Source organism: Methylophaga frappieri, assembly GCF_000260965.1.
GTDB classification, from domain to species: Bacteria; Pseudomonadota; Gammaproteobacteria; order Nitrosococcales; family Methylophagaceae; genus Methylophaga; species Methylophaga frappieri.
The window spans coordinates 2,359,365-2,412,500 of the sequence record NC_017856.1 but is presented as its reverse complement, the minus strand read 5'-3'; the positions used below and the strand labels follow the sequence as shown (position 1 = coordinate 2,412,500).

The following is a 53,136-nucleotide window of genomic DNA, read 5'->3' as shown; positions in this document are numbered from 1 at the left end:
ATATCAAGCACATCCTCTTGCACACCTTCAATGGCTGAATACTCATGAACCACACCATCGATTTGCGCCTCAACCACTGCCGCCCCTTCCATCGATGACAATAAAATTCGACGAAGTGCGTTACCCAGTGTATGCCCAAAGCCGCGCTCCAAAGGTTCAAGAACCAAACGCGTACGTGTGTCACTATGCTTCTGTATATCGACGATCTTTGGCTTTAGAAATTGACTCGTGTAAGTCGACATGCAAATTCCTCTGTAAACCTCAGTGGAGATTTATTAATAACTATTTCGAGTAGAGCTCAACAACCAGGTTTTCTGATAGCTCTGCAGGCAATTCATCACGCTCAGGGGCGCGCTTAAATATGCCGGAAAGCGTTTTGGTGTTGACTTCAATCCACTCAGGAAAACCTAACTGTTCTGCAACAGACATCGCATTAACAATACGATCTTGCTTTTTGGCTTTCTCACGAATCTCAACAACATCACCTTCTTTAACTTGATAAGAGGCAACATTAACGACTTTGTTATTAACTAGCACGGCTTTATGTGAAACCAACTGGCGTGATTCTGCACGCGTTGCACCAAAGCCCATACGGTAAACAACATTATCAAGACGTTGCTCAAGCAGATTCAACAAGTTAATACCGGTCGCACCTTTTTTCTGATCCGCCAATTTATAGTAATTACGGAATTGCTTTTCCAACACACCATACATTCGACGAATGCGCTGTTTCGCACGCAACTGAGTAGCATAATCCGAGTCACGACCACGGCGTGCACCATGTTGACCTGGCTTTTGCTCAATTTTACATTTACTTTCCAGCGGATTGCCACGAGCTTTCAAGAACAAATCTGTGCCTTCACGACGACTCAGCTTGCAAGTTGGGCCACGATATTTTCCCATTAGACTAACTCCATAAACCTTTAAACACGACGACGCTTGGGTGGGCGACAGCCATTGTGTGGAATCGGTGTCACGTCGGTGATGTTGGTAATTTTAAAACCAAGATTATTTAATGCTCGCACAGCCGATTCACGACCTGGCCCTGGACCTTTAATTTCGACATCCAGGTTTTTCATACCAAATTCCTTGACCACTTCACCCGCTTTTTCAGCAGCAACCTGTGCTGCGAATGGAGTGCTTTTCCGTGAACCACGGAAACCACAGCCACCGGCAGTTGCCCATGAAAGCGCATTACCTTGGCGATCAGAAATAGTAATGATTGTATTATTAAAGGATGCGTGAATATGAACCACACCATCCACGACATTCTTTTTAACACGTTTGCGTTGACGTGCTGACGCATTAGCCATGAAGATTTCCCTTACTTAATCACGCGACGTGGACCTTTACGGGTCCGAGCGTTAGTTTTTGTTCTTTGACCACGTACTGGCAAGCCTCTGCGATGACGAACACCACGATAGCAGCCAAGATCTTTAAGGCGTTTGATGTCCATTGAGACTTCACGGCGCAAATCGCCTTCTACACTAAACTTGGCAACCTCAGCACGAAGTTGCTCAACCTCAGCTTCAGACAGGTCACGAATTTTAGCATCCGGCGCCACGCCCGCATCGGCACAGATTTGTTGCGCACGAGTACGACCAATACCGTAAATCGATGTCAAAGCAATTACCGTGTGCTTTTGCACAGGAACATTTATACCAGCAATACGAGCCATTAAATTACCCTAAATTTCTCAGGAGTGAACAGCAAATTGTATCATACAATTTATCTATCCAACAATATTCTAAAAATACAGCGCAACTTAACCTTGGCGCTGTTTGTGGCGAGCTTCTTTGCAGATAACACGAATTACGCCACTTCGTTTTACAATTTTACAGTTACGACAAATTTTTTTAACTGACGCCTGAACTTTCATCTGTATTCTCCAGCAAAACCTTCTTCAGTTCCCTAGCTCAAAAAGCCAGAAACACCGTTATTATTTTTGTTTGACTTACGCATCAAACTTTCATACTGCTGCGACATCATGTGTGACTGAACCTGTGAGACAAAGTCCATAGTGACCACTACGATGATCAGCAATGAGGTACCACCAAAATAAAATGGCACGCTCCAGTAAAGGATTAAAAACTCAGGCAATAAACACACTGCCGTAATATAAATTGCCCCAGCCAGTGTCAACCTACCCATGACCGTATCAATATAGCGCAAGGTTTGTTCACCAGGGCGAATACCTGGGATGAACGCGCCTGACTTTTGCAGATTTTCAGCTGTGTCTTTTGGGTTAAACACTAAGGCAGTGTAAAAAAAGCAAAAGAAGATAATCGCGAACGCATAAGCAAACACATACATGGGTTGGCCGGGCGACATCATTGTTGAAATATCTTTCAACCAGCCAAGACTGTCGGAACTACCAAACCAGCCCGCAATAGTCGCTGGGAACAAAATAATACTAGACGCAAATATGGGTGGAATAACCCCGGCCATATTTAACTTTAATGGCAAGTGCGTCACCTGTCCTGCCATCATTTTACGACCTTGCTGCCGCTTCGCATAATGCACCGGAATGCGACGTTGACCACGTTCAACAAATACCACAAATGCAGTGACTGCAAGCGCCAACGCGAGTAGCGCGATAACCAGAAAAGTATGTAACTGACCCGTCCGAGCCAATTCCAGCGTACCGCCAATCGCTGTCGGCAAACCGGCAACAATCCCGGCAAAAATAATCAATGAGATACCATTGCCAATACCACGCTCAGTGATCTGCTCACCTAACCACATTAAAAACATAGTACCGGTAACCAAACTAATCACAGCCGTTACCCGGAAAAGCATACCTGGATCAATGACGACGCCCATCCCACCGGCTTGCTGTCCTTCAAGGGCGATTGAAATACCAATCGCTTGGAAGGTCGCTAACAATAACGTGCCGTAACGGGTGTACTGCGTGATTTTACGCTTACCTGCCGCCCCTTCCTTCTTTAATTGCTCGAGCTTCGGATGCACGACCGTAAGCAGCTGCATAATGATCGAAGCAGAAATATAGGGCATAACCCCTAACGCAAAAACAGACAGTCGCTCAAGCGCGCCACCTGAAAACATGTTAAACATGTCCAAGATGGTACCGCTTTGTTGCTCAAACATAATTGCCAGTGCCGATGGGTTTATTCCAGGCACAGGAATAAATGTACCCAATCGGTAAACGAGCAATGCGCCCAAGACAAACAAAAGCCTGGCCTTGAGCTCCCCAAAGCGGCCTCCGCTTAACATTGCTGCTGCTTGTTGTCTGTTTTTTTCCACTTACTACTTACTCTTCGATCTTACCGCCAGCAGCTTCAATCGCCTTCTTGGCTCCTGCTGTTGCAGATACGCCTTTCAGGCTTACTTTAGCTGTCAACTCACCAGAGTTAATCACTTTGACGCGCTGTGTATTTTCTGGAACTGCACCAGCGGCTTTCAAGATAATCAAATCAATTACATCCGCTTCGATGTTATTCAGTGTATCCAAACGAATTTCAGCAACCGTACTTGCTTTACGAGAGGTAAAACCAACTTTAGGCAGACGGCGTTGTAAAGGCATTTGACCACCTTCAAAGCCTCTTTTATGGAAACCACCTGAACGGGCTTTTTGACCTTTGTGGCCGCGACCACCAGTTTTACCTAAACCCGAGCCAATTCCACGACCAACTCGTTTGGCGTCTTTTTTCGCGCCAATAGCAGGCGCAATTGTATTCAGATTCATTATTCTGCGTCCTCAACCTTAAGCATGTATGCAATATGATTAATCATGCCGCGATTTTCTGGCGTATCCAAAACAACAGCCGAACTACCTGTTTTACGCAGGCCAAGACCAGCTGCACAAGCTTTGTGTTTTTCTAAACGCCCAATAGTGCTTTTAACTAAAGTCACTTTTAATTTTGCCTGTGCACTCATCGTTTTTATTCCGTAATGTCTGCAACTGATTTGCCACGTTTTGCAGCAATAGCTTCAGGATTATTCATATTGGCCAACCCATCAATGGTGGCACGAACCACGTTCAATGGATTTGTTGATCCCATTGATTTAGCTAAGACGTTATGAACACCAACCGCATCGAATACGGCACGCATCGCACCACCGGCGATAACACCTGTACCCTCAGAAGCTGGCTGCATGAACACCTTTGCCGCACCATGACGTGAAGTCAGAGGATGATGCAATGTGTCGCCATTCAGCGCAACTTGCTTCATGTTTTTTCTGGCCTCATCCATTGCTTTTTGGATAGCGACAGGCACTTCACGCGCCTTACCCTGACCAAACCCAACACGGCCATTACCATCACCAACTACGGTCAGTGCTGAAAAACCGAATACGCGGCCACCTTTAACGACCTTAGCCACACGGCGAATACCGACTAACTTTTCAATCAAGCCATCTGAAGCGGCTTGGCGTTGTTCATTCTGTGCCATCTGTCTTACCTTAATAGATTAGAACTGCAAACCGTTTTCACGGGCTGCATCGGCCAAGGCTTTAACCCTGCCGTGATAACTGAAACCACTGCGGTCAAAAGCCACTTCCGTCACCCCTTGTTTAGAGGCACGCTCAGCAACCATTTTGCCGACAACTTCTGCAGCAGCCTTATTACCAGTTGCAGACAGTGCTTTTCTCACTTCTGGATCCAGCGTTGATGCCTGGGCAATGACCTTACTACTATCATGCGCCAACACCTGAGCGTAGATATGACGAGGCGTTCTATGAACCGTCAAACGACTCATTTCCAACTCTCTAATCTTAGCCCGGGCACGCGCTGCTCTGCGGAGTCTTGAAGATTTCTTATCCATACTTGCGCCTAATTATTTTTTCTTAGCTTCTTTACGAGCAACATATTCATCATTGTAACGAACACCTTTACCCTTATAAGGTTCAGGCGCACGGAACGCGCGAATATCAGCTGCCACCTGCCCAACAACCTGCTTATCAGCACCAGTCACGACGATCTCTGTCTGGCTTGGCGTATCAATTGAAACACCTGCCGGCACATCGTATTGGACCGGGTGAGAAAAGCCGAGTGTCAGGTCTAATTTGTTACCTTGAGCTTTGGCGCGGTAACCGACACCAACCAGTGTCAGGCGTTTTTCAAAACCCTGTGAAACACCGTGCACCATATTATTGATAAGGGCACGTGCTGTACCGGTTAGCGCAACAGCTTGTTTGCTGTTATTGCGCGCTTTAGTGGTTAAAGAAGAACCTTCTTGGGCCACTTCCACTTCAGGGTGTAGTTCACGGGACAAAGTACCTTTTGAACCCTTAACTGTAATCTCGTTATCTTTCAGTGAGATTTCCACGCCGGCGGGAATTTCCACTGGTGCATTTGCAATACGTGACATTTTTCATTCTCTCCGAAATATTGGGCTTAGCTCACAGAGCACAGCACTTCGCCACCTTGACCCAGTGCGCGGGCTTTACGATCAGCCATCACACCTTTTGAGGTTGAAACGATTGCTACACCAAGACCGCCAATGACTTTTGGCAAATTACTGGCTGAACGATAGACGCGCAGACCTGGACGGCTAACGCGCTGGATATGGTCAATAACCGGCTTACCTTCAAAATATTTCAACGTAATTGTCAGTGTTGGCTTGCCTTCGTTATCGCTAACCTGATAATCAGTCACATAGCCTTCATCCTTCAACACGCCAGCGATGCTGACTTTAATTTTAGATGAGGGCATTGAAACATCCACTTTATTGGCCTGCTGGGCATTGCGAATGCGGGTCAGCATATCGGCAATAGGATCTGTCATACTCATTTAATTTTGCTCCACAAATCAGGTTGGCGTTACCAACTAGCCATGACTAGGCCTGGAATATCGCCTTTCATTGCGTGTTCACGCAATTTATTCCGAGACAAACCAAACTTCCGATAATATCCGTGCGGACGGCCAGTAATTTCACAACGGTTACGTAACCGTGATGGACTGGCATTACGTGGCAACGAATGAAACTTTTTAGATGCTGTTTCACGTTGTTCTGCAGTCAGTGACATATCCAGCATTTGTTTTTTCAATTCAGCACGTTTCGCAGCGTACTTCTTAACGGTTTTTGCTTTTTTAATCTCGCGATTAACCATGCAACGTTTAGCCATAACTTAATTCCACCCAGACTTGGTTTATTTTCTAAAAGGAAATTTGAATGCCGACAATAAAGCACGGGACTCTTCTGCTGTTTTAGCAGTGGTCGTGATGGTAATATCCATCCCGCGTGTTTTATCAATTTTATCGAATTCAATTTCCGGGAAAATGATCTGTTCCTTAACGCCCAAGCTGTAGTTACCTTGACCATCAAATGATTTTGGATTCAGACCACGAAAGTCACGAATACGTGGGATGGAAATACTGATCAGACGATCAAGAAAGTCATACATCCGCTCGCTACGCAAAGTGACTTTGCAACCAATTGGCCAACCTTCACGAACCTTGAAGCCCGCGACAGATTTTTTCGCCTTAGTGACAACGGGTTTCTGACCGGCAATACGCGTCATATCAGAAACAGCATTTTCCAGCACTTTTTTATCTGTTAATGCTTCACCCACACCCATATTCAGTGTGATTTTTGTGATACGCGGTACTTCCATTACAGACTGGTAGCCAAACTGCTCTTGAAGCTGCTTAACAACGGTCTCTTTGTAGTAGTCTTTTAATCTGCTCACTTTAATATCCCAACTCTAGCTCAAGCGCCAACGGTTTCGCCGTTTGACTTGAAGACGCGAACTTTTCGGCCATCTTCGAGAATTTTGAAACCCACTTTGTCACCCTTGCCTGAAGCCGGATTTACCAATGCGAGATTCGAGCCATCAATTGGCATTTCTTTCTCAACGATACCACCTGTGCGACCCATCGCCGGGTTTGGTTTCATATGCTTTTTAACAAGGTTAATACCTTGCACAACAAATTTGCCACCTTCGACCCGACGCAGGATTTCGCCTTGTTTGCCACGATCTTTACCGGTCGTGACGACGACTTGATCGCCTTTAACTAATCTTTCCATTACTCAGCGCTCCTACTTAAAGTACTTCCGGTGCCAGTGAGATAATCTTCATGAATTTCTCTCCACGAAGCTCACGGGTTACCGGGCCGAAAATACGAGTACCAATCGGCTGATGGGCACTATTCAGTAACACAGCCGCATTTGTATCAAAACGGACAACTGAACCATCAGGACGACGTACACCTTTGCGCGTTCTGACAATAACAGCGTTATGAACATCGCCTTTTTTGACTTTACCGCGTGGTGCCGCTTCTTTAATGGTAACTTTGATAATGTCACCAATACCCGCATAACGACGGTGTGAACCGCCTAACACTTTGATGCACTCTACCCGTTTAGCGCCACTGTTATCGGCCACTTCCAGGCTGCTTTGCATTTGAATCATGGTCTAAACTCCAAACTGAATAGTTGCTTATTTCGCACGTTCGATAATGTCGACCAACTTCCAGCACTTTGTCTTAGACAGCGGGCGCGATGAGGCAACACTAACTACGTCACCGATCTGGCACTCATTCTTTTCATCATGCACATGCAGCTTGGTGGAACGTTTGACATATTTTTTATAAATTGGGTGGGCAACACTGCGCTCAACCAGAACGGTGATGGTCTTATCCATCTTGTCACTGACGACACGACCCAATAAAGAACGTGCTTGGTTTTGTTGTTCACTCATATCAGTGCCTTATTCTTTCTCAGTCAGTACAGTTTTGATACGCGCGATATCGCGGCGCACACGATTCAATTCACTACTGCGCTGCAGCTGACCAGTGGCATGCTGCATCCGCAAATTGAATTGCTCTTTGTGAAGCTCGCCAAGCTCTTTAGCCAGATCTTCAGCAGATTTTTGTCTGATTTCACTCGCTTTCATTACAGTATCGCTCGCGTTACAAATGTCGTTTTAACAGGAAGCTTGGCGGCAGCTAAACGGAATGCTTCCCGTGCCACATCCTCACCAACCCCTTCCATCTCATAGAGCATACGGCCAGGCTGAACATTGGCCACCCAATACTCAACATTACCCTTACCCTTACCCTGACGAACTTCCAACGGCTTACTGGAAATTGGTTTGTCAGGAAATACTCGAATCCAAATTTTACCGCCACGCTTGATATGGCGCGTCATGGCACGACGTGCGGCTTCAATCTGACGCGCCGTAATACGGCCACGCTCAAGTGATTTCAAGCCAAACTCGCCAAAGCTGACTTTTGCGCCACGATGGGCAAGCCCACGGTTACGCAGTTTTTGCTGCTTTCTAAATTTCGTTCTTTTTGGCTGTAACATCGGTTATAACCTTATTTTTCTGCTGCTGGTGCGTTTTGCTGCGCTTGCGCATCAAATACTTCACCTTTAAAAATCCAAACCTTAACGCCAATAATGCCGTAAGTAGTTTTGGCTTCCGCTGTACCATAATCAATATCGGCACGAAGTGTGTGCAATGGCACACGACCTTCGCGATACCATTCGGTACGTGCGATTTCAGCACCATTCAAACGACCAGCGACGTTAATCCGAATACCTTCCGCACCTAAGCGCATTGTATTGGTAACGGCACGCTTCATAGCACGACGGAACATAATGCGACGCTCAAGTTGCTGTGCAACGCTTTCCGCAACTAACGTTGCATCCAGCTCCGGCTTACGGATTTCTTCAACGCCAACATTAACTGGAATACCCATGATTTCTGACGCTTCTTGGCGCAGCTTATCAATGTCTTCGCCTTTTTTGCCGATCACGATACCTGGACGAGCCGTGTGAATAGTGATCTTGGCATTTTTAGCTGGCCGATCGATTTGAATCTTACTGACTGACGCATGAGAAAGCTTTTCTTTCAGATAGTTACGAACCTTGAGGTCGTTATTTAACATATCTGAGAAATTCGCTGAATCTGCATACCAGATCGAATTCCAATCTTTAATTATACCAAGTCTGAAACCTGTTGGGTGAACCTTTTGTCCCATAAGTATTCTCTCTTACTTTTCGTCTACAACCACTGTGATGTGGCTTGTACGTTTAAGGATACGGTTACCACGGCCTTTAGCACGTGGTGACATACGCTTCATAGTCGGACCGTCATCAACCATCACAGCTGAGACATACAACTCATCAATGTCTGCCCCATCATTGTGTTCCGCATTGGCAATCGCCGAATCCAGCACGCCTTTCATAATCTCGGCTGCTTTTTTTGGGCTGAAGGCCAGCAAGTTAATTGCCCGCTCTACCGGCAAACCACGAATCTGATCTGCCACTAACCGCACTTTCTGTGCAGAAATGCGTGCATAAGTGAGTTTTGCTTTTGTCGCCATATCTAAACCTTATCGCTTCGCTTTCTTATCAGCGGCATGACCTTTAAAGGTGCGCGTTGGTGAAAACTCACCCAACTTGTGCCCCACCATATCTTCAGTAACAAACACGGGTACATGCTGTTTACCGTTGTGAACAGCCAATGTCAGCCCGATCATCTCAGGTGAAATCATTGAACGGCGCGACCAGGTTTTGATCGGACGTTTATTATTGGCTTCGATCGCTTCCAAGACCTTCTTTTCAAGGTGCTGGTCTATAAACGGACCTTTTTTAATTGAACGCGGCATTATAGTTCCTAGCCTTTAATTATTTACGGTTACGACGACGTACAATCATGTTATCTGTACGTTTGTTTTTACGGGTTTTATAACCCTTCGTTGGTACACCCCATGGTGTAACTGGGTGACGACCACCTGAGGTACGACCCTCACCACCACCATGTGGGTGATCAACCGGGTTCATTACCACGCCTCGAACAGTTGGACGAACACCACGCCACCGTTTTGCACCGGCTTTACCTAATGAACGTAATGAGTGTTCACCATTACTAACTTCACCTAACGTTGCTTTGCAATCCAACGAGACCTTACGTGTCTCACCACTGCGCAAACGAATTGTGGCATAGCCATTTTCACGAGCAACGTATTGGGCACTGGTGCCAGCACTGCGTGCCAGCTGTGCACCTTTACCTGGTTTCAACTCGATGCAATGAACCGTACTACCGAGCGGAATAGCAGAGAGTTTCAAGCAATTACCTGCTCGAATTGCTGCTTCCTCACCCGAGTCAAGACGATCACCTGCTTGCACACCTTTTGGTGCCACGATGTAACGTTTTTCACCATCGGCATATTTCAACAACGCGATATGCGCAGTCCGATTCGGATCGTATTCAATCCGCTCTACGGTTGCTGCAATACCGTCTTTGTTACGTTTGAAGTCAATCAAGCGGTAACGTTGCTTGTGACCACCACCTTTGTGGCGTACGGTAATACGACCTGCATTGTTGCGCCCGCCATTTTTTGATTTCTTTTCAACCAGTGGCGCATATGGCGCTCCGGTGAATAGACCCGGCGTATTGACTTCAACAACAAATCGACGTCCTGCTGATGTTGGCTTTGCCTTTCTTAATGCCATTACTGATTCCTCACCCGTATTCTATTTTTATTCGCCAAGGAAGTTCAGGTCAGCCCCATCAGCCAAGGTCACATAAGCTTTTTTCCAGTCTGCGCGCTTACCCAGATGACGGCCAGCACGTTTGACTTTACCTTTAACCTGACTTGTATTGACTGCTGCAACTTTGACATCAAACAGTCTTTCGACTGCATATTTGATTTCTGTCTTGTTGGCGTTTGGCAGAACCTTAAGTACTACCTGATTATCGTTCTCAGCGACCCGCGTTGCTTTTTCAGCCACAACCGGACCTAAGATGATTTTGCTTAACCGTTCTGAGTTCATGCGTATGACTCCTCAAGTTTGCGAATAGAGTCTTCGCTCATCACAACTTTCTCAAAGCGCAACAAAGCAACTGGATTAACATTAGCCACATCTGTTGCAGCAATGTCATATAAGTTGCGAGAGGCCAACGCCAAATTACCGGCAGCTGACTCAGAAATAATCAGTGCGTTTGTCACACCCAGTGATTGTGTTTTGCTAAGCAAATCTTTTGTTTTTGGGCTGTCCAAATCAAACTTATCGACTACGATAAGTGACTCTTGACGACGCAACTCTGACAAAATGCTTGAGATAGCACTACGATACATTTTGCGATTAACTTTTTGACTATAGTCGCGATTTTTCGCAGCAAATGTCACGCCGCCTGTGCGCCACAGTGGGCTACGAATCGTACCAGCACGCGCACGTCCACTGCCCTTTTGTGAGAATGGTTTTCTACCACCACCACTTACTTCAGAGCGTGTTTTCTGAGCATGAGTACCAGCGCGGGAACCTGCCAAGAAAGCAGTCACGACCTGGTGAACCAATGCCTCGTTGTAATCGCGATCCAGCAATGCATCGGAAACTGTAATACTTCCCGCTTTTTTGCCGTCGAATGAATGTAACTGAAGATCCACTTTAATAATCCTCTTAGAATCTTTAGGCTTTCACAGCCGGGCGAATCACAATATTGCTACCAGTTGAACCAGGGACAGAGCCCTTGACCAACAGTAGATTACGTTCCGCATCGACTCTGACGACAGACAAGTTTTGCAGTGTGCGTTGCTTGTCACCCATATGGCCTGCCATTTTTTTGCCTTTAAATACACGACCTGGCGTTTGACATTGACCAATTGAACCCGGGGCGCGGTGTGACAATGAGTTACCATGTGTCGCGTCACCACCACCAAAGCCATAACGTTTTACAACACCGGCAAAGCCTTTACCTTTGGTCAAGCCAGACACATCAATTTTTTGGCCTGCTTCAAATAGATCAACTTTAATTTCTGAACCAACCTGATAGTCGTCTAACGCTTCTACCCGGAATTCACATACTTTGCTTCCTGCTTCGGCTTCCGCTTTCGCAAAATGGCCTGCTTCAGGCTTGCTTACACGTGATGCTTTACGGGCACCAACTGTAAGCTGAATAGCGTTATACCCATCCGTATCAACTGTTTTCAGCTGACTGACACGGTTAGGTTCAATTTCAATGACCGTGACTGGCGTCGACACACCATCTTCAGAAAAGATGCGTGTCATACCACGTTTACGACCGATGAGTCCGATAGTCATGACCCAACCCCTCTTAATTCAATTTAATCTGGACATCAACGCCCGCGGCGAGGTCCAGCTTCATTAATGCATCAACTGTTTTATCAGTTGGCTCGACAATATCCATCAGACGCTTGTGGGTCCGCATTTCATATTGCTCACGGGCATCTTTGTTAACGTGTGGCGAAATCAGCACAGTGAACCGCTCTTTTTTCGTCGGCAAAGGGATCGGGCCATTAATACGTGCACCTGTCCGTTTTGCTGTTTCCACAATTTCTTTTGCTGACTGATCAATCAAACGATGATCAAATGATTTCAGTCGAATTCTAATAGTTTGGGTTGTTGCCATTTCTATTACTCAGTAATTTTACTAACGACACCGGCACCAACGGTGCGGCCGCCTTCACGAATCGCAAAACGCAAACCTTCTTCCATCGCAATCGGTGCAATCAGGGTTACGTCCATTTTGACGTTGTCTCCAGGCATTACCATTTCAACACCCGATGGCAGTTCGCACGCACCGGTAACGTCTGTAGTACGGAAATAAAACTGTGGACGGTAGCCATTGAAAAATGGCGTGTGGCGACCACCTTCATCTTTCGACAGAATGTAAACTTCTGCTTCAAAACGGGTATGTGGTTTGATGGTGCCCGGATGCGCCAGTACTTGACCACGGTCAACTTCTTCACGCTTGGTACCACGCAGCAATACACCAACGTTATCACCAGCCTGGCCTTGGTCCAGCAATTTGCGGAACATTTCAACACCAGTACAGGTCGTTTTCTGGGTATCTTTGATACCAACGATTTCCAGTTCGTCGCCAACTTTAACAATGCCGCGCTCGACACGACCAGTCACAACGGTACCACGACCAGAGATTGAAAAGACGTCTTCGATTGGCATCAGGAAGGCGCCATCGATAGCACGTTCTGGCTCTGGGAAGTAGCTGTCCATCGCTTCAGCCAGCTTAATAATAGAAGGTGCACCAATGTCGCTTGTGTCGCCTTCCAATGCTTTCAGAGCAGAACCAACAACGATTGGCGTGTCATCACCAGGGAAGTCATAGGTGTCCAGAAGTTCACGAACTTCCATTTCAACCAATTCAATCAGTTCTGCGTCGTCAACCATGTCGGCTTTGTTCAGGTAGACGATGATGTAAGGGACGCCAACCTGACGTGACAGCAGGATGTGTTCACGCGTTTGCGGCATCGGGCCGTCAGCAGCATTAACTACCAAAATCGCGCCGTCCATTTGCGCCGCACCTGTGATCATGTTTTTCACATAGTCAGCGTGACCCGGGCAGTCTACGTGGGCGTAGTGACGGTTGGCCGTTTCGTACTCAACGTGTGCTGTGGAGATAGTGATACCACGCTCTCTTTCTTCCGGTGCGTTATCAATATCCGCGTAATCTTTGAATTCGCCGCCACTCATCTCACCCAATACTTTAGTGATCGCCGCTGTCAGCGTGGTTTTACCATGGTCAACGTGACCAATGGTGCCCACATTGACGTGGGGTTTACTACGTTCAAATTTTGCCTTGGACATCTCGTCTACCTCGTTAAAACTTGTATTTATTTCGACTTGTTAATGATCGCATCTGCCACATTGCCTGGTATTTCACTGTACTTGGCGAACTCCATAGAGTACGTCGCCCGACCTTGTGTTGCAGAACGCAAATCAGTTGCGTAACCAAACATTTCTGCAAGGGGCACTTCCGCCCGGATAACTTTGCCGCTAGGCACATCGTCCATGCCGCTAACCATACCGCGGCGGCGATTTAAATCCCCCATCACGTCACCCATGTAATCTTCAGGGGTAACCACCTCAATCTTCATGATGGGTTCCAGCAATGCTGGGGATGCTTCGAGGGCACCATTTCTGAACGCCATTGAGCCAGCCACTTTAAAGGCCATCTCATTGGAGTCAACATCGTGATAAGAGCCGTCAAACAATGTGACTTTAACATCTTCCACAGGATAGCCGGCTATTACACCATTTTTCATCTGCTCTTGTATACCCTTATCTACAGATGAAATAAATTCTTTTGGCACTGAACCGCCGACAGTCGCATTTTCAAAGGCATAGCCGGCACCTTGCTGTTGCGGTTCAAGCTTCAACCAAACGTGTCCATATTGGCCTTTACCACCACTCTGGCGCACAAACTTACCTTCGGACTCGACTGTTTTACGGATCGTTTCCCGATAAGAAACCTGCGGCGCACCCACGTTGGCATCCACATTGAATTCGCGCTTCATTCGATCCACGATGATATCCAAATGCAACTCACCCATACCGGCAATAATTGTTTGTGCCGACTCTTCATCAGTGGAAACACGAAATGAGGGATCTTCCTTGGCAAGCTTGCCTAGAGCGATACTCATTTTTTCTTGATCGGCTTGTGTGCGTGGCTCAATCGCAACAGAGATAACCGGTTCCGGAAACTCCATTCGCTCTAGCGTAATAGGTTGATCTGGATGACACAGCGTTTCACCTGTCGTTGTATCTTTTAAACCGATTGCTGCCGCAATGTCACCAGCATAAACTTCTGTGATTTCTTCTCGACTATTAGCATGCATTTGCACTAACCGGCCAATACGTTCTTTTTTGCCTTTCACCGGATTAAACACCGCATCACCGGACTTGAGCACACCGGAATAAACGCGAAAGAATGTCAGGGTGCCGACAAAAGAATCTGTGGCGATTTTGAATGCCAGCGCTGAAAACGGTTCTTCATCATCCGCTTCACGGGTGGCATAGGTTTCATCGTCAACATCAACCAAGCCTTTTATCGCTGGTACTTCTGCAGGGGATGGTAAATATTCGACAACCGCATCTAAAACGGCCTGAACACCTTTGTTCTTAAAGGCACTACCACAAAATGCCGGCACAACCTCATTGGCAAGCACTTGCTTACGAATTCCGGCTTTGATCTGCTCTTCAGATAACTCCCCAGTTTCCAGATATAAATTCATCAGGGTTTCATCAGCTTCTGCCGCAGCTTCGACCAGATTTTCTCGATACACTTGGCACTGGGACTGCATGGATTCAGGAATATCACGGGCTTCATACGTTGCGCCCATATCATCTTGATTCCAGTAAATTGCCTTCATGCGAACCAAGTCGACAACACCTTCAAAGGTTTCTTCAGCCCCAATCGGTAATTGCATAACCACAGGACGTGCTGCCAAACGCTTTTGAATTTGCTCAACAACGCGCAGGAAGTTTGCCCCTTGCCGATCCATCTTATTGACGAATGCCAGTCTTGGGACGTGATATTTATTGGCTTGCCGCCAAACGGTTTCTGACTGAGGCTCAACACCACCAACCGCACAAAATACAGCGACTGCACCATCAAGTACACGTAATGAACGCTCGACTTCAATGGTAAAATCTACGTGCCCTGGGGTATCAATAATATTAATGCGATGCTGGGGAAATTGCTGATCCATGCCTGCCCAAAAGCAGGTCGTCGCAGCAGAGGTGATTGTGATGCCTCGTTCTTGCTCCTGAGCCATCCAGTCCATTGTTGCCGCGCCATCATGTACCTCACCGATCTTATGCGAAATACCGGTATAGAACAGCACACGCTCTGTTGTCGTGGTTTTACCCGCGTCAATATGCGCCATAATCCCGATATTCCGGTATCGATTAATAGGTGTAATGCGTGGCACGATAGCTACTCTTTACGGTCAACAATGTTAAAGAACGAATCTGCCCGGAACTGGCCGGGCAGAGGTTAAACTTAAAATCTGAAGTGCGAGAACGCCTTGTTCGCTTCAGCCATTCTATGGGTATCTTCTTTCTTCTTAACAGCAGTGCCTTTACCTTCATAGGCATCGGCCAATTCACCAGCAAGACGCTTACCCATTGATTTTTCACCACGCTTGCGCGAGGCGTCAACTAACCAACGCATTGCCAAGGCAACACGACGCTCAGGACGAACCTCAACAGGAACTTGGTAGGTCGCACCACCGACACGACGGGATTTTACTTCCACCATCGGGCTGATGTTTTCAATTGCTTTCTGGAAAATCTCCAAGCCATCACCACCTTTGCTTTCTGCTACAGCATCTAACGCACCGTAAGTGATTTTTTCAGCAACCGACTTTTTGCCATCTTTCATAATGACGTTAATAAACTTTGCCAGCCCGATATTTGCAAACTTTGGATCGGGCAATACTTCTCGTTTGGCAACAACTCTTCTTCTTGGCATCTTTACGCTTCCTAATTCTCTAAAAGTGGCATCCAGAAAGGCTATTAACCTTTAGGACGCTTAGCACCATATTTGGAACGACCTTGACGACGCGCTGCTACGCCAGAAGTATCCAATGCACCACGAACGGTGTGATAGCGCACACCTGGTAAGTCTTTAACACGACCACCACGGATCAAAACAACACTGTGCTCTTGAAGGTTATGACCTTCACCACCGATGTAAGATGTCACTTCAAACCCGTTGGTCAAACGAACACGGGCAACTTTCCGCATTGCTGAGTTAGGCTTTTTCGGTGTCGTTGTGTAGACACGGGTACAAACACCACGTCGTTGCGGACAAGCCTGCAATGCCGGGACGTTGTTCTTTTTCTTTTGCTTCAATCTTGGTTTACGAACCAACTGATTAATTGTTGCCATCAATACAACCTTAAACAAATAACTGGTAATGGTAGCCTGCGATACTATTATTCTCGCATTACCATTCTAGTAAAAATCGGGCGCTCAAATCATTGAGCACCCGACAAAGAAACAGGATTTTACCTTGCGGCTATTGGCCGCGTCAAGACCTAAGATGTCTCGTTGGTTTCTTCCTCTGTATTTTCAACACTTTCTGCTGAAATTGTTTCTACTACTTCTGGCATTGCAACCTGCCTACGGCGTTGGCGTTCCTTATGATAAGCCAGACCGGTACCGGCAGGAATCAATCGACCTACGATGACATTTTCTTTCAGTCCGCGCAGATTGTCGCTCTTGCCAGTGACCGCAGCATCGGTCAATACACGCGTGGTTTCCTGGAATGATGCGGCTGAAATAAATGACTCTGTTGCCAGTGATGCTTTGGTTATACCCAGCAATAATGGGGTAAACAGCGCTTCAATTTTGTTTTCCGACCGCATTTCATCGTTAGCTTCCAGAACACGATCAAACTCGACCTGCTCCCCTTTCAGGAATTTGGTATCGCCCGGCGCATCAATTTCAACTTTACGCAACATCTGACGCACAATCACTTCGATGTGTTTATCGTTGATTTTAACACCCTGAAGGCGGTATACCTCCTGAACTTCGCTAACCATATAATTAGCTAATGCCAACACCCCTTTCAAACGCAAAATATCGTGCGGATCTTCCGGTCCATCAACAATCATCTCGCCTTTTTCGATGTGCTCACCTTCAAAGACAGAGACATGACGCCATTTTGGAATTAACTCCTCATGCGTATCCCCTTCTTTCGGAGTGATAATCAGGCGTTGCTTGCCTTTAGTCTCTTTACCAAAACTAATGGTGCCACTGATTTCAGCCATCAAAGCCGGATCTTTCGGTTTACGTGCTTCAAACAAATCAGCAACACGCGGCAGACCACCCGTGATATCACGGGTCTTACTACTTTCTTGTGGAATACGCGCCAGGATATCACCAACTTCCACTTCCATGCCGTCGGTAACACGCACAATCGCGCCCCCTGGCAAGAAGTATTGTGCCGGAATATCGGTACCGATGATATTGACGTCATTGCCATTATCATCAACCAGTTTAACCATCGGCCGCATATCTTTAGCTGAGCTGTTGCGCTGTTTTGGCTCACGGATAATCAAACTGGTCAAACCAGTCACATCATCCACTTGCTTATCAACGGTCACACCTTCAACCAAGTCACTGAGACGGACATGACCTTTTACTTCCGTCACAACCGGATGCGTGTGTGGATCCCAGTTGGCAACGACTTGCCCTGATTCCACTGCATCATTATCTGCTACCGTGATTTCCGCACCGTAGGGGATTTTATAACGCTCACGTTCGCGGCCATTTTCGTCAATCAGGTGCAACTCACCTGAGCGTGAAACTGCAACGAATTTACCCGCCTTGTTCTCTACCGACTTGATGTTGTAATAACGAATCCGGCCTTTGAATTTAAGCACAACCGAGTTATCTGCCGCGGTACGTGAAGCCGCACCACCGATATGGAATGTCCGCATGGTCAGCTGCGTACCCGGTTCACCAATTGACTGTGCAGCGATAACGCCGACTGCCTCGCCAACATTAATGCGGTGACCGCGTCCCAAGTCACGACCATAACAGGCGCTACAAACACCATAGCGAGATTCACAGGTAATCGCACTCCGTACCATTACCTCATCAATACCTTCACGTTCCAAGAGGCTGACACAGGCTTCATCGATAATTCTGCCCGCTTCCAGTACCACTTTTTGTTCACTATTGATTACATCTTGCGCAACCACACGACCAAGAACACGTTCACCTAAGCCCTCGACTACGTCGCCGCCTTCGATGATTGGTGTCATACTCAGACCGTGCGCTGTGCCGCAATCTTCTTCGACGACAACCAAGTCCTGAGAAACATCGACCAGACGACGAGTCAGATAACCGGAGTTGGCCGTTTTCAAAGCCGTATCGGCCAGACCTTTACGGGCACCGTGAGTGGAGATGAAGTACTGCAATACGTCCAGACCTTCACGGAAATTCGCCGTGATCGGTGTTTCGATGATGGAACCATCCGGTTTTGCCATCAGTCCACGCATACCTGCCAGCTGACGAATCTGCGCCGCGCTACCCCGGGCACCGGAATCGGCCATCATATAGATTGAATTCATTGATTGTTGTTCGATTTCTTTGCCATCTTTATCAACAATCAAATCCTTACCGATCCCTTCCATCATTGCCTTGGCAATCTGATCGTTGGTTCGTGACCAGATATCAATGATTTTGTTGTAGCGTTCGCCATCGGTAACCAGACCAGAAGCATATTGATTTGCGATTTCTTCTACTTCCGCTTCAGCCTTGGCAAGGATATCGACTTTTTGGGCTGGAATGACCATATCATCAGCACCAACTGACGCACCTGACATCGTCGCTTGATTAAAGCCGAGATACATTAATTGATCTGCAAAGATAACCGTATCTTTCAGGCCTAAACGGCGGTAACAAGTATTAATCAGATCACTGATCGCTTTCTTGGTCATGGTGCGATCCACTACAGAAAACGGCAATCCTTTCGGGACAATACTAAACAATATCGCGCGACCTACTGTTGTTTCTACTCGAATACGCCGGTTTTGCTCAGGCTCGGGACGCGTGATATCGGTTTCATCAATACGTACGGTGATTTTGGCATGCAGCGATACGGCTTTGTTGTCATAGGCACGACGCAGCTCGGTAATATCGGCAAAACGACTGCCTTCGCCTTTCTCGTTAACCAGATCCCGGGTCATGTAATATAAACCAAGAACCACGTCCTGAGAGGGATTAATGATTGGCTCACCATTCGCAGGCGACAGAATATTATTAGTCGCCATCATCAGTGAACGGGCTTCAAGTTGCGCCTCCAGTGACAATGGAACGTGCACCGCCATTTGGTCACCGTCAAAGTCAGCATTGAACGCGGCACAAACGAGTGGGTGCAGCTGAATTGCTTTACCTTCAATCAATAAAGGTTCAAACGCTTGAATACCTAATCGGTGAAGGGTCGGTGCGCGGTTTAACATAACCGGATGTTCACGGATAACCTCTTCCAGTACATCCCAAACTTCAGGCACTTCCCGCTCAACCATTTTTTTGGCGGCTTTGATTGTGGTCACCAAGCCCCGGCGTTCCAGTTTGCCGTAGATAAATGGTTTAAATAGCTCAAGTGCCATTTTCTTAGGCAAACCACACTGGTGTAATTTAAGGTAGGGGCCAACGACGATAACAGAACGGCCTGAATAGTCGACACGTTTACCCAACAGGTTTTGACGGAATCGACCTTGCTTACCCTTGATCATATCTGCCAAAGATTTCAGCGGCATTCGGTTGGTGCCGGTGATGGCACGTCCACGACGACCATTATCCAATAGCGCATCGACAGACTCTTGCAACATCCGTTTTTCATTGCGAACAATGATATCCGGTGCATTGAGATCCAACAGGCGTTTCAGACGATTATTACGGTTAATAACGCGACGATACAGATCGTTTAGATCTGAGGTGGCGAACCGGCCGCCGTCAAGCGGAACTAATGGACGCAGATCTGGTGGCAGTACGGGCAACACCTCCATGACCATCCATTCTGGCTTATTCCCAGAATCCAAGAATGCTTCCATTAATTTCAGTCGTTTGCTGAGTTTTTTAATTTTTGTTTCTGAGTTGGTACCGTTGATTTCTTCGCGAATTGTATCGATTTCTTTGCGCAAATCGATGGCCCGCAGCAGCTCCTGAATTGCTTCAGCCCCCATGCGTGCATCAAACTCATCACCGTATTCTTCCATTGCGTTCAGAAACATTTCATCTGACAACAACTGGCCTTTTTCTAACGGTGTCATACCAGGATCAACAACGATAAAGGCTTCGAAATACAACACGCGCTCAATATCACGTAACGTCATATCCAAAAATAATGAAATGCGTGACGGCAGTGATTTCAGAAACCAGATATGTGCTACCGGTGACGCTAACTCAATGTGCCCCATCCGCTCACGACGGACTTTGGTAACCGTGACTTCAACACCACATTTTTCACATATCACACCGCGGTGCTTGAGACGTTTGTATTTGCCACACAAACACTCATAATCTTTGACTGGGCCAAAAATTTTCGCACAGAACAGACCTTCACGCTCTGGCTTAAAAGTACGATAGTTGATGGTCTCCGGTTTTTTAACCTCACCAAATGACCAGCTTCGGACCATTTTGGGTGAAGCCAAACCAATACGAATTGCATCGAATTCTTCCGGCTGACTTTGTTGCTTTAAGAGATTAATCAAATCTTTCATATTTATTCTCCGCTGTCACTTTCGCGACAAAAATCCTGATTATCGGGGGCGCTTATTCTTCGACCAGGTCGACATCGATACCAAGTGAGCGAATTTCGCGCGTCAGTACCTTGAAGGATTCCGGCATGCCGGCATCCATCCGATAATCACCATCAACGATGTTTTTGTAGATCTTGGTACGGCCATTCACGTCATCCGATTTAACGGTCAACATTTCCTGCAAGGTATAGGCAGCACCATAAGCCTGTAATGCCCAAACCTCCATCTCACCAAAGCGCTGACCACCAAACTGGGCTTTACCACCCAATGGTTGTTGGGTAACGAGGCTGTATGGACCGGTTGAACGCGCATGCATCTTGTCATCTACCAAGTGATTCAGTTTCAGCATATGCATGTAACCAATGGTCACTGGCCGATGGAAAAACTCTCCGGTACGACCATCAATTAATTTCGCTTGGCCACTTCTAGGTAAACCAGCGAGTTCCAGCATATCTTTGATTTCATCTTCGTTTGCACCATCAAATACTGGGGTTGCCATCGGCACACCACCTTGCAGATTACCTGCTAATTCGACAATTTCTGCATCCGTCAATTCATCCAGCTCTTCTTTCTTGCCACTGGTGTTATAGACACGACCTAAGAACTCACGTAGCTCTGCAACTTCACGTTGTTGTTCCAACATCTCCTGAATCTTGTAACCAACGCCTTTGGCAGCCCAACCTAAATGCACTTCGAGAATCTGACCGATATTCATCCGTGATGGAACGCCTAATGGATTCAAAACGATATCAACCGGACGGCCATCTTCAGTATAAGGCATATCCTCGACCGGAACGATGTTAGAGATAACCCCTTTATTACCATGGCGGCCTGCCATTTTGTCGCCTGGCTGGATACGACGTTTCACCGCCAAGAACACTTTGACCATGCGCTGTACGCCAGGTGCCAAATCATGACCTGAGGTCAGTTTGTCCTTTTTGATTTGGAAGGCTTCATCCATATCATTTCGGTATTGCTGGATTTGCTTACTTGCCGATTCCAACATGGCATTCAGATCATCCGACTCCATTTGCAAGTCGAACCACTGTGACTGCTCAAGCCCTTTGAGCACGGACTTGGTCAGTTTGTCACCTTTTTTAATGCCTGGGCCTTTTTTAGCAACTTTGTTGGTTAAATTACGTTCCAGTCGTGAAAACACATCATCAACCATGATGCGATGTTGATCTTTCAGATCCGCCCAGACTTTCTCAAGTTCCGCTTTTTCGATTTGATCTGTCCGTTCATCTTTATCCACGCCATCCCGGGTGAATACCTGAACATCAACGACGGTGCCATAAGTACCAGAAGGGACTCGAAGTGAAGAATCTTTCACATCCGCTGCTTTTTCACCAAAGATCGCTCTCAGCAGTTTTTCTTCTGGTGTCAACTGCGTTTCGCCTTTTGGCGTCACCTTGCCCACCAGAATATCGCCCGGTTTGACTTCGGCACCGACATAAACAATACCGGATTCATCCAATTTGGCCAGTGCACTCTCACTGACGTTTGGAATATCACTGGTAATTTCTTCTGTGCCCAGTTTTGTTTCCCGAGCAAGGCAATTCAATTCCTGAATATGAATCGTAGTGAAACGATCTTCTTCTACGACACGTTCAGAGACAAGAATGGAATCTTCGAAGTTATAACCATTCCACGGCATGAAAGCGACCAGAATATTCTGACCCAATGCCAATTCACCTTTATCGGTCGACGGACCATCAGCAAGGGTATCGCCTTTACCAATAATATCGCCCGGTTTGACAATAGGCCGTTGGTTAATACAGGTGCTTTGATTTGAGCGTGCGTATTTGATCAGGTTGTAAATATCAACGCCGGATTCATTGCCTTCGGTTTCGTCATCATTAACACGAATAACCACCCGGCTCGCATCCACGGAGTCAACCACACCACCCCGTTTCGCCGTGACCATGACACCAGAATCCTGAGCCACAACCCGTTCCATTCCGGTACCAACTAACGGTTTGTCAGCACGGAGTGTCGGAACAGCCTGACGTTGCATGTTCGAGCCCATCAAGGCCCGGTTCGCATCATCATGCTCAAGGAATGGGATCAATGATGCCGCGACAGAGACAACCTGACGAGGCGACACGTCCATCAACTGAACTTGTTCAGATGGCGTCAATGAAAACTCATTCCGATAACGACAAGGCACCAAATTATCAGCAATTGAGTTATCGCTATTTAACGCAATCGTCGCCTGTGCAATTTTGTATTCGCCTTCATCAATCGCCGACAAATAGATGATTTCATCCGTTGCCTTACCATCAATAACCTTCCGGTACGGTGTTTCGATGAAGCCGTATTTATTGGTACGTGCATAACAAGCCAACGAGTTAATCAGGCCGATATTCGGACCTTCCGGTGTCTCGATTGGGCAGACTCGGCCATAGTGCGTGGGATGTACGTCACGAACCTCAAAACCAGCACGTTCACGAGTCAGACCGCCCGGGCCTAATGCAGAAACACGACGTTTATGGGTGACTTCCGATAAGGGGTTATTTTGATCCATAAACTGCGACAGCTGACTTGAGCCAAAGAACTCTTTAATCGCTGCGCCAACCGGTTTGGCATTAATCAACTGCTGTGGCATCAGGCCTTCTGATTCAGCAATGCTTAACCGTTCACGCACGGCACGTTCAACCCGAACCAGACCAACGCGGAATTGATTTTCAGCCATTTCACCAACGCTACGAACACGTCGATTACCCAAATGATCAATATCATCGACAACGCCAAAACCATTGCGAATCGAGATAAGTTCACTGATTACCGCGAGGATGTCTTCTTTAGAAAGTGTGCCTTCGCCTTCCAGTTCTTCACGACCCAATCGGCGGTTAAATTTCATCCGACCGACATTGGACAAATCATAGCGATCATGAGTGAAGAATAAATTCTGGAACAGGTTTTCCGCCGCGTCTTCTGTTGGCGGCTCACCGGGACGCATCATCCGGTAAATTTCGACTTTTGCTTCCAGGTCAGTGCGGGTTTCGTCAAGACGCAGGGTGTCAGAAATATAAGGACCATGGTCCAAATCATTCGCATAAATAGTTTCAATACTATCAACACCAAAGCGTTCGAATTTTTCCAGAATGTCGCTGGTGATTTCATCATTGGCATTTGCCAATAACTCACCTGTATCGGTATCGATGACATCTTTCGCAATCACTTTACCAACCAGATACGCTTCCGGCACAGACAGCGCAGACATATTGGCTTTTTCCAACTGCCGAATGTGGCGGCCCGTTATTTGCCGCTCAGCTTCAACGATGACCTCGCCTTCTTTATTCAGAATATCAAAAGGCACAGATTGGCCGCGCAGCCGCTGTGGTTCCAGCGCCAGTTCAAAGCCTGCTTTACGACGGGTAAACACGTCGTTATCAAAGAAGATTTCTAGGATTTCCTGGTTGCCGTAACCCAAGGCACGGAGCAGGATGGTTGCAGGTAACTTACGGCGACGGTCAATACGTACAAAGACAGCATCTTTCGGATCAAACTCGAAGTCCAACCAAGAACCGCGATAAGGGATGACCCGTGCGTTATATAAAATTTTGCCTGATGAATGGGTTTTTCCTTTATCACTATCAAAGAAAACCCCTGGGGAGCGATGCAATTGCGACACAATAACGCGCTCAGTCCCATTGATAACGAAGTTACCTTTCTCCGTCATTAACGGGATTTCACCCATGTAAACTTCCTGCTCTTTAATGTCTTTGACGACTTTTTGTTTAGCAGGGGCGTCTTTGTCATAAATAACCAGACGCATTTTAACTCTTAAAGGTGCGGCATAGGTGACGCCCCGTAATTGACATTCTTTCACGTCAAAAGTAGGCACGCCAAGCCGATAGCTCACATACTGGAGTTCAGCCATACCGGTATGGCTTTTAATCGGGAACACTGACTCAAACGCGGCGTGCAATCCCACGCTGCCCCGCTCGTCAGCTGCAACACCCATTTGCAGAAAATCCTGATAGGAATTGACTTGCGTTGCCAGCAGGTTCGGGACGGTCAGAACACTAGAGCGCTTGCCAAAATCTTTACGAATCCGTTTTTTCTCGGTAAACGTATAAGCCATGTATTACACCTCGAAGAAACACCTGTTTTTACGTATCGCAAAATACAGGCAGGGTCATGTATAAGGGCCGGTTATCGATCGGCCTGCAACGGAAAAAGGCCGGTGGCCATAGGCCACCAGCCAGTTTCTATTTTGTGGTCAAACTGTAACCACTAATAATAACGGGCTGCTTATTTAATTTCAGCAGTTGCACCCGCTTCAGTCAGCTGTTTCAAGATGTCTTCAGCTTCCGCTTTTTCAACACCTTCTTTCACAGTGGCTGGAACACCTTCAACCATGTCTTTGGCTTCTTTCAGGCCCAGACCGGTAATGCCACGAACAACTTTAATTACGCCAACTTTGTTATCCCCAAAGCCAGTCATAACAACGTTAAATTCAGTTTGCTCTTCAGCAGCAGCGCCACCAGCAGCTGGTGCAGCCGCAGCCGCAGCAACAGGTGCTGCCGCAGTTACACCAAATTTTTCTTCCATTGCTTCGATAAGATCAACGATCTCAACAACGGTCATATTGGAAATCGCTTCCAAGATATCGTCTTTAGATACAGCCATGATATTTACCTATTTTCAAACTTGCAGAATTAATTAATGCTAATCCACGAATCGGGATTAAGCAGCTTGTTTAGCATCGCGGACAGCCGCGAAAGTACGAACCATTTTGCTGGTTGGTGCTTGCAACGTACGAACAAATTTCTCGACTGGTGCTTTAAGCGTACCCATGAACATGCTGATTGCTTGATCTTTGGTCGGCATTTTCGCCAAACGTTCCAGTTCAGAAGCAGGAAATAATTTGCCTCCCAACGAAACCATTTTGACATCGAGTTTTTTGTTGTCTTTTGCAAAGTCGCTCATCACGCGTGCAACGGCACCCGGATCTTCCATAGAAAAACCGAATACTAGCGGACCAGTCATGCCTTCTTGCATACAGGCAAAATCAGTCCCTTCGACTGCACGACGCGCCAGCGTGTTACGAATAACGCGTAAATAAACATTTTGTTTACGCGCCTCAACACGCAGGGCGGTCATTTCTGACACACTCAAGCCGTGATATTCTGCGGCAACCGCAGAAAATGCACTTGATGCGACTTCAGCAACCTCAGCAACGACGGCCTTTTTTCCTTCAAGATTTAAAGCCACCTAAGACCTCCTTAGGTTCACTGTCAATCGACAGTAAAGTGTTGCTAACTGGAAGTGTTGCCACTTCCCCCTTTTACGGTATCCAACCATCAGATATTCTGCAGCTGAACCCGTCTGCGCAGGTTGATCATAATGATCAATTAAATTTTCATGCCTGCGGTCTTAGACGACCCGGCCAAAATCAGCCGGGCGGTCCAATTCTTAATCATTAACCAAGGAACGCTTTATCAACAATGACACCAGCGCCCATAGTGCTGGATAGACTAATTTTCTTGATGTACGTGCCTTTAGCAGATGTTGGTTTCAATTTATTCAGATCATCCAGCAAGGCAACCAGGTTTTGACGCAAAGCTTCAACATCAAATTGCGCATTGCCAATAGGGCAATGGATGATGCCTGCTTTGTCAGTCCGGTAACGAACCTGACCCGCTTTGGCGTTTTTAACTGCCTCGGCGACATTTGGTGTTACGGTGCCCACCTTAGGATTCGGCATTAAGCCACGCGGCCCCAAAACTTGGCCCAAAGTACCCACGATACGCATAGCGTCCGGTGTCGCAATCACCACATCAAAATCCATATTGCCTTTTTTGATGTCTTCGGCCAAATCGTCAAAGCCAACCACATCCGCACCGGCTTCTTTAGCCGCATCCGCATTCGCACCTTGAGCAAATACGGCAACGCGTACGGTTTTACCCGTGCCATTTGGCATGACTGTTGAACTACGTACGACTTGATCTGATTTACGTGGATCAACACCCAGGTTAACAGCAACGTCAATTGACTCGACAAATTTAGCAGAGGCATTGTCTTTAACGAACTGCAATGCTTCGTTTAATTCAAATACTTGTCCGGCCTTTAATTGCTCACGAATAGCACGGCCTCTTTTACCCAGCGCAGCCATTACTCAACCCCCTCAGTTTTCAGACCCATGCTACGAGCGGTGCCTGCGATAGTACGCACTGCCGCATCCAGATCAGCTGCCGACAAGTCAGGCATTTTAGTATTCGCAATCTCTTCCAATTGCGCACGGCTGACTGTGCCAACTTTGTCTGTATTTGGACGCGCACTACCAGACTTAATACCTGCCGCTTTTTTCAGCAGGATCGAAGCCGGCGGCGTTTTAGTAATAAAAGTAAAACTCTTATCGTTATAAACCGTAATAACAACGGGTGTTGGTAAGCCCGGCTCTAAGTTTTGTGTTTTAGCGTTAAACGCTTTACAAAACTCCATGATATTAACACCATGCTGACCCAATGCAGGACCAACCGGTGGACTTGGATTTGCCTGGCCCGCTGCAACCTGCAGCTTGATATAGGCTTGAATTTTCTTCGCCATTTTTACTCCTTACCGGGTGCAAGCGCCTTGCGGCTCCCCGAATTTAACAATATCAGATTAGCCTTTAGCTACCTGACTAAACTCAAGCTCAACTGGTGTTGAGCGGCCAAAAATAACCACCTCGACACGCAATCGACTTTTTTCATAATTCACTTCTTCAACAACACCGGTGAAGTCATTGAAAGGCCCATCAGTCACACGAACCACTTCACCCGGCTCGAACAAGACTTTCGGACGTGGACTTTCCGCCGTATCCTGAACGCGTTGCAGAATGGTATTGGCTTCTGCTTCGCTGATTGGCGCAGGACGGTCACCCGTACCGCCAATAAAGCGGAGAACGCGGGGCAGATCGTTTACCACGTGCCACGTTTCGTCATCCATTTCCATATTGACTAATACGTAACCGGGGAAAAACTTGCGTTCACTTTTCCGCTTTTGACCTTCCTTCATCTCGACGACTTCTTCTGTCGGCACCAGAATATCGCCAAACTTTTCTTGCAAGCCCAGTCGATTAATTCGCTCTTCCAAAGACCGCTTTACTTGTGCCTCAAATCCAGAATAGGCCTGAATGACATACCAACGCTTACTCATCTTTACCCCTGCCTCAGAATGTCAGCGTGCGGACTGCCCAACCCAGCAGCGAATCAAAAGCCCACAACATGATTGCAACAACAATGACCATCAAAATAACCACCATCGTGGTTTGTATTGTTTCTTGCCGTGTCGGCCAAACCACTTTTCTAACTTCTGTCTGGGTATCGCCAATGTATGAGAATGCCGCCGCACCTGCAGATGTTCTCGACGCAATCAGTACAGCGACTACCACTGCAGCAATCAGGCCCAATACACGCAATAACGTCGACACCTCCGAGAAGGCATAAAACAAAGCAATCGCAGCCACTACAAGAGCGACTGCGACTATCATTTTAAGTTTATCCACCATGGTTTTTTGTTATGTCCACTTGGTGAGAGTAAAATAATGGCAGGCCAGGAGGGAATCGAACCCCCAACCTACGGTTTTGGAGACCGTCGCTCTGCCAATTGAGCTACTGGCCTATCACTTAACTCTCACGACAGCGAAGCGCAATGCGCTTCGCTGCCAAACTTGATTACTCAGTAATTTTACTAACGACACCGGCACCAACGGTGCGGCCGCCTTCACGAATCGCAAAACGCAAACCTTCTTCCATCGCAATCGGTGCAATCAGGGTTACGTCCATTTTGACGTTGTCTCCAGGCATTACCATTTCAACACCCGATGGCAGTTCGCACGCACCGGTAACGTCTGTAGTACGGAAATAAAACTGTGGACGGTATCCATTGAAAAATGGCGTGTGGCGACCACCTTCATCTTTCGACAGAATGTAAACTTCTGCTTCAAAACGGGTATGTGGTTTGATGGTGCCCGGATGCGCCAGTACTTGACCACGGTCAACTTCTTCACGCTTGGTACCACGCAGCAATACACCAACGTTATCACCAGCCTGGCCTTGGTCCAGCAATTTGCGGAACATTTCAACACCAGTACAGGTCGTTTTCTGGGTATCTTTGATACCAACGATTTCCAGTTCGTCGCCAACTTTAACAATGCCGCGCTCGACACGACCAGTCACAACGGTACCACGACCAGAGATTGAAAAGACGTCTTCGATTGGCATCAGGAAGGCGCCATCGATAGCACGTTCTGGCTCTGGGAAGTAGCTGTCCATCGCTTCAGCCAGCTTAATAATAGAAGGTGCACCAATGTCGCTTGTGTCGCCTTCCAATGCTTTCAGAGCAGAACCAACAACGATTGGCGTGTCATCACCAGGGAAGTCATAGGTGTCCAGAAGTTCACGAACTTCCATTTCAACCAATTCAATCAGTTCTGCGTCGTCAACCATGTCGGCTTTGTTCAGGTAGACGATGATGTAAGGGACGCCAACCTGACGTGACAGCAGGATGTGTTCACGCGTTTGCGGCATCGGGCCGTCAGCAGCATTAACTACCAAAATCGCGCCGTCCATTTGCGCCGCACCTGTGATCATGTTTTTCACATAGTCAGCGTGACCCGGGCAGTCTACGTGGGCGTAGTGACGGTTGGCCGTTTCGTACTCAACGTGTGCTGTGGAGATAGTGATACCACGCTCTCTTTCTTCCGGTGCGTTATCAATATCCGCGTAATCTTTGAATTCGCCGCCACTCATCTCACCCAATACTTTAGTGATCGCCGCTGTCAGCGTGGTTTTACCATGGTCAACGTGACCAATGGTGCCCACATTGACGTGGGGTTTACTACGTTCAAATTTTGCCTTAGACATGACCAGTCTCCCGCCTATAACTTTTTAAAATTTAAAAAATCAAACAGGCAAGGTTATCCCTGCCCAATCAAAATCAATTACACTCTAATTTTATGGAGCCCGTAATCAGAATCGAACTGATGACCTCATCCTTACCATGGATGCGCTCTACCGACTGAGCTATACGGGCTTGACCCCCAAAAAAAACTGGAGCGGGTGATGGGAATCGAACCCACACAACCAGCTTGGAAGGCTGGAGTTCTACCATTGAACTACACCCGCCAATGTAACTCGCTTAAATATAAATGGTGGAGGGGGAAGGATTCGAACCTTCGAAGGCGGAGCCGTCAGATTTACAGTCTGATCCCTTTGGCCACTCGGGAACCCCTCCACTAAAGACGTGGCATTTTCCGTAAAAGCCTGCTCACTGTCAACCACTATATTGCATTTAGAGGCATTTTCGACTGGCTATGACGCTGCGCCGAGTGACTCTACATAGTATACTGATTCACTTTTATTCACGATTAAATCATTGAGGAGTTTCATGGAGCAATATCGTGGCACAACGATTTTGTCATATCGTCGCGGCAATCAAGTCGTTATCGGCGGTGATGGCCAGGTCAGTCTTGGCAATACGATTATGAAGGGCAACGCCCGCAAAGTGCGACGTCTTTATCATAACCAAGTTATTGCTGGCTTTGCTGGCGGCACTGCAGATGCGTTTACCTTATTTGAACGGTTTGAGGCGAAATTAGAAAAACATCAGGGCAACCTGACACGAAGCGCTTTAGAACTCGCTAAAGATTGGCGGACAGATAGAATGATGCGTCGTCTCGAAGCCCTACTGGCTGTTGCCAATGCCGATGCCTCGCTCATTATTTCAGGCAATGGTGATGTCATCGAACCTGAGCATGGTTTGATTTCAATTGGTTCCGGCGGACCATTTGCCCAAGCAGCGGCAACGGCGCTGATGCAAAATACGGATTTATCTGCTAGAGAGATTGTCGAAAAGGGCTTGAATATCGCTGCAGACATCTGCATCTACACAAATCACCACCTTACTATTGAAACGCTGGATATATAACTAAACTCATGAGTCACGCATTTACGCCAAAAGAAATTGTTCACGAACTGGATAAGCATATTGTCGGTCAGCAAGAAGCCAAACGCGCTGTTGCCATTGCGCTCAGAAATCGCTGGCGTCGACTACAGTTAACCCCTGAATTACAACATGAAGTTACGCCAAAAAATATTTTGATGATTGGCCCAACAGGGGTGGGGAAAACAGAAATTGCACGTCGCTTGGCATCCTTAGCGAACGCGCCTTTTATCAAGGTTGAAGCGACCAAGTTTACCGAAGTCGGTTATGTTGGACGGGATGTCGAATCGATAATTCGAGATTTAGCTGAAAGTGCGATGAAAATGCTACGTGAAAAGGCCATCCGACGCGCTAGACCGCTTGCTGAAGATGCCGCTGAAGAGCGCGTTTTAGATTCACTTCTGACACCTGCCAGAGGCAGTGAAGCAGAGACGAGTTCAGAAACAAGGCAAAAATTTCGCAAGATGCTGCGTGAAGGTAAACTAGATGATCGCGAAATAGAATTGGAACTGAGTCAACCACAGGCGGGTGTTGAAATCATGACACCACCCGGCATGGAGGAATTAACCAGCCAAATTCAAGACATGTTTCAAAACATGGGCCGTGAACGGCGCAGCAAACGCAAGGTAGCCGTCGCTAAGGCATTAAAATTGTTAACTGACGAGGAAGCCGCCAAGCTTGTTAATGAAGATGATTTGAAATCTGAAGTCATTCAATTAGTCGAACAGCATGGTATTGTTTTTCTCGATGAAATTGACAAAATTACCGGTCGTAATGAAGGCGGTAGCTCAGCCGATGTGTCACGTGCCGGCGTGCAGCGAGATTTATTGCCTTTAGTTGAAGGCAGTAGTGTTTCAACGAAATACGGCATGCTGAAAACGGACCATATACTCTTCATTGCATCTGGTGCTTTTCATTTGAGCAAACCGGCAGACTTAATTCCAGAGCTTCAAGGTCGGTTGCCGATCCGGGTTGAGCTTAATGCACTGAAAGCGGAAGACTTTGTCCGAATTCTGACTGAACCAAATGCCTCACTCACTGAACAATACGTTGCCTTACTGGCAACCGAGGGCGTTAGCCTTGAGTTTACTGATGATGGTATTCATCGCCTTGCCGAACTGGCGTATGACGTTAATGAAAAAACTGAGAATATTGGTGCCAGACGATTACATACTTTGCTTGAAAAACTCTTGGAAGAGATTTCTTATCAGGCTGGTGAGCAAGCTGACCAACGTTTTACTGTCGATGCCGACTACGTCAATGCCCAACTGGGTGAGCTGGCACAAGATGAAGATTTGTCACGTTATATTTTATAACCAAACATGATGGCAAAAATGCCCATACCAACTGATATTACGCTTCACCAGAAATCGCGCCAGTTGTCACTGAGCTACGACGCACAGCATTTTCATTTGTCTGCTGAATATTTACGGGTGCACTCTCCTTCAGCAGAAGTACAAGGCCATGGTCCCGGACAAGACGTTTTGCAAACCAACAAAGAGTCGGTGGCGATCCTTAAGATAGAGCCTGTTGGTCATTACGCCATCAAGATCTATTTTGATGATGGTCATGACAGTGGCTTGTTTACCTGGGATTATTTATACGAGCTGGCAACGCAATACGAGCATAAGTGGCAAACGTATTTGCAGCGTTTACAACAGGCCGGATTTCAACGGAGTACTGTTTAATGACAAAGCCCCAAACCACCCATTTTGGTTATAAAGAAGTCCCTGTTTCTGAAAAAGCCAATCACGTTGCTGATGTTTTTCATTCGGTCGCCAGTCGTTACGACCTGATGAACGATTTAATGTCACTGGGTGTTCACCGTTTTTGGAAGTGGATTACCATACAACAAAGCGGGGTTCGACCAGGCGCATCTGTTTTAGATATTGCCGGCGGCACGGGTGATTTGACGGCGAAGTTTGCAGATCTGGTTGGTCCGCAAGGTAAGGTTGTCCTGGCTGATATCAATGCCTCTATGCTGAATGTGGGTCGCGACAGGCTGATTGATCGCGGTAAAGCTGGCAACATTGCTTATGTTCAGGCAAATGCAGAATCGCTCCCTTTCCCCGACAATTATTTTGACGTAATTACTATTGCCTTTGGACTGCGCAACGTCACCGATAAAGATAAAGCATTGCGTTCAATGTTCCGAGTGCTACGCCCCGGTGGACAGTTAATGGTGCTGGAATTTTCCAAACCGGCCGGTTGGTTAGCACCGATTTATGACCAATACTCGTTCCGCGTTTTACCCACGCTCGGCAAACAATTCACTGGAGATGCAGAAAGTTATCAATATCTTGCCGAATCAATCCGTATGCACCCGGATCAGTCAACCCTGAAACAGATGATGCAAGATGCAGGTTTTGAGCGGAGTACTTATCAAAATATGAGTGCTGGCATTGTCGCACTCCATCGTGGCTATAAATTCTGATGCTGTTGTTATCGCCACTGACGTTTGCGCTCAACCAGGCTCTGCAAGCTGATCCAGACAGCTTGGCAGCAATGACGGCTTTTACAGGCCGAAGCGTTCGTATTGAACTCACTGATTGGCAGAAAGCAGTTTGCATTGAATTTGAGACGAATAATCTCATTGTGAATGATGGTCAGGATGCGGTCGCAGATTTAATGATAGCCGCACCGCTCAGTGCCTTGATCGATGTCGCTAGACATCCTGATAATTTATTTTCATCGCATATCCAAATTCTGGGCGATGTTCAATTTGCCAAACAATTGCAGGATTGGCTGGATAACTTTGAGTTTGATTGGGAATCTCAAATTGCTCGGCTGACTGGTGATACCCTCGCCGGTCCTCTGACAAAGCAACTTAGGCAGACGGCTGGCTGGCTGAAACAAAGCATGAACAGTATTGAACTAAGCACAGCAGAATATCTTAGAGAAGAAGCACGTCTGTTGCCTGATGCCGTTGAAGTCGCCCATTTCATGCAACAAGTCGATAATCTTCATGCCGATATGGAGCGGCTAGAAGCGCGTATTAGACGGCTTGGCCTAACCACCGGAAAATCCGCATGAAACTGAGCCAGATAACCCGACTCTTCCAGATTAATCAGGTCTTTAGTCGCCACCGACTGGATGAGTTTATTCTCGCATTACATGTCTTTCGGCCCTTGCGTTTCGTGAGTTGGTTGTCGCCTTACCGTTGGCGAAAAGCCACTCAACAACCGCGTGGCGAACGACTCCGACTGGCATTACAGGATTTGGGACCGATATTCGTCAAATTTGGCCAAATCCTGTCTACGCGGCGCGATTTACTGCCTGATGATATCGCCGATGAGTTAGCTAAACTCCAAGACCGCGTTGCCCCCTTTCCTAGCGATCAGGCATTAGCACTGATTCATGAGGCTTATCCTGATGAGGCTATCGATACACTATTTGCCGAAATTGACCCAACGCCCTTAGCCTCTGCGTCCATTGCCCAGGTGCATGCCGCCACATTACCGGATGGTAAACAAGTCATTATTAAACTCGTTCGCCCCGGAATTGAAAAAGTGATTCGACGTGATGTCGATCTACTCTACACGCTGGCTGGACTTGCCGAGCGTTACTGGTCCGAAGGCAAACGACTGAGACCGCGTGAAGTCGTTGCTGAAATGGAAAAAAATCTATTTGATGAATTAGATATGTTGCGTGAAGCCGCTTCGGCATCACAATTAAAACGCAACTTTGCCGACGCCCGGTTACTGTATGTACCAGAAATTTACTGGCCTTTGTGCCGTCCCAACATCCTGGTTCAGGAACGGGTATTTGGTGTGCCAATTAGCGACATGCAGCGTTTGGCAGAGCATCACGTTGATCTCGCCCGTCTTGCCGCAGTCGGGGTGGAAATATTTTTTACTCAGGTATTCAAACATAGCTTTTTTCATGCTGACATGCATCCAGGTAACATCTTGGTTGATGTCAGTGATGCCCACAATCCACGATACATTGCGATTGATTTCGGCATTATGGGTACCTTGGCGCCCGATGACCAACGCTATTTGGCTGAAAATTTTCTCGCCTTTTTCAATCATGATTATCGTCGTGTTGCGGAATTACATGTTCAGTCAGGTTGGGTGCCGCCAGATACACGACTGGATGAATTTGAATCTGCCATTCGCAGTGTCTGCGAGCCAATTTTTGCTCGTCCTTTGAAGGAAATTTCGTTTGGCCAGCTGCTGCTGCGTTTATTTCAAACCGCACGGCGGTTTAACATGCAAATACAACCACAGCTGGTATTACTACAAAAAACACTGCTGAACATTGAAGGACTTGGCCGCCAGCTATATCCAGATCTGGATCTCTGGCAGACCGCCAAACCCATTCTGGAAAAGTGGATGCAGGAAAAACTAGGCTGGCAAGCAGCCTGGAAAACCTTGCAACAAGAGGCCCCAACTTGGGCGGAAACTCTGCCGACCTTACCGCGCCAACTTTATGAATTGACACAGAAAGCCCAGTCCGGTGCTCTCACGATGCAGCTTTCCACGCACGATTTGCAACATATTCGCCAGGAAATTCGAGACAGCAGTTATCGAACCGCGGCAGCCGTGTCTGGTGCCGCTTTTATTGTTGGTGCTGCCATCATAAAAGGCTTGGATGGCTTCGCTCCCCCCATGCTTGCAGGCATTCCCCTATTAAGCTGGTTATTCGGTTTATGGGGTGGCGCGTTACTTATGTTTAGCTTAAAACGGCGCGGTTAAAACAACCCTTGAATGACGCCTCTGTCATCAATATCAATCCGTTCTGCTGCGGGATTTTTGGGTAAACCCGGCATGGTCATAATATCGCCACATAAAACCACCACAAAACCGGCACCATGAGATAAACGGACATCGCGGACAGCCAACTGGTGCGGCTGCGGTACACCGCGCATGGTTGGATCACTCCCGAAGGAATAAGGTGTTTTAGCCATACAAACTGGCAAATGATCATATTTTTCAGCGAATTTTTTCAATTTTTTCATTACCTTACTATCGGCAATGACTTGTTCGGCACCGTACAGCTTTTTGGCTACGGTTTGAATTTTTTCCCAGAGCGGTTGATCGTCTGGATACAGGAATTGGCAGGTGGCATGGGCATGATTTTCCAAAGTATCAACCACAGCTTGAGCCAGCGTTTCTGCGCCTTTACCCCCTTCTGCCCAATGTCGTGCTAATACCACTTTGGCACCCATTTCCAACACTGCTTGTTCAACTTGTGCGATTTCATCATCCTGATCTTGGTCAAAATGATTAATGGCGACGACACACGGTAATTTGAATGCTTGCTGCAAGTTATTGACATGGCGTTTTAAATTTTCAAGCCCCCGTTGCAAAGCATGCGTATCCAACATGCCAAGCTGATCAAGCGCCATTCCTCCATGATACTTGAGGGCTCTGACCGTGGCGACTACCACCGCCATATCTGGTTTTAAACCGGCTTTTCGACACTTGATATTAATAAACTTTTCGGCACCCAGATCGGCACCAAATCCCGCCTCTGTGACCACATAATCGCCAAGCTTCAACGCCATTCTGGTTGCTATCACGGAGTTACAGCCATGCGCAATATTGGCAAAGGGACCGCCATGCACAAACGCCAGGTTATTTTCCAATGTTTGAACCAGATTAGGTTTGAGCGCTTCTTTGAGCAACGCTGCCATGGCACCGTGAGCCTGCAATTCACGCGCAAAACGCGGAGTACCATCAAAACTGTAGCCGATTAGTATCTCGCCCAGGCGTTGTTTCAGTTCTGATAAGGAGCCGGATAAACAAAAAATTGCCATCACTTCAGAAGCAACAACAATGTCAAAATGATCGGTGCGGCTAAAGCCATTAGCCGGCCCGCCCAGCCCGACTGTAACCTCACGCAGGGCACGATCGTTCATATCCATCACCCGTTGCCAGGTGACTTTTCGAGTATCCAACTGTAGCGCATTGCCATGATGAATATGATTATCAATCATGGCAGCCAACAGGTTATGCGCTGACGCAATGGCATGAAAATCCCCAGTGAAATGCAGATTAATATCTTCCATCGGCACAACTTGGGCATGCCCACCACCGGCCGCCCCGCCTTTCATACCAAAGCATGGACCCATGGATGGTTCACGAATACAGACAATCGCCTTTTTGCCTATTCGATTCAAACCATCACTTAAGCCGATAGTCGTCGTGGTTTTCCCTTCTCCGGCGGGCGTTGGACTGATTGCTGTCACCAAGATCAGCTTGCCATCTGGTTTTTGCGCGCGTTGCTGTAGTACTTGTAACGAGACTTTGGCCTTAAAACGGCCATAACTATCTAGGTCATCCGCCTGAATACCCAGTTTTTTCTGGGCCAAATCAAACACCGGTAACATATTGGCCTGTTGGGCAATTTCAATATCAGACATAGGACAGTCCTATCGTTGAATGTTGACTTGATAGTCCGATTATACGTCAGCTGGCACCTGCCCTGCTGTCGAACTTACTCCCCCCAGCGGGGCTGCAATGTATGTGAAATGCCAGCCTGATCAAGAATCCGGGCAACAACAAAATCGATAACGTCTTCAATCGTTTGTGGCTGATAATAAAAACCGGGACTAGGCGGGAGAATACAAACGCCAAGCCGAGCCAGTTTCAACATATTTTCTAAATGAATGGCCGAAAATGGCGCCTCTCTCGGCACCATAATGAGTTTGCGTTGCTCTTTAATCATGACATCCGCCGCGCGGTTAATAAGATTATCACTTGCGCCACAGGCGATTGCCGATAAGGTCCCCATAGTACACGGACAAACTATCATCGTGGGAACCCGATGCGAGCCACTTGCTAGGGGAGAAGACCACTGTTGTTCACCATAAACGCGAACCTGTTCCGACTCGCAGTTAAACTCGCTCACCAGTTTTTTTTGGCAATCACTGGGGCGGGATGGTAATTTCCAGTTGAGCTCATCAGCCAAGACCAACCGCCCGGCAGTGGAAATCATGACATGAACAATCATTTTTTCCGCCAGCAAAGCCGACATCAATCTTTTTGCATAAGGTGCGCCTGATGCGCCAGTAATTGCTAACGCAATTTGCTGTGGATCCGTCATGAGGCCAACCCTTGCAAGATACGATCATGAATACCGGCAAAGCCACCGTTACTCATGATCACTATTTTGTCGCCAGGTTGTGCTTGACCGATGACCGTCTCAACCAAGTTATCAATGTTATCCGTCATAAACAACTTTTGTTCTAAGCATTTTTTCACGGACTGCAAAGACCAGTTCTGCTCTCCATCCTGATACCAGAACACCTGATCTGCATCATGAAATGATGCGCCTAGTGTTTCCTGATGCACGCCCATTTTCATCGTATTAGACCGGGGTTCAAATACGGCGAGTAATCGGCCATTTCGGTTATTGTCACGTAAGCCTGCCAACGTGGTTTTGATTGCTGTGGGATGATGAGCAAAATCATCATATACCGCAACACCAGCGACTTCACCACGTAATTCCAGACGCCGTTTAACCCCTTTAAAACAACTTAATGCCTGTGCCGCCACGGCCAATGTCACCCCGACATGATGTGCGGCAGCCACCGCACCTAGCGCATTGGCAATATTATGCTGTCCCAGAAGCGACCAAGAAATTTCGGCTGTTTCGTTGCCATGCTGGACTTTAAAATGGCTACCATCATTCTGATATGATATGACCTGCCAATCCGCATTTTGGCCCAATTGTTGCCGGTTGCTCCAGCAGCCCCGAGCCAACATATCATCAATCGCCGGCACATTAACCGGCGACAAAATCAGTCCGTCGCCAGGGACGGTTCGAATCAGGTGGTGGAATTGTGTCTGGATTGCCGCCAGATCAGCATAAATATCAGCATGATCAAATTCCAGATTATTCACTAGCAAGGTCCGCGGTCGATAGTGGACAAATTTGGCCCGTTTATCAAAGAAAGCTGTATCGTACTCATCCGCCTCAATGACAAAGAAAGGTGTCTCACCTAACCGCGCCGATACACCAAAGTCACCCGGCACCCCACCAATAAGAAATCCAGGACTTAACCCGGCAAAAGTCAAAATGTGTGCCAGCATAGAGGAAGTCGTGGTTTTACCATGGGTGCCAGATACCGCTAATACCCAACGTTCGGGCAGCACATTTTCCGCCAGCCACTGTGGCCCAGAAGTATAAGGCAGCCCTTTATTCAGCACATATTCGACGGCCGCATTACCACGACTCATGGCATTGCCCATGACTACGAGATCGGGTGCCGGTTGCAGGTGTTCGGGAGCGTATCCCGACATGACATCAATGCCCGCCGCAGCTAATTGATCACTCATTGGAGGATAAACGTTACTGTCACTGCCTGTAACCTGATATCCCATTTGCCGAGCAAGCATTGCCAGCCCGCCCATAAATGTCCCACAAATGCCGAGAATATGTATATGCATTAAGCGATCGCTGTCATCACCAAGGTTGAAATAAGTATCGAGAACACCACATAGAGACACGTCCAGGCGACCGCCGTACCGGCACGACAATCGATTGCACTGCGCAAAATGTGTGCAACTACCATTAATGCCCAAATCAGAATCACCAAGGGCATAAAGATTAACCAGCCTGCCAATTGTGTTTCGTCGGTTGCCTGATAAATCGGTTTTAAGAAAGGCATTGCCAATACCCCGAAAAACACCCCTGTTCCCATCAGCGCAATACTGGTCTGAGTCCATCTGGCCGCATTTTGAAAGCACCACAATAACAGCCAGCAGAAACCAAGCAAGAATGCGAGGTCAGCAAGGCTCACAGCAATACTGAAACCCCAGTCACTATCCATTCTGTTTATCGCGATACCAGCCAGCAAATAAGCGAATGAAAATGTGAATAACCACTGTGAAGACGCGGGAAGTGATGCCGGACTGTCTCTAAACAGGCAAATATCAAACAATCGGGAAAATACTGTCATGGCGGGCATCATAACCGGCTATCACGCTACTGACAAAAAAACCGGCCATCGCCGGTCTTAACCACAAGATAACTGTCACCATCGAAACTAATCATCCAGTGCAACTCCCCAAGGGTACGAGCCTACTTTGATACTATTAATACGTTGTTTTTTATCGGTATCAATGACTGAAATCGTGCCACTGATACCATCGGCGCTATATAAATATTTGCCATCCCGTGAAATCGCCATACCCCAGACGCGCTCACCAACGCCAATATTGGCAATCATATCCAGTGTTTTTGCATCCATCATCGCTACCGAATTTGCCCGCCCCATGGAAATATATAAATAACGATTGTCTGGACTGACCACAATCGCCATTGGCTTTGCATCTTCAACAGCAATTGGTGACTTTTTGACCACTTTCAGCGTCTCCATGCTAATCATGCTGACTTCACGACCAATTTCGCTGGCAACATAGGCAAATTTGCCATCGCGACCAAATGACAATCCCCGCGGCCTTGCAGCAACAACAATATTGGCGATCACCTCATAGGTGTCGGTCTCAATGATATGCACCAGATTACTGGATTCACTGCTTACCAAGGCATATTGGCCATCTGGTGACACTGCGGCGCCTTCTGGCTCAATACCCACTTTAACGATGGCAACTTTCTCGTTCGCTTGTGGATCGATAAACACAGCTTCACCATCATATTCACTTGAGGTCACCAAATAGCCATTTTTGGGATTAACCGCAAAGGTTTCAGGCTCTTCGCCCGTGTCAATTTTTTTTATTATCTCGAGTGTTTTCGGATCGACAACGACAATCTTGTTTTCATTACTGGCAACAACATAGAGTAGCTTACGATCTGTTGAAAAACCGATGCCTCTTGGCCGCAAACCAATATTGATAGTCTCTTCAACTTTCAGCGTCTGGCTGTTTATAACAGATAAAGTATTGTCACGCTCATTGGTTGCAAATAAACGATAGGTGGGATCATCAGCCATAACGGCCGTATTCAACATCAAAACGCTGATCAATATTGACTTTATCATAAGGCTAGCCCTGCTATTGAACTGATATGACCTGCTACGAAGATATTTTACTTTACGTTCACAAAATATAGCGTATCAAACCCACGCGATTACTGCAGCCATGCTTTTTTTCAAGAAATCAGAATAGCGGTCGATACACTCTTTGAGATTGATAATCTAAGTGAGCAACAACATGGCTAAATTAGGGCGCAGCGCTGAACTGGAGTTACGACAGATCATGCAGGGGCTGGAAGAATTTGCGACCTTTATGAGCTATCGCAGTGACTACGCCGGCTTGCGTATTCTTAGCGTCGAGTCAGTGGGTTCTGCCAATGATGCCTGCCAGCCTGCCTCTGCTGAGATCATTGCCTTACCAGTGGCGAAAGCCCACGCTGGTTACCCTGCCCATCAACCCCGCTAAAATACCCATTATCCTTTGCTTTATCGCCACTCTCAATCCAATCAACCATGACCGCAAGCAATCCGAAATCCGTAAAAATACGCTGTCAATGGTGTGGAACGGATCCGCTCTACGTTGCTTACCATGACAAAGAGTGGGGTGTACCAGTACGCGATGACAGCACGATGTTTGAATTTTTATTACTGGAAACCTTTCAGGCCGGTCTCAGCTGGATAACCATCCTTCGCAAACGAGAAAACTTTCGCAAAGCTTTTGATAATTTCGATTACACCAAAATCGCCGAATACGATCAGTCCAAAATCGATGCCTTACTAAAGAATAAAGGAATCATTCGCAATAAATTGAAAGTGTATTCAGCGATTGTCAATGCGCGCGCTTTTATGGCAATACAGCAGGAATTTGGCAGCTTCACTCACTATATATGGGGTTTTGTCAATCACGCCCCCATACAAAACCAGTGGCAGCACGAACAAGCTATCCCAGCAACCAGTAAACAAAGTGATGCGCTTAGCCAGGATTTAAAAAAGCGTGGCTTCAAATTTGTCGGCAGTACCGTAATCTACGCACTCATGCAGGCAACGGGCATGATCAACGATCATGTTGAAAGCTGTTTTCGATACAATGCGGTCTGATTTTTTGTATCGTCGCTGGCGCATCATGCACTTCATTCTGCTTGCCACTCACCCGGCAAGCTAATACATCATTTGACCAAAGCAGATTTCAACAATCAGGCGCCGACCAGATTACACTTGGCTACCGTCCGATCCGACAGCATCATCATTCTCTTTTTCTGGTGGCAACAAATCATATTTGCTAACGCCTAATAACAAAATACTGCTACCGGCGATGTAAATTGAAGAATAGGTACCAATAACAATACCAACCAGTAAAGCCATGGCAAAGCCATGAATCACTTCACCACCAAAAATGAATAACGAGATGACGACCAGCAAAGTGGTCATTGAGGTCATGATGGTTCTCCCCAGTGTGCCATTCACGGAGACATTAATCACCTCGGGTGGCTCGGCATTTCTCAGTTTCAGGAAATTCTCACGAATACGGTCAAATACCACAATGGTGTCATTCAGAGAGTAACCAATAACAGCAAGAATCGCCGCCAATATCGTTAAATCAAATTGCAGCTCGAACAAGGCAAAAAAGCCCACGGTTAATACCACGTCATGCACTAAGGCAAACACCGAACTAATCGCAAACCGATATTCAAAACGAAATGCCACATAAATCAGAATGCCAAACAGTGCATAAATCATGGCCAAACCACCGTCTTCTGTCAGCTCTTCACCCACTTGCGGGCCAACAAATTCAACGCGATTGACCTGAATTTGTTGATTATCATTCGCGGATAAAACAGCCACTACCTCATTACTCAGATCAGCCATATTCTGGTCGGCAATGACTGGTAAACGAATCAAAACGTCTTGCAATGAACCAAAATTTTGCACCACGGCATCATCGTAGCCGGCTTCGCTTAAAGTCGTCCGAATTTGATTTAAATCCGCTTGCTCAGGATAAGCGATTTCAATCATCGTGCCGCCAGTAAAATCGATACCAAAATTAAGTCCTTTGGTAACAATCGCGTAAACCGAGACCAGCAATAACAACGCTGACAAGATCAAGGCATACTTTCGAATACCGATAAAATTGATATTGGTTTCTTTGCTTAATACATGCATGACTCAACCCTTAAATCGACAGCGCTGGCCGGTGCTGGCGACCATAAATCAAATTAACTAAAGCCCGCGTACCCATGATGGCAGTAAACATGGACGTTAAAATCCCCAGCGACAAGGTGACAGCAAAACCTTTGATGGTCCCGGTACCAAAGCCGAACAGTACTACGGCAGCAATTAAGGTCGTCACATTGGCATCGGCGATGGTAGACAGCGCCTTATCATAACCGGCGCGAATACTGGCCTGCGGGCTATTGCCGATATGCAACTCTTCGCGAATACGTTCAAAAATCAATACATTGGCATCGACTGCCATCCCCACCGTCAAGACGATACCAGCAATACCCGGCATAGTCAGTGTGGCTTGCAGCATAGATAATAACGCCACCAGCAACACCAGGTTAACGGCAAGCGCCAGATTCGCAACCAGGCCAAACACCCGATACCAGACAGCCATAAAGACCAATACGAGCACTAAACCGATAACGACGGACTTAAAGCCTTTGTCGATATTTTCCTGCCCCATACTTGGCCCGACAGTGCGTTCTTCAACAATCTCAATTGGCGCCGCTAATGCACCTGCTCTTAGTAATAACGCTAAATCCCGCGCCTCGGTGGTACTATCCAGCCCCGTGATTTGAAACTTTTTACCCAGCTGATCCCGAATTGTCGCGACACTAATAATTTCCGGGAATTGCTTACGGACACGAACCTCTTCCCCAGCAACGACTTCAGTCTCACTTTTTGACTCGATAAAAACCACGGCCATTGGGTTGCCGATATTGTCACCGGTCACATTACTGAATATCCGCGCACCCTTACCATCAATGGTCACCGAAACCGCCGGTGAATTCGTTTGTGCATCAAGCGTTGAGGCAGCATTAATGATGTTTTCACCAGTCAGCATAACCCGCTTGTTTAACAAGTAAGGCGTACCATCGCGGTGATTAAATAATTCAGAATTAGCCGGTACGCGACCGTTTACAGCCGACTGCACATCACTTTCAAAATCGACTAACCGAAATTCCAGTGTTGCCGTCGCACCCAGGATTTTTTTGGCCTGCGCGGTATCTTGAACGCCGGGTAATTGCACCACAATCCGATTCTGACCTTGCTGTTGTACCGTTGGCTCCGCGACCCCTAATTCGTTAATGCGGTTACGCAACGTCGTGATGTTTTGCTGTAGTGCCAGTGTCTGCGTTTCCCGCAAAAACGTTTCCGTCATGTTCAAGGCGAGGGTGGGACGGTCAGCCGACTCATCAGTTGACACAACAACGTCAGGGTAGTCGCGGCTGATTTCTTGTTCTGCCTTGTCACGCTCGGTTGCATCACGGAAACCCAAAAATAAGGTATCGCCTTCTACCTCGACCCGGGTATATCGGATGACCGATTCCCGTAATAACAATCTGAGGTCATCTGCAATCCCGGTTAGCGCCTGATGCTGGACAGCTTGCATGTCCACCTCCATCAGGAAATGCACCCCACCGCGCAAATCCAGCCCCAGATTCATCGGCTCTGCTTTTAAGCCTGTTAACCATTCTGGCGTAGTTGGTGCCAAGTTTAGCGCCACGATATAGTCTTGCTCTGCGAGCGAGCCGGCAATCATTTCACGTGCTTTTAATTGACTGTCCGCATCCGCAAAACGAATTAGTAGGCGATTATCTTCCAAGGTCAGGCCTTTATAGGGGAGATCGGCCTCTTTAAGCTGCGTTTCAACGTTGCTCACCAAGGCATTATCAAGAGATGCCTGACGACCCGCCGAAATTTGTACTGCCGGATCATCGCCATATAAATTTGGCATGGCATAAATCACCGCCGTGGCTATCACCACTAACAACAACAGGTTTTTCCACAAAGGATATCGGTTCATTGCTAAATCCAGATTACGGTACCGTTTAACAGTCAGGTACCGAACTATAAATTACAGTTTTTTCAAGGTGCCTTTTGGCAAAACAGCGCTGATAGCTTCGCGGCGCACTTTAACCTCAACATTTTCGGCTATCTGAACACTGATGGCATTGTCATTAATCTCCAGAATCTTGCCCATCAGCCCGCCATCGGTAACGACTTCATCGCCCTTGGCCAGAGCAGATTGCATTTGGCGGTGCGCTTTAGCTCGCTTTTGTTGCGGGCGAATCAGCATCACGTAGAACAACACCAGCAAAATGATTGGGAAAGCAAAGTCCAGCATACTTGGGCCTGCTGCAGCACCAGTTTCAGCCAGTGCAGGTGAAATCAGAAAATCCATCGTTTTTCCTTTGTCAGATTCTAAAAGACAGCGATTATGCCATATTCAATCAACGGCTTGATAGCAGACTAATCTGGTAATGATTGACCACGCTTGGCATAAAATTGTTGCCGGTAGTCGGCAAACTGCCCATCGACAATACTCTGCCTGATGTCACGCATCAGTTTTTGATAATAATGCAGGTTATGAATCGTATTCAGTCGTGGCCCCAGTATTTCACCCGTTTTATCCATGTGATGCAGATAAGCCCGGCTGTAATTTTGGCAGGTTTCACAATCACATTCCGGATCCAGCGGACTCGTATCATATTTAAAACGGCTGTTACGGATTTTGATCACCCCGTCATGCACGAATAAATGACCATTTCGGGCGTTTCGCGTTGGCATGACACAGTCAAACATATCCACACCCAGCCTGACGGCTTCTATCAAATCTTCAGGGCGACCGACGCCCATCAGGTAGCGCGGCTTGTCTACAGGCATTTTGTCGCTGAGGTGTTGCAAAATTCGCAGCATATCCTCTTTGGGCTCACCAACTGATAAGCCACCGATGGCATAACCATCAAAGCCAATTTCTACCAGCCCCTGCAAAGACACTGTTCGCAAGGTTTCATGCATACCGCCTTGCACAATCCCAAATAAAGCAGAAGGGTTATCGCCATGTGCCGCCTTGCTGCGTTGGGCCCAGCGTAGTGAAAGCTGCATGGATTTTGCTGCAGTATGTTCATCAGCAGGATAAGGGGTGCACTCATCAAAAATCATGACAATATCGCTGCCCAGCGCGCGCTGAACCGCCATTGACTCCTCTGGCCCCATGAAAACTTTATCGCCAGAGATAGGTGACCGAAAATGCACGCCTTGCTCAGTGATTTTTCGTAAGTCACCAAGGCTAAATACTTGAAAGCCACCAGAATCCGTCAGAATAGGCCCTGACCACTGCATAAAATCATGTAAATCACCATGAGCCGAAATGACCTCGGTGCCGGGCCGCAACATCAAGTGAAAGGTATTGCCTAAAATAATCTCAGCACCGGTTTTCCGGACTTCTTCAGGCGTCATTGACTTGACTGAACCGTATGTGCCGACGGGCATAAATGCGGGTGTTTCGATACTACCTCGCGCAAAAGTCAGCCGTCCTCGCCGGGCCAGCCCATCTTGCGCAAATTGTTCAAACTGCATTGGTTTTTCTCAGCTAAAATAGCTGCACAGGATAGCATTTTCGCCGTCATTAGCGCGGAATAAATGCCGTTCCGGTAGGATATCCACACCACAATCATATGAGCAAGTTATGAGTGACCCTCGAATTATTGTCGCCTTGGACTACCCCAATGCTGACAGCGCCCTGGCCTTGGCCGATCAATTATCTGCTTCAGACTGTCGTTTAAAAGTCGGTAAAGAATTATTTACCCGAAGTGGCCCTGCTATCGTTACCGCGTTGCATCAACGTGGCTTTGACGTGTTTCTGGATTTGAAATATCACGATATTCCCCACACGGTGGCTCGTGCCTGCGCTGCCGCTGCCGAATTAGGTGTCTGGATGGTCAATGTTCACACTTTAGGCGGGCCGGCCATGCTCAAGGCGGCAAGGCAGGCGCTTGATTTCGCGGATGCACCGCTACTCATTGGCGTCACCTTGCTAACCAGCATGGATGCCAATACTTTCCACCACATCGGCTTGCATGGCGATATGCAAGGAACTGTCAGTAAATTAGCAGAAATGGCGGCAGATAACGGTCTTGATGGTGTGGTTTGCTCGGCACAGGAAACAGCGCTGTTGCGTCAGCAACAGGGAGACCAGTTTGCGCTGGTGACGCCGGGCATTCGTCCAGCAGGTAGCCAGACTGATGATCAGCACCGCATCATGACTCCTGCCGCCGCAATCAACGCTGGCAGTCATTACCTGGTCATTGGCCGCCCAATCACGCAGGCGGCGAATCCTCAGGCGGCATTGGCACAAATTAACCAATCTTTATTGTAAAAAAAGCCCGCATCAGCGGGCTTATTCACAATATGGGTTATTCAGCAATTAAATTTTGAATTTGCCCGAGGCTTCCTGCAACTGGCCGGACAAGCTGTTTAGTGTATCAACTGCTGCTGATGCCTCACGCGCACCATCGGCGGTATGATCGGCAATCTGGCTAATCTCAACAATGCCCCGGTTAATATTTTCTGCAACGGCCGACTGCTCATTTGCCGCACTCGAAATTTGTGCGCTCATTTCATCCATTGTGCTGATCATCGCAGTGATGGTATCCAGTGCCGCACCGGCACTTTCAGCCATGTCGACACTATTTCTGGCTTTTTCACGGCTGTCATTCATGACTTTCACTGCTTCTCTGGCGCCAATTTGAAGCCGTTCGATCATTTCTTCAATTTCATGGGTTGACGATTGCGTGCGAGAAGCCAGCGTGCGAACTTCATCGGCGACAACCGCAAAGCCACGACCATGCTCCCCCGCCCTGGCCGCTTCGATCGCCGCATTTAAAGCCAGCAAATTCGTTTGTTCCGTGATACCACGAATGACATCAATGATGGCACCAATGTTGTTGATATCTGCTTCGAGACTGCTGATGGTATCGGCGGCTTTTTCCACTTCACTGGCCAGCGAATCAATGGAGGTCATGGTTTGCAGCACAACTTTTTTACCCGCTTTAGCTTCATTATCCGCATTGCGTGCCGCTTCAGCGGCATTTGACGCAGTTCTTGCCACTTCTTGCACTGATGCGGTCATTTCATTCATAGCGGTCGCGACTTGGTCTGTTTCCGCCTGTTGTTTGAGAACCCCGGATACCGTCTCTTTACTAATCGAGGTCATGTTTTTTGTCGCGGTATTTAATTGTTCAATACCGCCAGTCAGTGTATGCACCAGATTAGCCACATTTTTTCGTGCACTATCCAGCTCAAAAGCCATCCAGCTAAAGTCGCTACGTCCCGGGATAGCGACTTTCTGAGTCAGATCGCCTTGTTTAATATTCTGAATACCGGCTACCAACGTTGTCGCACGCTTGTCGCCAAAACGACCGATATAATGTGCCACAAACATTAACAAGCCGCCGCTGACAACCAAGTAGGCCAGAATGAATAGCAGTTTGGACTCAGCGGTCAGTGCCTGACGCTGCATGTACCAACTGAGCAAGGCAAACAGCAACAAACCGATGATGCCAAATCCTGCCACAATATACATGCGCTTTCTAAGCGAATAATTTTCTAGTTTAAACACACACTCTCTCCTGCCTTTCGTGTTTTAGCTGCCTTATTATTTTAAGCATAAAGGCTCAGTCTGCCATCATCATGCTCGATGACTGAATCCGGTTCTCTTTCCTGCTCACCATGACTATCGTCAATTGTGACTGAAACTTGAGTTAAATGCGCATTTTCCATACTGCTTTCTCTTTCCGCAGACTGATCCGCTTGTTGCTGACCAACATCCGCTTGCGTCAAAGATAGGCCCTGCTCCGCAAGACTATCTCGTAAACGGGGTAAAGCTTGTTCAAGCGCCTCACGTGTTGCCTGATTTTGCGCCAGAAATGTCACGCTCGCTTGATCTTGTTGAAGTTGCAACCGGACTTCAACTGGTCCCAGACTGGCTGGATTCAGACGCAATTCTGCCTGCTGTATACCCTCTTTGGCCATATAACTCACCCGGCTGGAAACAACGCGACCCCATGCCGTATTATCAAGTTGGGGTTGTACCGTAAATGTCGTGGTGGATGACGTGGTCATGGCCGCTACGCCGGAACTCGCAGCGGGAGCAGAATTGCTAATGGTGGCTATCGCACCGCCAGACAGACTGCTTTGGTCAGAGCTAGGTTGCACTTGGCGTGACTGCGCCACCAGTAATCCCGCTATCTGTGCAGCGGTCAGGTTCGGCTTATCCATATTTTGCTGGTTCAACCAATTTTGCATTGCCGTTTTTACGGTTAATCCACTCTCTTCAACGGACGTCAATATCGGCGCCAGCACGTCTGCCAGGGCCGTCGCAGCAGATTGTGGCACGGCGAGAGGCATTGGCGTACTCGCCATCACAGAGAATGGGGTGGCAGATGCTTGCTTTTGCTCAGTCATGAGGGGAGTAAGTTGCTGTAGCACCAATGCCAAAGCCTGATCTGACTCGGTATCTGACATCAACAAGTCATCAGAATCACGGGCAAAAACCAACCGGAGTGACTCAATATCTTGCATATCACTGTCGAGCAACTCGGCAGCCTGTTCCGGTGAAATTGATATGCCTGCTGCTTTTAACAGGGACACAATCTCGGTCATCACCTCATCTGTGGCTACATCGGGCAGGTCATTACCGGGCCGTGTTTTCGCACTCGCCTCAACCGCCTTCTCGCTAGCCATATCAGCCGGCAATTTTTTGCCGCTTTTTTGACCCGCATCCTTTATTGCCGCTTCACCAAGCCCGCCAGATTCTTTTTCTGATGCAGCTTTGACCAGTTTATTGCTATCAAATTCTTGTTTGAAAGCCGCTTGAAACCCTTCTGCCGCAGACGTATCTGCTTTACTCGTTTTGCTATCGCCAGCCGATTTGCCCACATCAGTCGTGGTGTTCAATAACTGCAACATGCTCATGTCACGTAATCCTGAATTTATCTCAGCGTAGACTATGCAAACAGGGTGCCATTCATACTCAGAAAGTTCTGCTCAGAATATGAACTCATTACCGTCATGCCTCACTGTCTCTGGTCGACATAGCGCTGTCAGGGCTGGTTTATCTTTTCTCTCGCCACCGTTGTAACTGAAAAATCTCTAGGCAGTCCGGCCTGCTAACAAGTCTTGAGCCAAGGACTGGTAAACAGTGGTCTGCGCGGTATCAGCCTCATAAATAACGGTCTGTAGCAAGCGTTTAGGAAAATAACTACGCATCATCGCCGTCAGTTTGTCTGCATAATCACTGCCACGGGGTAACCGGTTCAAACACAGCCAGACGCGCAAGGCTTTGTGTCGATGCAAACTAACTCGGCGGATTACGGGCAACATGTCCAGCATTCCCTGCAGTGCGGTGGCATCACCGGTCACCGGCAACAGCATGTCGGAAGCAGCAAGCACAGCATTACTGCCTAACAAACCGGATATGGCGGCGCAGTCAAGTAACACCAAATCGTACTGACCGGCATAATGGGGTAATAAAGTCGATAATCGGTTACCGAATTGGCGCTTTGTTTCAGTCTGCTGATCAAATTGGGTTAACGCCGTATCGGCCGGAATCAGTGTCAATCCATCCCGTAAGCTACGGGAGACCTGCTCAAATGATCGCTCGCCACGCAACCATGCTGATACGCCAAATTGCGATGATGGCACGTCAAAACTGCGTGTCAGATCCGCCTGCGGATCCATATCCAGCACCAGTACCGATTTACCCTGACGATGTAACGCATCAGCAAGATTGGCAGTAATAAAGGTTTTGCCGACATCATGGGTTTGATTCATGACAGCAATGACCCGTGAAACGTTGGTCATCCCGGCCCATCCCCGGTTAAAATGCGCTGTATAAAACCGCTGTCGAGCACCTGGTAAGATGCTTCCTGCTCAATAAACCCCGCGTCTGCCTGCTTATTTGAAAACACGGGTGGAGAATCACAACAAAGTGCTACCCGCATTGGCGTGGATATCATCACGATATGTGACGCCGTTGGAATTGCAGGCTGGTCGATCATTGACAAATCCAGCACTGGAATCGCTTCATCATCATAATGCCAAAGTCCTCGAACAGCTGGGGGCGGATCCGGTAACAATGCAATCGCTGGCATCGGCAGGCAATCACGTGACCATATTGATGGGATGGCAAAACAAAACCCTGCCCGCTGGCATAACATCCATGCTGAACTTGCCATTATGATCGCTCCGAAAATAATAGTCCGACATCCAGCAACAAAGCAGGTAATCCCTCAGCAGTCGTTGCCAAGCCAACAACCGCTGGCGATAACGGTAAATGCTGATCCGCGCGACACAAGCAAAATGCGGTTGGTGTATCCAGTTGGTCGACGGTGACGGCCAGACGGCGCTTGCCGGCTTTTAACACCACGATGATGGCATCCGCACTGGTTTCTGAAGAGAGCTGTAATCGCTGGCGCAAGTCGCATAATGGCAACCAGGTCTGCTCAACCTGTACATACCAGCCACGTCCGGTAATATGACGCTGTTCAAAGGCTTGCAAAGGATAGGTTGCGACAATATCCGTTGCCAGAAACAAATAATTCAAGCTCGCCACAGTCACGCGTTGGCAGGTTAGAATTGTTCGTTGTAACGGGACGTTAACCACAAACTCACATCCCTGCTCAGGTGTGCTGGTCACCTGGATCTGACCTTGAAGATCGGCGACTTTCTGGCGTACCAAATCCAACCCGACGCCACGACCTGAAATTAAATCTACCGCGTCAGCAGTACTCAGTCCCGCCTCAAAAATCAACGTGCTGGCAGCAGTATTTTCTGGCAGGTTCAGCTCCGACGCCGCGGCGCGAATTTGTGTCTCATTCAAGCCACAACCATCATCCTGCACAGACAAGGTCAGCTGTAATTTATCTAAAGTCTGTCGAATTTTAATTTGTCCCGTCTCAGACTTATTCCTCTGATGTCGTTGTCGCGGTTTTTCGATACCATGAGCAACCGCGTTACGCAGGAGTTGTATCAGCACATCACCCAACGTTTCTACCACCTCGGGCGGTATCAGGAAGTCCGTTTTTGGCACCGTCAGTGTAATCTGTTTACCGGTTTGACCTGCCAGGGTATGCGATAGGGAAGGCAGCCGCTGATAGGCGATTTGCAACGGCCTAAGTAAAAGCTTCTGCACATCAAGTCGATTTTGCTGGCCCAGCTGCCGTAACTGGCTCAACAACATCATACTCGCTGGTGGGAGGCTGCCCAGACTGTTCTCCAATTGGAGCAGCAGGTGATGACATTGATCCTGGCGGCGACGCAAGGACAACAGCTGGTCTTTTTCCTGATGTCGGTTTGCGGTGGTTGATGGCATTTGTCCCATTTGCGCCGTCATCGGCCTGATTTGCAAATGACATCGGTCTGTCACCCAGTCAAAGATGGCCCGTATGGCGGTTTCATCACTGGCTGTGCGCAACTGGATATGCCATTGCAGATAACAACGACCTACCTCAAATTCAGCAAAGTCCGGGGCACTAAAGTGCGGCTCGGCCACCATTTCACCTAACTCGGACAGCTGTTTAAGATAAAATAACGGATCCTGACCATGGCGAAAAAAATCAGCTGCTGGCTCAAACTGTATCTGCCAGCTTTGCCAGGCAGAAATTTCCGGTTGGTTGACTTCCGTCGTCTGGACAGCCGCAGTTGGCGTTAATATCCGATCGTGAAGTTGCGATAACAACTGACTGATCTGCACCACCTGATGGGGTCTCAGCGTCGTCTGGGTAAACGTTTCCAGCAACGACTCTAACTGATGGCAGCAATCACCCGCTTCGCTGAGTTGAAAACTGACGGCCATGCCTTTTAATTGATGCAACTGACGTTGCATTTGTGCGCGCCACGCCGGATCAGCGGGTTTTGCCTGCTGCCAGTCTTGTTCAATCTGAGTCAATAAATCCCGACTCTCTTCATCAAATAATTGGCGAGCAAGGACATCATTGGTTGCCATAGTATCTCAACCGTTAAGCAGCTTATCGATGGTGTCGAGAAGCTTGTGACCATCCACAGGTTTTTGGATCCACCCCGTCGCCCCGGCAGCACGCCCAGCGGCTTTTTTGCTATCTGCGGTTTCTGTTGTCAGCAATAACATGGGCGTGTAGGTGTAACCAGGCAAGGTACGCAACCGTTCAATGAGCATCGGACCATTCATAATTGGCATATTGTAATCGGTCAATACCAGATCAAATGGCTGCGACGAGGCCAACAGCATTGCCTGTTGACCATCTTCGGCCTGCGTAACCTGAAA

The 53,136-nt window shown here is 47.6% G+C and carries 64 protein-coding genes and 4 tRNA genes (2 of these 68 running past the window's edge); 9 read left to right on the top strand and 59 right to left on the bottom strand.

Annotated elements, in window-relative coordinates; genetic code table 11:
• From Q7C_RS11600 to Q7C_RS11385, 44 genes are all read right to left on the bottom strand, one after another.
• A protein-coding gene (locus tag Q7C_RS11600; protein WP_014704970.1) for a DNA-directed RNA polymerase subunit alpha crosses the window boundary here: on the bottom strand, positions 1-242 show its 5' end (the start). The gene continues 742 nt to the left of window position 1, outside the view; 242 of the gene's 984 nt are visible here — the first part of the coding sequence; its start codon is at positions 240-242; its stop codon lies beyond the left edge, outside the window.
• Positions 243-282: 40 nt separating this feature from the next.
• The gene (rpsD, locus tag Q7C_RS11595) at positions 283-903 is read right to left on the bottom strand and encodes a 30S ribosomal protein S4 (protein ID WP_014704969.1); all 621 of its coding nucleotides are present in this window, start codon (positions 901-903) and stop codon (positions 283-285) included.
• A 20-nt stretch (positions 904-923) separates the two neighbouring features.
• Positions 924-1,313, bottom strand: a complete 390-nt coding sequence (gene rpsK, locus Q7C_RS11590) for a 30S ribosomal protein S11 (protein WP_014704968.1) — start codon at positions 1,311-1,313, stop codon at positions 924-926.
• A gap of 11 nt (positions 1,314-1,324) precedes the next feature.
• On the bottom strand, positions 1,325-1,678 hold the full coding sequence (gene rpsM, locus Q7C_RS11585) for a 30S ribosomal protein S13 (protein ID WP_014704967.1): 354 nt from the start codon (positions 1,676-1,678) through the stop codon (positions 1,325-1,327).
• A gap of 87 nt (positions 1,679-1,765) precedes the next feature.
• Complete coding sequence (rpmJ, locus tag Q7C_RS11580) at positions 1,766-1,879, bottom strand: 50S ribosomal protein L36 (RefSeq protein WP_014704966.1); 114 nt, start codon at positions 1,877-1,879, stop codon at positions 1,766-1,768.
• 32 nt (positions 1,880-1,911) lie between these two features.
• Complete coding sequence (secY, locus tag Q7C_RS11575; protein ID WP_014704965.1) at positions 1,912-3,264, bottom strand: preprotein translocase subunit SecY; 1,353 nt, start codon at positions 3,262-3,264, stop codon at positions 1,912-1,914.
• Between the two features lie 7 nt (positions 3,265-3,271).
• A complete protein-coding gene (gene rplO, locus Q7C_RS11570) occupies positions 3,272-3,706 on the bottom strand; it encodes a 50S ribosomal protein L15 (RefSeq protein WP_014704964.1) in 435 nt (144 codons plus the stop codon).
• On the bottom strand, positions 3,706-3,897 hold the full coding sequence (gene rpmD / locus Q7C_RS11565) for a 50S ribosomal protein L30 (protein ID WP_014704963.1): 192 nt from the start codon (positions 3,895-3,897) through the stop codon (positions 3,706-3,708). The genes rplO and rpmD overlap by 1 nt, the downstream gene beginning before the upstream one ends.
• Before the next feature lie 5 nt (positions 3,898-3,902).
• Positions 3,903-4,412 (bottom strand): 30S ribosomal protein S5, encoded by a 510-nt coding sequence (gene rpsE, locus Q7C_RS11560; protein ID WP_014704962.1) that lies wholly within the window; start codon positions 4,410-4,412, stop codon positions 3,903-3,905.
• 18 nt (positions 4,413-4,430) lie between these two features.
• Positions 4,431-4,784 carry a 50S ribosomal protein L18 gene (gene rplR, locus Q7C_RS11555; RefSeq protein WP_041366721.1) on the bottom strand — a complete coding sequence of 118 codons (354 nt, stop codon included), beginning with the start codon at positions 4,782-4,784 and terminating at the stop codon, positions 4,431-4,433.
• Positions 4,785-4,796: 12 nt separating this feature from the next.
• Positions 4,797-5,330, bottom strand: coding sequence for a 50S ribosomal protein L6 (rplF, locus tag Q7C_RS11550; protein ID WP_014704960.1), 534 nt, complete (start codon positions 5,328-5,330; stop codon positions 4,797-4,799).
• A gap of 26 nt (positions 5,331-5,356) precedes the next feature.
• On the bottom strand, positions 5,357-5,752 hold the full coding sequence (rpsH, locus tag Q7C_RS11545) for a 30S ribosomal protein S8 (protein ID WP_014704959.1): 396 nt from the start codon (positions 5,750-5,752) through the stop codon (positions 5,357-5,359).
• A gap of 29 nt (positions 5,753-5,781) precedes the next feature.
• A complete protein-coding gene (gene rpsN / locus Q7C_RS11540; protein WP_014704958.1) occupies positions 5,782-6,087 on the bottom strand; it encodes a 30S ribosomal protein S14 in 306 nt (101 codons plus the stop codon).
• A 24-nt stretch (positions 6,088-6,111) separates the two neighbouring features.
• Positions 6,112-6,651, bottom strand: coding sequence for a 50S ribosomal protein L5 (gene rplE / locus Q7C_RS11535; protein ID WP_014704957.1), 540 nt, complete (start codon positions 6,649-6,651; stop codon positions 6,112-6,114).
• 20 nt (positions 6,652-6,671) lie between these two features.
• The gene (gene rplX / locus Q7C_RS11530; protein ID WP_014704956.1) at positions 6,672-6,989 is read right to left on the bottom strand and encodes a 50S ribosomal protein L24; all 318 of its coding nucleotides are present in this window, start codon (positions 6,987-6,989) and stop codon (positions 6,672-6,674) included.
• A 16-nt stretch (positions 6,990-7,005) separates the two neighbouring features.
• Complete coding sequence (gene rplN / locus Q7C_RS11525; protein WP_014704955.1) at positions 7,006-7,374, bottom strand: 50S ribosomal protein L14; 369 nt, start codon at positions 7,372-7,374, stop codon at positions 7,006-7,008.
• Between the two features lie 27 nt (positions 7,375-7,401).
• Positions 7,402-7,662: a 30S ribosomal protein S17 gene (gene rpsQ / locus Q7C_RS11520; protein WP_014704954.1), complete on the bottom strand. Its 261-nt coding sequence runs from the start codon at positions 7,660-7,662 to the stop codon at positions 7,402-7,404.
• Positions 7,663-7,671: 9 nt separating this feature from the next.
• Positions 7,672-7,857, bottom strand: a complete 186-nt coding sequence (gene rpmC / locus Q7C_RS11515; RefSeq protein ID WP_014704953.1) for a 50S ribosomal protein L29 — start codon at positions 7,855-7,857, stop codon at positions 7,672-7,674.
• The gene (gene rplP / locus Q7C_RS11510; RefSeq protein WP_014704952.1) at positions 7,857-8,270 is read right to left on the bottom strand and encodes a 50S ribosomal protein L16; all 414 of its coding nucleotides are present in this window, start codon (positions 8,268-8,270) and stop codon (positions 7,857-7,859) included. Before rplP ends, rpmC begins: the two co-directional genes overlap by 1 nt.
• 11 nt (positions 8,271-8,281) lie before the next feature.
• A complete protein-coding gene (gene rpsC, locus Q7C_RS11505; protein WP_014704951.1) occupies positions 8,282-8,947 on the bottom strand; it encodes a 30S ribosomal protein S3 in 666 nt (221 codons plus the stop codon).
• 12 nt (positions 8,948-8,959) lie between these two features.
• Positions 8,960-9,292 (bottom strand): 50S ribosomal protein L22, encoded by a 333-nt coding sequence (rplV, locus tag Q7C_RS11500; protein ID WP_014704950.1) that lies wholly within the window; start codon positions 9,290-9,292, stop codon positions 8,960-8,962.
• 9 nt (positions 9,293-9,301) lie between these two features.
• Positions 9,302-9,577, bottom strand: coding sequence for a 30S ribosomal protein S19 (rpsS, locus tag Q7C_RS11495; protein ID WP_014704949.1), 276 nt, complete (start codon positions 9,575-9,577; stop codon positions 9,302-9,304).
• A 19-nt stretch (positions 9,578-9,596) separates the two neighbouring features.
• Positions 9,597-10,424 carry a 50S ribosomal protein L2 gene (gene rplB, locus Q7C_RS11490; protein ID WP_014704948.1) on the bottom strand — a complete coding sequence of 276 codons (828 nt, stop codon included), beginning with the start codon at positions 10,422-10,424 and terminating at the stop codon, positions 9,597-9,599.
• Positions 10,425-10,451: 27 nt separating this feature from the next.
• A complete protein-coding gene (gene rplW, locus Q7C_RS11485) occupies positions 10,452-10,745 on the bottom strand; it encodes a 50S ribosomal protein L23 (RefSeq protein WP_014704947.1) in 294 nt (97 codons plus the stop codon).
• Positions 10,742-11,359 carry a 50S ribosomal protein L4 gene (rplD, locus tag Q7C_RS11480; RefSeq protein WP_014704946.1) on the bottom strand — a complete coding sequence of 206 codons (618 nt, stop codon included), beginning with the start codon at positions 11,357-11,359 and terminating at the stop codon, positions 10,742-10,744. The genes rplW and rplD overlap by 4 nt, the downstream gene beginning before the upstream one ends.
• Before the next feature lie 22 nt (positions 11,360-11,381).
• Positions 11,382-12,014 (bottom strand): 50S ribosomal protein L3, encoded by a 633-nt coding sequence (gene rplC / locus Q7C_RS11475; RefSeq protein ID WP_014704945.1) that lies wholly within the window; start codon positions 12,012-12,014, stop codon positions 11,382-11,384.
• Between the two features lie 13 nt (positions 12,015-12,027).
• Positions 12,028-12,342, bottom strand: coding sequence for a 30S ribosomal protein S10 (rpsJ, locus tag Q7C_RS11470; RefSeq protein WP_014704944.1), 315 nt, complete (start codon positions 12,340-12,342; stop codon positions 12,028-12,030).
• A gap of 5 nt (positions 12,343-12,347) precedes the next feature.
• On the bottom strand, positions 12,348-13,538 hold the full coding sequence (gene tuf / locus Q7C_RS11465) for an elongation factor Tu (RefSeq protein ID WP_014704932.1): 1,191 nt from the start codon (positions 13,536-13,538) through the stop codon (positions 12,348-12,350).
• A 26-nt stretch (positions 13,539-13,564) separates the two neighbouring features.
• A complete protein-coding gene (gene fusA, locus Q7C_RS11460; protein ID WP_041366720.1) occupies positions 13,565-15,664 on the bottom strand; it encodes an elongation factor G in 2,100 nt (699 codons plus the stop codon).
• Between the two features lie 71 nt (positions 15,665-15,735).
• Positions 15,736-16,206, bottom strand: coding sequence for a 30S ribosomal protein S7 (gene rpsG / locus Q7C_RS11455; RefSeq protein ID WP_014704942.1), 471 nt, complete (start codon positions 16,204-16,206; stop codon positions 15,736-15,738).
• 44 nt (positions 16,207-16,250) lie between these two features.
• Positions 16,251-16,625 (bottom strand): 30S ribosomal protein S12, encoded by a 375-nt coding sequence (rpsL, locus tag Q7C_RS11450; RefSeq protein WP_014704941.1) that lies wholly within the window; start codon positions 16,623-16,625, stop codon positions 16,251-16,253.
• A 149-nt stretch (positions 16,626-16,774) separates the two neighbouring features.
• The gene (gene rpoC, locus Q7C_RS11445) at positions 16,775-20,971 is read right to left on the bottom strand and encodes a DNA-directed RNA polymerase subunit beta' (protein ID WP_014704940.1); all 4,197 of its coding nucleotides are present in this window, start codon (positions 20,969-20,971) and stop codon (positions 16,775-16,777) included.
• Between the two features lie 52 nt (positions 20,972-21,023).
• Positions 21,024-25,100 (bottom strand): DNA-directed RNA polymerase subunit beta, encoded by a 4,077-nt coding sequence (gene rpoB, locus Q7C_RS11440; RefSeq protein ID WP_014704939.1) that lies wholly within the window; start codon positions 25,098-25,100, stop codon positions 21,024-21,026.
• Between the two features lie 170 nt (positions 25,101-25,270).
• Complete coding sequence (gene rplL / locus Q7C_RS11435) at positions 25,271-25,648, bottom strand: 50S ribosomal protein L7/L12 (RefSeq protein WP_014704938.1); 378 nt, start codon at positions 25,646-25,648, stop codon at positions 25,271-25,273.
• Between the two features lie 57 nt (positions 25,649-25,705).
• On the bottom strand, positions 25,706-26,233 hold the full coding sequence (gene rplJ / locus Q7C_RS11430; RefSeq protein ID WP_014704937.1) for a 50S ribosomal protein L10: 528 nt from the start codon (positions 26,231-26,233) through the stop codon (positions 25,706-25,708).
• Between the two features lie 208 nt (positions 26,234-26,441).
• Positions 26,442-27,134: a 50S ribosomal protein L1 gene (gene rplA, locus Q7C_RS11425; RefSeq protein WP_014704936.1), complete on the bottom strand. Its 693-nt coding sequence runs from the start codon at positions 27,132-27,134 to the stop codon at positions 26,442-26,444.
• Positions 27,134-27,568 (bottom strand): 50S ribosomal protein L11, encoded by a 435-nt coding sequence (rplK, locus tag Q7C_RS11420; RefSeq protein ID WP_014704935.1) that lies wholly within the window; start codon positions 27,566-27,568, stop codon positions 27,134-27,136. Before rplK ends, rplA begins: the two co-directional genes overlap by 1 nt.
• 57 nt (positions 27,569-27,625) lie before the next feature.
• Positions 27,626-28,159, bottom strand: coding sequence for a transcription termination/antitermination protein NusG (nusG, locus tag Q7C_RS11415; RefSeq protein ID WP_014704934.1), 534 nt, complete (start codon positions 28,157-28,159; stop codon positions 27,626-27,628).
• Between the two features lie 13 nt (positions 28,160-28,172).
• The gene (gene secE, locus Q7C_RS11410; RefSeq protein WP_238532321.1) at positions 28,173-28,493 is read right to left on the bottom strand and encodes a preprotein translocase subunit SecE; all 321 of its coding nucleotides are present in this window, start codon (positions 28,491-28,493) and stop codon (positions 28,173-28,175) included.
• Positions 28,494-28,548: 55 nt separating this feature from the next.
• Positions 28,549-28,624 (bottom strand) — tRNA-Trp (locus Q7C_RS11405).
• A 53-nt stretch (positions 28,625-28,677) separates the two neighbouring features.
• The gene (gene tuf, locus Q7C_RS11400; RefSeq protein WP_014704932.1) at positions 28,678-29,868 is read right to left on the bottom strand and encodes an elongation factor Tu; all 1,191 of its coding nucleotides are present in this window, start codon (positions 29,866-29,868) and stop codon (positions 28,678-28,680) included.
• 93 nt (positions 29,869-29,961) lie between these two features.
• Positions 29,962-30,037 (bottom strand) — tRNA-Thr (locus Q7C_RS11395).
• A gap of 18 nt (positions 30,038-30,055) precedes the next feature.
• Positions 30,056-30,129, bottom strand: a tRNA-Gly gene (locus Q7C_RS11390).
• Positions 30,130-30,153: 24 nt separating this feature from the next.
• Positions 30,154-30,238: transfer RNA gene (locus tag Q7C_RS11385), tRNA-Tyr, on the bottom strand.
• A gap of 153 nt (positions 30,239-30,391) precedes the next feature.
• On the opposite strand from Q7C_RS11385, the gene hslV reads away from it, so the two are divergent.
• Genes hslV through ubiB form a run of 6 tightly spaced genes read left to right on the top strand, consistent with a single transcriptional unit; the run spans position 30,392 to position 35,643 of the window.
• Positions 30,392-30,931 carry an ATP-dependent protease subunit HslV gene (gene hslV / locus Q7C_RS11380; protein ID WP_014704931.1) on the top strand — a complete coding sequence of 180 codons (540 nt, stop codon included), beginning with the start codon at positions 30,392-30,394 and terminating at the stop codon, positions 30,929-30,931.
• An 8-nt stretch (positions 30,932-30,939) separates the two neighbouring features.
• The gene (hslU, locus tag Q7C_RS11375; protein ID WP_014704930.1) at positions 30,940-32,262 is read left to right on the top strand and encodes an ATP-dependent protease ATPase subunit HslU; all 1,323 of its coding nucleotides are present in this window, start codon (positions 30,940-30,942) and stop codon (positions 32,260-32,262) included.
• A gap of 9 nt (positions 32,263-32,271) precedes the next feature.
• Positions 32,272-32,634, top strand: coding sequence for a gamma-butyrobetaine hydroxylase family protein (locus Q7C_RS11370; RefSeq protein ID WP_041367169.1), 363 nt, complete (start codon positions 32,272-32,274; stop codon positions 32,632-32,634).
• Positions 32,634-33,380 (top strand): bifunctional demethylmenaquinone methyltransferase/2-methoxy-6-polyprenyl-1,4-benzoquinol methylase UbiE, encoded by a 747-nt coding sequence (gene ubiE, locus Q7C_RS11365; protein WP_014704928.1) that lies wholly within the window; start codon positions 32,634-32,636, stop codon positions 33,378-33,380. Before Q7C_RS11370 ends, ubiE begins: the two co-directional genes overlap by 1 nt.
• Complete coding sequence (locus tag Q7C_RS11360) at positions 33,380-33,979, top strand: ubiquinone biosynthesis accessory factor UbiJ (protein ID WP_014704927.1); 600 nt, start codon at positions 33,380-33,382, stop codon at positions 33,977-33,979. Before ubiE ends, Q7C_RS11360 begins: the two co-directional genes overlap by 1 nt.
• On the top strand, positions 33,976-35,643 hold the full coding sequence (gene ubiB / locus Q7C_RS11355; RefSeq protein WP_014704926.1) for a ubiquinone biosynthesis regulatory protein kinase UbiB: 1,668 nt from the start codon (positions 33,976-33,978) through the stop codon (positions 35,641-35,643). Before Q7C_RS11360 ends, ubiB begins: the two co-directional genes overlap by 4 nt.
• On the opposite strand, the gene Q7C_RS11350 is transcribed toward ubiB, so the two are convergent.
• From Q7C_RS11350 to Q7C_RS11330, 5 genes are all read right to left on the bottom strand, one after another.
• Positions 35,640-37,313, bottom strand: coding sequence for a formate--tetrahydrofolate ligase (locus Q7C_RS11350; RefSeq protein ID WP_014704925.1), 1,674 nt, complete (start codon positions 37,311-37,313; stop codon positions 35,640-35,642). The genes ubiB and Q7C_RS11350 overlap by 4 nt on opposite strands.
• A 74-nt stretch (positions 37,314-37,387) precedes the next feature.
• Entirely contained in the window at positions 37,388-37,996 is a 609-nt protein-coding gene (locus tag Q7C_RS11345; RefSeq protein WP_014704924.1) for a UbiX family flavin prenyltransferase, read from the bottom strand.
• Entirely contained in the window at positions 37,993-39,342 is a 1,350-nt protein-coding gene (mpl, locus tag Q7C_RS11340; protein ID WP_041366717.1) for a UDP-N-acetylmuramate:L-alanyl-gamma-D-glutamyl-meso-diaminopimelate ligase, read from the bottom strand. Before mpl ends, Q7C_RS11345 begins: the two co-directional genes overlap by 4 nt.
• Positions 39,342-39,854: a hypothetical protein gene (locus Q7C_RS13395; RefSeq protein WP_151194766.1), complete on the bottom strand. Its 513-nt coding sequence runs from the start codon at positions 39,852-39,854 to the stop codon at positions 39,342-39,344. The genes mpl and Q7C_RS13395 overlap by 1 nt, the downstream gene beginning before the upstream one ends.
• An 87-nt stretch (positions 39,855-39,941) precedes the next feature.
• Complete coding sequence (locus tag Q7C_RS11330; RefSeq protein WP_014704920.1) at positions 39,942-40,895, bottom strand: PQQ-dependent catabolism-associated beta-propeller protein; 954 nt, start codon at positions 40,893-40,895, stop codon at positions 39,942-39,944.
• Between the two features lie 172 nt (positions 40,896-41,067).
• Here Q7C_RS11330 and Q7C_RS11325 point away from each other — a divergent pair, with 172 nt between their 5' ends.
• Both Q7C_RS11325 and Q7C_RS11320 read left to right on the top strand, forming a co-directional pair.
• Positions 41,068-41,295 (top strand): hypothetical protein, encoded by a 228-nt coding sequence (locus Q7C_RS11325; RefSeq protein WP_014704919.1) that lies wholly within the window; start codon positions 41,068-41,070, stop codon positions 41,293-41,295.
• A 47-nt stretch (positions 41,296-41,342) separates the two neighbouring features.
• Complete coding sequence (locus Q7C_RS11320) at positions 41,343-41,927, top strand: DNA-3-methyladenine glycosylase I (RefSeq protein WP_041366716.1); 585 nt, start codon at positions 41,343-41,345, stop codon at positions 41,925-41,927.
• Between the two features lie 111 nt (positions 41,928-42,038).
• Here the strand turns inward: Q7C_RS11320 and secF are convergent, their stop codons facing one another.
• From secF to tgt, 4 genes are all read right to left on the bottom strand, one after another.
• Complete coding sequence (gene secF / locus Q7C_RS11315; RefSeq protein WP_014704917.1) at positions 42,039-42,989, bottom strand: protein translocase subunit SecF; 951 nt, start codon at positions 42,987-42,989, stop codon at positions 42,039-42,041.
• Positions 42,990-42,999: 10 nt separating this feature from the next.
• Entirely contained in the window at positions 43,000-44,856 is a 1,857-nt protein-coding gene (secD, locus tag Q7C_RS11310) for a protein translocase subunit SecD (RefSeq protein ID WP_014704916.1), read from the bottom strand.
• A gap of 51 nt (positions 44,857-44,907) precedes the next feature.
• On the bottom strand, positions 44,908-45,234 hold the full coding sequence (yajC, locus tag Q7C_RS11305) for a preprotein translocase subunit YajC (RefSeq protein WP_014704915.1): 327 nt from the start codon (positions 45,232-45,234) through the stop codon (positions 44,908-44,910).
• A 68-nt stretch (positions 45,235-45,302) separates the two neighbouring features.
• Entirely contained in the window at positions 45,303-46,412 is a 1,110-nt protein-coding gene (gene tgt, locus Q7C_RS11300) for a tRNA guanosine(34) transglycosylase Tgt (protein ID WP_014704914.1), read from the bottom strand.
• 109 nt (positions 46,413-46,521) lie between these two features.
• On the opposite strand from tgt, the gene pyrF reads away from it, so the two are divergent.
• Complete coding sequence (gene pyrF, locus Q7C_RS11295) at positions 46,522-47,211, top strand: orotidine-5'-phosphate decarboxylase (RefSeq protein ID WP_014704913.1); 690 nt, start codon at positions 46,522-46,524, stop codon at positions 47,209-47,211.
• A gap of 48 nt (positions 47,212-47,259) precedes the next feature.
• Here pyrF and Q7C_RS11290 read toward each other — a convergent pair whose 3' ends face one another.
• The 6 genes from Q7C_RS11290 to Q7C_RS11265 form a co-directional block, all read right to left on the bottom strand.
• Positions 47,260-48,453: a methyl-accepting chemotaxis protein gene (locus tag Q7C_RS11290; RefSeq protein ID WP_238532320.1), complete on the bottom strand. Its 1,194-nt coding sequence runs from the start codon at positions 48,451-48,453 to the stop codon at positions 47,260-47,262.
• A gap of 41 nt (positions 48,454-48,494) precedes the next feature.
• On the bottom strand, positions 48,495-49,808 hold the full coding sequence (locus Q7C_RS11285; RefSeq protein ID WP_014704911.1) for a flagellar hook-length control protein FliK: 1,314 nt from the start codon (positions 49,806-49,808) through the stop codon (positions 48,495-48,497).
• A 177-nt stretch (positions 49,809-49,985) separates the two neighbouring features.
• Positions 49,986-50,696, bottom strand: coding sequence for a ParA family protein (locus Q7C_RS11280; RefSeq protein WP_014704910.1), 711 nt, complete (start codon positions 50,694-50,696; stop codon positions 49,986-49,988).
• Complete coding sequence (locus tag Q7C_RS11275) at positions 50,693-51,070, bottom strand: CheW domain-containing protein (protein WP_041366715.1); 378 nt, start codon at positions 51,068-51,070, stop codon at positions 50,693-50,695. The genes Q7C_RS11280 and Q7C_RS11275 overlap by 4 nt, the downstream gene beginning before the upstream one ends.
• On the bottom strand, positions 51,070-52,839 hold the full coding sequence (locus Q7C_RS11270) for an ATP-binding protein (protein WP_014704907.1): 1,770 nt from the start codon (positions 52,837-52,839) through the stop codon (positions 51,070-51,072). Before Q7C_RS11270 ends, Q7C_RS11275 begins: the two co-directional genes overlap by 1 nt.
• 6 nt (positions 52,840-52,845) lie before the next feature.
• Positions 52,846-53,136 carry the 3' portion of a response regulator gene (locus Q7C_RS11265; RefSeq protein ID WP_014704906.1) on the bottom strand. Its footprint extends 75 nt past the window's final position, so 291 of the gene's 366 nt are visible here — the last part of the coding sequence; the start codon falls outside the window, past its right edge; it ends in the stop codon at positions 52,846-52,848.

Excerpts from the sequence above, each read along its gene's own strand:
- rpsD (WP_014704969.1), bottom strand. The coding sequence starts at position 903 with ATGGGAAAATATCGTGGCCCAACTTGCAAGCTGAGTCGTCGTGAAGGC.
- rpsK (WP_014704968.1), bottom strand. The coding sequence starts at position 1,313 with ATGGCTAATGCGTCAGCACGTCAACGCAAACGTGTTAAAAAGAATGTC.
- rpsM (WP_014704967.1), bottom strand. The coding sequence starts at position 1,678 with ATGGCTCGTATTGCTGGTATAAATGTTCCTGTGCAAAAGCACACGGTA.
- rpmJ (WP_014704966.1), bottom strand. The coding sequence starts at position 1,879 with ATGAAAGTTCAGGCGTCAGTTAAAAAAATTTGTCGTAACTGTAAAATT.
- rplO (WP_014704964.1), bottom strand. The coding sequence starts at position 3,706 with ATGAATCTGAATACAATTGCGCCTGCTATTGGCGCGAAAAAAGACGCC.
- rpmD (WP_014704963.1), bottom strand. The coding sequence starts at position 3,897 with ATGAGTGCACAGGCAAAATTAAAAGTGACTTTAGTTAAAAGCACTATT.
- rpsE (WP_014704962.1), bottom strand. The coding sequence starts at position 4,412 with ATGGCACAGAATGAACAACGCCAAGCCGCTTCAGATGGCTTGATTGAA.
- rplR (WP_041366721.1), bottom strand. The coding sequence starts at position 4,784 with ATGGATAAGAAATCTTCAAGACTCCGCAGAGCAGCGCGTGCCCGGGCT.
- rplF (WP_014704960.1), bottom strand. The coding sequence starts at position 5,330 with ATGTCACGTATTGCAAATGCACCAGTGGAAATTCCCGCCGGCGTGGAA.
- rpsH (WP_014704959.1), bottom strand. The coding sequence starts at position 5,752 with ATGAGTATGACAGATCCTATTGCCGATATGCTGACCCGCATTCGCAAT.
- rpsN (WP_014704958.1), bottom strand. The coding sequence starts at position 6,087 with ATGGCTAAACGTTGCATGGTTAATCGCGAGATTAAAAAAGCAAAAACC.
- rplX (WP_014704956.1), bottom strand. The coding sequence starts at position 6,989 with ATGGAAAGATTAGTTAAAGGCGATCAAGTCGTCGTCACGACCGGTAAA.
- rplN (WP_014704955.1), bottom strand. The coding sequence starts at position 7,374 with ATGATTCAAATGCAAAGCAGCCTGGAAGTGGCCGATAACAGTGGCGCT.
- rpsQ (WP_014704954.1), bottom strand. The coding sequence starts at position 7,662 with ATGAGTGAACAACAAAACCAAGCACGTTCTTTATTGGGTCGTGTCGTC.
- rpmC (WP_014704953.1), bottom strand. The coding sequence starts at position 7,857 with ATGAAAGCGAGTGAAATCAGACAAAAATCTGCTGAAGATCTGGCTAAA.
- rplP (WP_014704952.1), bottom strand. The coding sequence starts at position 8,270 with ATGTTACAGCCAAAAAGAACGAAATTTAGAAAGCAGCAAAAACTGCGT.
- rpsC (WP_014704951.1), bottom strand. The coding sequence starts at position 8,947 with ATGGGACAAAAGGTTCACCCAACAGGTTTCAGACTTGGTATAATTAAA.
- rplV (WP_014704950.1), bottom strand. The coding sequence starts at position 9,292 with ATGGCGACAAAAGCAAAACTCACTTATGCACGCATTTCTGCACAGAAA.
- rpsS (WP_014704949.1), bottom strand. The coding sequence starts at position 9,577 with ATGCCGCGTTCAATTAAAAAAGGTCCGTTTATAGACCAGCACCTTGAA.
- rplB (WP_014704948.1), bottom strand. The coding sequence starts at position 10,424 with ATGGCATTAAGAAAGGCAAAGCCAACATCAGCAGGACGTCGATTTGTT.
- rplW (WP_014704947.1), bottom strand. The coding sequence starts at position 10,745 with ATGAACTCAGAACGGTTAAGCAAAATCATCTTAGGTCCGGTTGTGGCT.
- rplC (WP_014704945.1), bottom strand. The coding sequence starts at position 12,014 with ATGACTATCGGACTCATCGGTCGTAAACGTGGTATGACACGCATCTTT.
- rpsJ (WP_014704944.1), bottom strand. The coding sequence starts at position 12,342 with ATGGCAACAACCCAAACTATTAGAATTCGACTGAAATCATTTGATCAT.
- tuf (WP_014704932.1), bottom strand. The coding sequence starts at position 13,538 with ATGTCCAAGGCAAAATTTGAACGTAGTAAACCCCACGTCAATGTGGGC.
- rpsG (WP_014704942.1), bottom strand. The coding sequence starts at position 16,206 with ATGCCAAGAAGAAGAGTTGTTGCCAAACGAGAAGTATTGCCCGATCCA.
- rpsL (WP_014704941.1), bottom strand. The coding sequence starts at position 16,625 with ATGGCAACAATTAATCAGTTGGTTCGTAAACCAAGATTGAAGCAAAAG.
- rpoC (WP_014704940.1), bottom strand. The coding sequence starts at position 20,971 with ATGAAAGATTTGATTAATCTCTTAAAGCAACAAAGTCAGCCGGAAGAA.
- rpoB (WP_014704939.1), bottom strand. The coding sequence starts at position 25,100 with ATGGCTTATACGTTTACCGAGAAAAAACGGATTCGTAAAGATTTTGGC.
- rplL (WP_014704938.1), bottom strand. The coding sequence starts at position 25,648 with ATGGCTGTATCTAAAGACGATATCTTGGAAGCGATTTCCAATATGACC.
- rplA (WP_014704936.1), bottom strand. The coding sequence starts at position 27,134 with ATGGCTGCGCTGGGTAAAAGAGGCCGTGCTATTCGTGAGCAATTAAAG.
- rplK (WP_014704935.1), bottom strand. The coding sequence starts at position 27,568 with ATGGCGAAGAAAATTCAAGCCTATATCAAGCTGCAGGTTGCAGCGGGC.
- nusG (WP_014704934.1), bottom strand. The coding sequence starts at position 28,159 with ATGAGTAAGCGTTGGTATGTCATTCAGGCCTATTCTGGATTTGAGGCA.
- secE (WP_238532321.1), bottom strand. The coding sequence starts at position 28,493 with ATGATAGTCGCAGTCGCTCTTGTAGTGGCTGCGATTGCTTTGTTTTAT.
- tuf (WP_014704932.1), bottom strand. The coding sequence starts at position 29,868 with ATGTCTAAGGCAAAATTTGAACGTAGTAAACCCCACGTCAATGTGGGC.
- hslV (WP_014704931.1), top strand. The coding sequence starts at position 30,392 with ATGGAGCAATATCGTGGCACAACGATTTTGTCATATCGTCGCGGCAAT.
- hslU (WP_014704930.1), top strand. The coding sequence starts at position 30,940 with ATGAGTCACGCATTTACGCCAAAAGAAATTGTTCACGAACTGGATAAG.
- Q7C_RS11370 (WP_041367169.1), top strand. The coding sequence starts at position 32,272 with ATGGCAAAAATGCCCATACCAACTGATATTACGCTTCACCAGAAATCG.
- ubiE (WP_014704928.1), top strand. The coding sequence starts at position 32,634 with ATGACAAAGCCCCAAACCACCCATTTTGGTTATAAAGAAGTCCCTGTT.
- Q7C_RS11360 (WP_014704927.1), top strand. The coding sequence starts at position 33,380 with ATGCTGTTGTTATCGCCACTGACGTTTGCGCTCAACCAGGCTCTGCAA.
- ubiB (WP_014704926.1), top strand. The coding sequence starts at position 33,976 with ATGAAACTGAGCCAGATAACCCGACTCTTCCAGATTAATCAGGTCTTT.
- Q7C_RS11350 (WP_014704925.1), bottom strand. The coding sequence starts at position 37,313 with ATGTCTGATATTGAAATTGCCCAACAGGCCAATATGTTACCGGTGTTT.
- Q7C_RS11345 (WP_014704924.1), bottom strand. The coding sequence starts at position 37,996 with ATGACGGATCCACAGCAAATTGCGTTAGCAATTACTGGCGCATCAGGC.
- mpl (WP_041366717.1), bottom strand. The coding sequence starts at position 39,342 with ATGCATATACATATTCTCGGCATTTGTGGGACATTTATGGGCGGGCTG.
- Q7C_RS13395 (WP_151194766.1), bottom strand. The coding sequence starts at position 39,854 with ATGACAGTATTTTCCCGATTGTTTGATATTTGCCTGTTTAGAGACAGT.
- Q7C_RS11330 (WP_014704920.1), bottom strand. The coding sequence starts at position 40,895 with ATGATAAAGTCAATATTGATCAGCGTTTTGATGTTGAATACGGCCGTT.
- Q7C_RS11325 (WP_014704919.1), top strand. The coding sequence starts at position 41,068 with ATGGCTAAATTAGGGCGCAGCGCTGAACTGGAGTTACGACAGATCATG.
- Q7C_RS11320 (WP_041366716.1), top strand. The coding sequence starts at position 41,343 with ATGACCGCAAGCAATCCGAAATCCGTAAAAATACGCTGTCAATGGTGT.
- secF (WP_014704917.1), bottom strand. The coding sequence starts at position 42,989 with ATGCATGTATTAAGCAAAGAAACCAATATCAATTTTATCGGTATTCGA.
- secD (WP_014704916.1), bottom strand. The coding sequence starts at position 44,856 with ATGAACCGATATCCTTTGTGGAAAAACCTGTTGTTGTTAGTGGTGATA.
- yajC (WP_014704915.1), bottom strand. The coding sequence starts at position 45,234 with ATGGATTTTCTGATTTCACCTGCACTGGCTGAAACTGGTGCTGCAGCA.
- tgt (WP_014704914.1), bottom strand. The coding sequence starts at position 46,412 with ATGCAGTTTGAACAATTTGCGCAAGATGGGCTGGCCCGGCGAGGACGG.
- pyrF (WP_014704913.1), top strand. The coding sequence starts at position 46,522 with ATGAGTGACCCTCGAATTATTGTCGCCTTGGACTACCCCAATGCTGAC.
- Q7C_RS11285 (WP_014704911.1), bottom strand. The coding sequence starts at position 49,808 with ATGAGCATGTTGCAGTTATTGAACACCACGACTGATGTGGGCAAATCG.
- Q7C_RS11280 (WP_014704910.1), bottom strand. The coding sequence starts at position 50,696 with ATGACCAACGTTTCACGGGTCATTGCTGTCATGAATCAAACCCATGAT.
- Q7C_RS11275 (WP_041366715.1), bottom strand. The coding sequence starts at position 51,070 with ATGGCAAGTTCAGCATGGATGTTATGCCAGCGGGCAGGGTTTTGTTTT.
- Q7C_RS11270 (WP_014704907.1), bottom strand. The coding sequence starts at position 52,839 with ATGGCAACCAATGATGTCCTTGCTCGCCAATTATTTGATGAAGAGAGT.